The 57,671-nt window shown below is 47.5% G+C and carries 54 protein-coding genes, 2 pseudogenes and 1 riboswitch (1 of these 57 running past the window's edge); of the genes and pseudogenes, 20 read left to right on the top strand and 36 right to left on the bottom strand.

Annotated features, from left to right (window positions below; translation table 11 throughout):
* Positions 1–29, top strand: partial view of an alpha/beta hydrolase gene (locus ACM6JA_RS13160; RefSeq protein ID WP_414852644.1) — the final stretch only. Its footprint begins 775 nt before the window's first position; 29 of the gene's 804 nt are visible here — the last part of the coding sequence; its start codon lies off the left edge, out of view; its stop codon occupies positions 27–29.
* A gap of 38 nt (positions 30–67) precedes the next feature.
* Complete coding sequence (locus ACM6JA_RS13155) at positions 68–862, top strand: DUF817 domain-containing protein (protein WP_007724481.1); 795 nt, start codon at positions 68–70, stop codon at positions 860–862.
* A 53-nt stretch (positions 863–915) separates the two neighbouring features.
* Here the strand turns inward: ACM6JA_RS13155 and ACM6JA_RS13150 are convergent, their stop codons facing one another.
* Positions 916–1,899 (bottom strand): ABC transporter substrate-binding protein, encoded by a 984-nt coding sequence (locus ACM6JA_RS13150; protein WP_414852643.1) that lies wholly within the window; start codon positions 1,897–1,899, stop codon positions 916–918.
* 186 nt (positions 1,900–2,085) lie between these two features.
* On the bottom strand, positions 2,086–3,234 hold the full coding sequence (locus tag ACM6JA_RS13145) for an MFS transporter (protein ID WP_414852642.1): 1,149 nt from the start codon (positions 3,232–3,234) through the stop codon (positions 2,086–2,088).
* A gap of 170 nt (positions 3,235–3,404) precedes the next feature.
* Here ACM6JA_RS13145 and ACM6JA_RS13140 point away from each other — a divergent pair, with 170 nt between their 5' ends.
* Genes ACM6JA_RS13140 through ACM6JA_RS13130 form a run of 3 tightly spaced genes read left to right on the top strand, consistent with a single transcriptional unit; the run spans position 3,405 to position 5,634 of the window.
* Entirely contained in the window at positions 3,405–3,956 is a 552-nt protein-coding gene (locus ACM6JA_RS13140) for a helix-turn-helix domain-containing protein (RefSeq protein ID WP_414852641.1), read from the top strand.
* Between the two features lie 49 nt (positions 3,957–4,005).
* Positions 4,006–5,094: a M24 family metallopeptidase gene (locus tag ACM6JA_RS13135; protein ID WP_414852640.1), complete on the top strand. Its 1,089-nt coding sequence runs from the start codon at positions 4,006–4,008 to the stop codon at positions 5,092–5,094.
* On the top strand, positions 5,095–5,634 hold the full coding sequence (locus ACM6JA_RS13130) for a GNAT family N-acetyltransferase (RefSeq protein WP_414852639.1): 540 nt from the start codon (positions 5,095–5,097) through the stop codon (positions 5,632–5,634).
* On the opposite strand, the pseudogene ACM6JA_RS13125 reads toward ACM6JA_RS13130, so the two are convergent.
* Together ACM6JA_RS13125 and ACM6JA_RS13120 are read right to left on the bottom strand one after the other, a co-directional pair.
* Positions 5,631–5,944 (bottom strand): annotated as a pseudogene (locus ACM6JA_RS13125) (phosphoglycerate mutase family protein). The gene ACM6JA_RS13130 and the pseudogene ACM6JA_RS13125 sit on opposite strands and share 4 nt — an antisense overlap.
* A 70-nt stretch (positions 5,945–6,014) precedes the next feature.
* Positions 6,015–7,613 carry a peptide chain release factor 3 gene (locus ACM6JA_RS13120; protein WP_414852638.1) on the bottom strand — a complete coding sequence of 533 codons (1,599 nt, stop codon included), beginning with the start codon at positions 7,611–7,613 and terminating at the stop codon, positions 6,015–6,017.
* A gap of 186 nt (positions 7,614–7,799) precedes the next feature.
* On the opposite strand from ACM6JA_RS13120, the gene ACM6JA_RS13115 reads away from it, so the two are divergent.
* From ACM6JA_RS13115 to ACM6JA_RS13095, 5 genes are all read left to right on the top strand, one after another.
* On the top strand, positions 7,800–9,320 hold the full coding sequence (locus ACM6JA_RS13115; RefSeq protein WP_414852637.1) for a carboxypeptidase M32: 1,521 nt from the start codon (positions 7,800–7,802) through the stop codon (positions 9,318–9,320).
* A gap of 177 nt (positions 9,321–9,497) precedes the next feature.
* Complete coding sequence (locus ACM6JA_RS13110; RefSeq protein WP_414852636.1) at positions 9,498–10,217, top strand: 3-ketoacyl-ACP reductase; 720 nt, start codon at positions 9,498–9,500, stop codon at positions 10,215–10,217.
* Positions 10,218–10,424: 207 nt separating this feature from the next.
* Positions 10,425–10,574: a hypothetical protein gene (locus tag ACM6JA_RS13105; protein ID WP_016739809.1), complete on the top strand. Its 150-nt coding sequence runs from the start codon at positions 10,425–10,427 to the stop codon at positions 10,572–10,574.
* 114 nt (positions 10,575–10,688) lie between these two features.
* A complete protein-coding gene (locus ACM6JA_RS13100) occupies positions 10,689–11,267 on the top strand; it encodes a mismatch-specific DNA-glycosylase (RefSeq protein WP_414852635.1) in 579 nt (192 codons plus the stop codon).
* A gap of 73 nt (positions 11,268–11,340) precedes the next feature.
* Positions 11,341–12,330, top strand: coding sequence for a phosphotransferase (locus ACM6JA_RS13095; RefSeq protein ID WP_414852633.1), 990 nt, complete (start codon positions 11,341–11,343; stop codon positions 12,328–12,330).
* A gap of 59 nt (positions 12,331–12,389) precedes the next feature.
* Here ACM6JA_RS13095 and ACM6JA_RS13090 read toward each other — a convergent pair whose 3' ends face one another.
* Together ACM6JA_RS13090 and metH are read right to left on the bottom strand one after the other, a co-directional pair.
* Positions 12,390–14,255 (bottom strand): bifunctional homocysteine S-methyltransferase/methylenetetrahydrofolate reductase, encoded by a 1,866-nt coding sequence (locus ACM6JA_RS13090; RefSeq protein ID WP_414852632.1) that lies wholly within the window; start codon positions 14,253–14,255, stop codon positions 12,390–12,392.
* 32 nt (positions 14,256–14,287) lie between these two features.
* Positions 14,288–17,734 (bottom strand): methionine synthase, encoded by a 3,447-nt coding sequence (gene metH / locus ACM6JA_RS13085; RefSeq protein ID WP_414852631.1) that lies wholly within the window; start codon positions 17,732–17,734, stop codon positions 14,288–14,290.
* Positions 17,735–17,855: 121 nt separating this feature from the next.
* A riboswitch (SAM riboswitch) is annotated at positions 17,856–17,957 on the bottom strand.
* A gap of 213 nt (positions 17,958–18,170) precedes the next feature.
* Between metH and ACM6JA_RS13080 the strand changes: the two genes are divergently transcribed.
* Positions 18,171–18,278 carry a YjcZ family sporulation protein gene (locus ACM6JA_RS13080; RefSeq protein ID WP_007724452.1) on the top strand — a complete coding sequence of 36 codons (108 nt, stop codon included), beginning with the start codon at positions 18,171–18,173 and terminating at the stop codon, positions 18,276–18,278.
* Between the two features lie 67 nt (positions 18,279–18,345).
* On the opposite strand, the gene ACM6JA_RS13075 is transcribed toward ACM6JA_RS13080, so the two are convergent.
* Entirely contained in the window at positions 18,346–20,577 is a 2,232-nt protein-coding gene (locus tag ACM6JA_RS13075; RefSeq protein ID WP_414852630.1) for a YcdB/YcdC domain-containing protein, read from the bottom strand.
* Positions 20,568–21,140 carry a sigma-70 family RNA polymerase sigma factor gene (locus ACM6JA_RS13070; protein WP_414852629.1) on the bottom strand — a complete coding sequence of 191 codons (573 nt, stop codon included), beginning with the start codon at positions 21,138–21,140 and terminating at the stop codon, positions 20,568–20,570. Before ACM6JA_RS13070 ends, ACM6JA_RS13075 begins: the two co-directional genes overlap by 10 nt.
* A gap of 198 nt (positions 21,141–21,338) precedes the next feature.
* Here ACM6JA_RS13070 and ACM6JA_RS13065 point away from each other — a divergent pair, with 198 nt between their 5' ends.
* The 3 genes from ACM6JA_RS13065 (at position 21,339) to ACM6JA_RS13055 (ending at position 24,391) form a co-directional block, all read left to right on the top strand.
* Positions 21,339–21,833, top strand: a complete 495-nt coding sequence (locus ACM6JA_RS13065) for a hypothetical protein (RefSeq protein WP_414852628.1) — start codon at positions 21,339–21,341, stop codon at positions 21,831–21,833.
* 356 nt (positions 21,834–22,189) lie between these two features.
* Complete coding sequence (argS, locus tag ACM6JA_RS13060) at positions 22,190–23,905, top strand: arginine--tRNA ligase (RefSeq protein WP_414852627.1); 1,716 nt, start codon at positions 22,190–22,192, stop codon at positions 23,903–23,905.
* Between the two features lie 123 nt (positions 23,906–24,028).
* A complete protein-coding gene (locus tag ACM6JA_RS13055) occupies positions 24,029–24,391 on the top strand; it encodes a hypothetical protein (protein WP_414852626.1) in 363 nt (120 codons plus the stop codon).
* A gap of 88 nt (positions 24,392–24,479) precedes the next feature.
* Here ACM6JA_RS13055 and ACM6JA_RS13050 read toward each other — a convergent pair whose 3' ends face one another.
* Genes ACM6JA_RS13050 through ACM6JA_RS13025 form a run of 6 tightly spaced genes read right to left on the bottom strand, consistent with a single transcriptional unit; the run spans position 24,480 to position 29,351 of the window.
* Positions 24,480–25,661 (bottom strand): thiolase family protein, encoded by a 1,182-nt coding sequence (locus tag ACM6JA_RS13050; protein WP_414852625.1) that lies wholly within the window; start codon positions 25,659–25,661, stop codon positions 24,480–24,482.
* A gap of 27 nt (positions 25,662–25,688) precedes the next feature.
* The gene (locus tag ACM6JA_RS13045) at positions 25,689–26,429 is read right to left on the bottom strand and encodes an amino acid ABC transporter ATP-binding protein (RefSeq protein ID WP_414852624.1); all 741 of its coding nucleotides are present in this window, start codon (positions 26,427–26,429) and stop codon (positions 25,689–25,691) included.
* Between the two features lie 17 nt (positions 26,430–26,446).
* Positions 26,447–27,112 carry an amino acid ABC transporter permease gene (locus ACM6JA_RS13040; RefSeq protein WP_414852623.1) on the bottom strand — a complete coding sequence of 222 codons (666 nt, stop codon included), beginning with the start codon at positions 27,110–27,112 and terminating at the stop codon, positions 26,447–26,449.
* A 48-nt stretch (positions 27,113–27,160) separates the two neighbouring features.
* Positions 27,161–27,979, bottom strand: coding sequence for an ABC transporter substrate-binding protein (locus ACM6JA_RS13035; RefSeq protein WP_414852622.1), 819 nt, complete (start codon positions 27,977–27,979; stop codon positions 27,161–27,163).
* 44 nt (positions 27,980–28,023) lie between these two features.
* The gene (locus ACM6JA_RS13030) at positions 28,024–28,686 is read right to left on the bottom strand and encodes a 3-oxoacid CoA-transferase subunit B (RefSeq protein WP_414852621.1); all 663 of its coding nucleotides are present in this window, start codon (positions 28,684–28,686) and stop codon (positions 28,024–28,026) included.
* Positions 28,686–29,351: a CoA transferase subunit A gene (locus tag ACM6JA_RS13025; RefSeq protein ID WP_414852620.1), complete on the bottom strand. Its 666-nt coding sequence runs from the start codon at positions 29,349–29,351 to the stop codon at positions 28,686–28,688. The genes ACM6JA_RS13030 and ACM6JA_RS13025 overlap by 1 nt, the downstream gene beginning before the upstream one ends.
* Positions 29,352–29,632: 281 nt before the next feature.
* On the opposite strand from ACM6JA_RS13025, the gene ACM6JA_RS13020 reads away from it, so the two are divergent.
* Complete coding sequence (locus tag ACM6JA_RS13020; protein WP_414852619.1) at positions 29,633–31,054, top strand: sigma-54 interaction domain-containing protein; 1,422 nt, start codon at positions 29,633–29,635, stop codon at positions 31,052–31,054.
* 401 nt (positions 31,055–31,455) lie between these two features.
* Here ACM6JA_RS13020 and ACM6JA_RS13015 read toward each other — a convergent pair whose 3' ends face one another.
* A complete protein-coding gene (locus tag ACM6JA_RS13015; protein WP_007724406.1) occupies positions 31,456–31,857 on the bottom strand; it encodes a hypothetical protein in 402 nt (133 codons plus the stop codon).
* A 51-nt stretch (positions 31,858–31,908) separates the two neighbouring features.
* The gene (locus ACM6JA_RS13010) at positions 31,909–32,751 is read right to left on the bottom strand and encodes a deoxyribonuclease IV (protein ID WP_414853124.1); all 843 of its coding nucleotides are present in this window, start codon (positions 32,749–32,751) and stop codon (positions 31,909–31,911) included.
* 139 nt (positions 32,752–32,890) lie between these two features.
* Here ACM6JA_RS13010 and ACM6JA_RS13005 point away from each other — a divergent pair, with 139 nt between their 5' ends.
* Positions 32,891–33,484: a TetR/AcrR family transcriptional regulator gene (locus ACM6JA_RS13005; RefSeq protein WP_414852618.1), complete on the top strand. Its 594-nt coding sequence runs from the start codon at positions 32,891–32,893 to the stop codon at positions 33,482–33,484.
* A gap of 62 nt (positions 33,485–33,546) precedes the next feature.
* Positions 33,547–34,794, top strand: coding sequence for an MFS transporter (locus ACM6JA_RS13000; protein WP_414852617.1), 1,248 nt, complete (start codon positions 33,547–33,549; stop codon positions 34,792–34,794).
* Positions 34,795–34,853: 59 nt separating this feature from the next.
* On the opposite strand, the gene ACM6JA_RS12995 is transcribed toward ACM6JA_RS13000, so the two are convergent.
* From ACM6JA_RS12995 to ACM6JA_RS12955, 9 genes are all read right to left on the bottom strand, one after another.
* Positions 34,854–35,720, bottom strand: coding sequence for a universal stress protein (locus ACM6JA_RS12995; protein ID WP_414852616.1), 867 nt, complete (start codon positions 35,718–35,720; stop codon positions 34,854–34,856).
* Between the two features lie 147 nt (positions 35,721–35,867).
* Positions 35,868–36,929: an HD-GYP domain-containing protein gene (locus tag ACM6JA_RS12990; RefSeq protein WP_414852615.1), complete on the bottom strand. Its 1,062-nt coding sequence runs from the start codon at positions 36,927–36,929 to the stop codon at positions 35,868–35,870.
* Positions 36,930–37,049: 120 nt separating this feature from the next.
* A complete protein-coding gene (locus tag ACM6JA_RS12985; RefSeq protein WP_414852614.1) occupies positions 37,050–37,907 on the bottom strand; it encodes a patatin-like phospholipase family protein in 858 nt (285 codons plus the stop codon).
* Between the two features lie 110 nt (positions 37,908–38,017).
* The gene (locus ACM6JA_RS12980) at positions 38,018–38,329 is read right to left on the bottom strand and encodes a hypothetical protein (RefSeq protein WP_414852613.1); all 312 of its coding nucleotides are present in this window, start codon (positions 38,327–38,329) and stop codon (positions 38,018–38,020) included.
* A 46-nt stretch (positions 38,330–38,375) separates the two neighbouring features.
* The gene (locus ACM6JA_RS12975; protein ID WP_414852612.1) at positions 38,376–39,938 is read right to left on the bottom strand and encodes a cation acetate symporter; all 1,563 of its coding nucleotides are present in this window, start codon (positions 39,936–39,938) and stop codon (positions 38,376–38,378) included.
* A gap of 88 nt (positions 39,939–40,026) precedes the next feature.
* Positions 40,027–41,553 carry a cation acetate symporter gene (locus ACM6JA_RS12970; RefSeq protein WP_414852611.1) on the bottom strand — a complete coding sequence of 509 codons (1,527 nt, stop codon included), beginning with the start codon at positions 41,551–41,553 and terminating at the stop codon, positions 40,027–40,029.
* Complete coding sequence (locus tag ACM6JA_RS12965; RefSeq protein ID WP_414852610.1) at positions 41,553–41,900, bottom strand: DUF485 domain-containing protein; 348 nt, start codon at positions 41,898–41,900, stop codon at positions 41,553–41,555. The genes ACM6JA_RS12970 and ACM6JA_RS12965 overlap by 1 nt, the downstream gene beginning before the upstream one ends.
* A gap of 150 nt (positions 41,901–42,050) precedes the next feature.
* Positions 42,051–42,779, bottom strand: a complete 729-nt coding sequence (locus ACM6JA_RS12960; protein ID WP_414852609.1) for a LytR/AlgR family response regulator transcription factor — start codon at positions 42,777–42,779, stop codon at positions 42,051–42,053.
* The gene (locus ACM6JA_RS12955) at positions 42,779–44,530 is read right to left on the bottom strand and encodes a LytS/YhcK type 5TM receptor domain-containing protein (RefSeq protein WP_414852608.1); all 1,752 of its coding nucleotides are present in this window, start codon (positions 44,528–44,530) and stop codon (positions 42,779–42,781) included. Before ACM6JA_RS12955 ends, ACM6JA_RS12960 begins: the two co-directional genes overlap by 1 nt.
* 131 nt (positions 44,531–44,661) lie before the next feature.
* Between ACM6JA_RS12955 and asnB the strand changes: the two genes are divergently transcribed.
* Positions 44,662–46,512 (top strand): asparagine synthase (glutamine-hydrolyzing), encoded by a 1,851-nt coding sequence (gene asnB, locus ACM6JA_RS12950; protein WP_414852607.1) that lies wholly within the window; start codon positions 44,662–44,664, stop codon positions 46,510–46,512.
* Between the two features lie 56 nt (positions 46,513–46,568).
* Here asnB and ACM6JA_RS12945 read toward each other — a convergent pair whose 3' ends face one another.
* A complete protein-coding gene (locus tag ACM6JA_RS12945) occupies positions 46,569–47,105 on the bottom strand; it encodes a DL-endopeptidase inhibitor IseA family protein (protein ID WP_414853123.1) in 537 nt (178 codons plus the stop codon).
* 207 nt (positions 47,106–47,312) lie between these two features.
* Here ACM6JA_RS12945 and ACM6JA_RS12940 point away from each other — a divergent pair, with 207 nt between their 5' ends.
* Positions 47,313–48,494, top strand: a complete 1,182-nt coding sequence (locus ACM6JA_RS12940) for a NupC/NupG family nucleoside CNT transporter (protein WP_414852606.1) — start codon at positions 47,313–47,315, stop codon at positions 48,492–48,494.
* Positions 48,495–48,586: 92 nt separating this feature from the next.
* On the opposite strand, the gene ACM6JA_RS12935 is transcribed toward ACM6JA_RS12940, so the two are convergent.
* The 10 genes and pseudogenes from ACM6JA_RS12935 to ACM6JA_RS12890 all read right to left on the bottom strand — a co-directional run bounded on the left by ACM6JA_RS12935 (position 48,587) and on the right by ACM6JA_RS12890 (position 56,872).
* Positions 48,587–50,629, bottom strand: coding sequence for a molybdopterin-containing oxidoreductase family protein (locus ACM6JA_RS12935; RefSeq protein WP_414852605.1), 2,043 nt, complete (start codon positions 50,627–50,629; stop codon positions 48,587–48,589).
* 93 nt (positions 50,630–50,722) lie between these two features.
* Positions 50,723–50,932 (bottom strand): annotated as a pseudogene (locus tag ACM6JA_RS12930) (DUF418 domain-containing protein); the annotation flags it as partial.
* Between the two features lie 164 nt (positions 50,933–51,096).
* Positions 51,097–51,318, bottom strand: coding sequence for a hypothetical protein (locus ACM6JA_RS12925; RefSeq protein WP_414852604.1), 222 nt, complete (start codon positions 51,316–51,318; stop codon positions 51,097–51,099).
* A 44-nt stretch (positions 51,319–51,362) separates the two neighbouring features.
* Positions 51,363–51,500 (bottom strand): hypothetical protein, encoded by a 138-nt coding sequence (locus ACM6JA_RS12920; RefSeq protein WP_414852603.1) that lies wholly within the window; start codon positions 51,498–51,500, stop codon positions 51,363–51,365.
* A 137-nt stretch (positions 51,501–51,637) separates the two neighbouring features.
* A complete protein-coding gene (locus ACM6JA_RS12915) occupies positions 51,638–51,805 on the bottom strand; it encodes a hypothetical protein (RefSeq protein WP_414852602.1) in 168 nt (55 codons plus the stop codon).
* Positions 51,806–52,028: 223 nt separating this feature from the next.
* Complete coding sequence (locus ACM6JA_RS12910; RefSeq protein ID WP_414852601.1) at positions 52,029–52,262, bottom strand: hypothetical protein; 234 nt, start codon at positions 52,260–52,262, stop codon at positions 52,029–52,031.
* 38 nt (positions 52,263–52,300) lie between these two features.
* On the bottom strand, positions 52,301–52,978 hold the full coding sequence (locus tag ACM6JA_RS12905) for a hypothetical protein (protein ID WP_414852600.1): 678 nt from the start codon (positions 52,976–52,978) through the stop codon (positions 52,301–52,303).
* Between the two features lie 145 nt (positions 52,979–53,123).
* Positions 53,124–54,122 (bottom strand): ankyrin repeat domain-containing protein, encoded by a 999-nt coding sequence (locus tag ACM6JA_RS12900; RefSeq protein ID WP_414852599.1) that lies wholly within the window; start codon positions 54,120–54,122, stop codon positions 53,124–53,126.
* Positions 54,123–54,704: 582 nt separating this feature from the next.
* Positions 54,705–55,322, bottom strand: a complete 618-nt coding sequence (locus tag ACM6JA_RS12895; RefSeq protein ID WP_414852598.1) for a hypothetical protein — start codon at positions 55,320–55,322, stop codon at positions 54,705–54,707.
* 569 nt (positions 55,323–55,891) lie between these two features.
* Positions 55,892–56,872 carry an NADP-dependent oxidoreductase gene (locus tag ACM6JA_RS12890; RefSeq protein ID WP_414852597.1) on the bottom strand — a complete coding sequence of 327 codons (981 nt, stop codon included), beginning with the start codon at positions 56,870–56,872 and terminating at the stop codon, positions 55,892–55,894.
* Positions 56,873–57,044: 172 nt separating this feature from the next.
* Between ACM6JA_RS12890 and ACM6JA_RS12885 the strand changes: the two genes are divergently transcribed.
* Positions 57,045–57,602 (top strand): TetR/AcrR family transcriptional regulator, encoded by a 558-nt coding sequence (locus ACM6JA_RS12885; RefSeq protein WP_414852596.1) that lies wholly within the window; start codon positions 57,045–57,047, stop codon positions 57,600–57,602.
* Positions 57,603–57,671 lie beyond the last annotated feature (69 nt).

The following is a 57,671-nucleotide window of genomic DNA, read 5'->3' as shown; positions in this document are numbered from 1 at the left end:
GACTTGTGCGGTTTGTGCTTACGGATTAGCCCTCTGAAACTACTTTCAGAACGTAAAGGACAGACAAATGATACGATATATTCGTTTATTGCTTCATTTCGGCTATCAAGAAGCCATGTCTTGCTTGTTTCCAGTCTTTATTTTTGCTTCGCTCGCCTTATCCAAGTTCGTCACCATTCCTGGTTTGCCGAGGTATGACCTCCTGCTTTTGCTCTGCCTACTCTTCCAGATCTTCATGGTGAAAAGTGGCTTGGAGTCTCGGGACGAATTGAAGGTCATCACGGTCTTTCACGTGATCGGGCTGTGCTTGGAAATATTCAAGGTGCATATGGGATCTTGGAGTTATCCTGAGGATGCGTACAGTAAAGTGTTTGGCGTTCCTCTTTACAGTGGGTTCATGTACGCCAGTGTCGCGAGCTACTTATGTCAAGCGTGGCGCCGACTTGAGGTCTCTCTCTCTGGCTGGCCGAATCAGATTATCGCCACAATTTTGGGCGCAATGATCTATCTGAACTTTTTCACCCACCATTATATTTGGGATTTGCGTTGGGTGCTGATGGCAGCTATTTTCATTGTCTTCTGGAAAACCCGTGTTTATTTTAGCGTCGCGAACGAGCGATTTTTCATGCCCATCCCTCTTGGTTACTTTTTGATCGGTTTTTTCATTTGGATTGCGGAAAATATAGCGACGTTCCTCGGCGCTTGGAATTATCCCAATCAAAAAGCAGGCTGGGAACTCGTGCATCTCAGTAAAATCAGCTCGTGGTTTTTACTTGTTATCGTGAGCTTTATTATCGTGGCGGAATTGAAGCACGTAAAATCCAGAAGATCCCAGTCCCATGATAGCAAGAAACACATATAAAAAGCCTATCCACTCTTCCTACGAAACGTCAAAGGGTGGATAGGCTTTCTCTCTTATTTAATTACGTTGCCGAGTACATTCTCAATCATTTGGCGGTTGGCAATGACGCCTGTGTACAGCCAGCTGGAATCTTTCGCAAACGTATAGGCATTTCCATTCTTCACAGCAGGGATATTCGCCCATACTGGATCCTTTTGCAGCAGTTCCACAGCAGTTGGATTACTGTTTACGATAAACAAGTATTCGGCATCGAGTTCAGCCAATTTCTCCATGGAAATCGCGTTCCAGTTTGCTTCTCCTGACTTGGAGATTTCCTGAACGATGGTAGGAGCCTTAAACCCGAGGTCCTTATAGAGCACATCCCCGCTAGACAAGTCCTGACGTGCTACGTACACATTTTTCCCCGTCATCCATAGTGCTGCCGCTGATTTTTCCCCGATCACTTGCTGCAACTTTTGTTTGGACTCGGCTGCAAATGTCTCATAATCTGCCAGCACTTTCTTCGCTTCTTCTCCCTTGTTGAGAACTTCCCCTACTGTCAGGAGCTCTTTACGCCAATCGCTGTTCTTTTCTTTTCCAATGGTGTAAGTAGGAGCGATTTTCGAGTACTGGCTATACTTGTCCCCTTGGATCAGGGATGCGCTATCCAATATAATCAGGTCAGGGCTGTGGCTCATCAGGACCTCTGGCGGCAGATCATAAGGAATCGCTGGAATACCCGCCAGCTCTTTTTGCAGGTAGCCTTGTACCTGGCTGTTCCCTACTGACCATTGAGCAACTGGCTTCACTCCCAACGCTACTAAATGATCCTCCAAATAAGAAGCGATCACGCGCTGCGGTTGGGCTGGGACTGTTACTTCATTTCCCATCGCATCCTTCAATACCCGTGGAGCTTCAGCCGATGGTGTCGCAGTCTGACTGTCGCCCGCTTGTGTCCCTGGATTCGCAGTATTCGGCTGGCCAGAGCAAGCGCTCACGATTGTAACTAGGCTTGCTAATACGACACTGGCTATCGAAAGTCTTGCTGTTTTCTTCATTGGTGTGTTCCTCCATCTGCGTCATGCCATCAAGCAGCGACAATTGCCTACTCGACTGCATTTACATTGAGAATAATTATCATAATCACAATGGGTATTATAGCGGATTATGGCACGTTGCTCAACATTTTGTTTATAGAAACAAAAAAAGACCCTCTGCTTACTAAGCAGAAAGTCCTTATCCTCTTAGCGTGTAACCCCACTTAACAAGAATCGATGCAGTCCCCCGATCAGGCAGACACCCGCGGTTACAAAAAACGCAATGAAGTAGGAATGGTGCCAATTCCCCAGCAAGCCTGCCAATACTGGGCTCAATACCGCTCCGATCGACAATACCGCTGAGTAAATACTAAACACGCTACCATATTGCTCTCGAGGTGAATGTACCGTCAAAATGGTCGCAAAAGCCGGAAATAGCATCCCAAAGCACGCACCAAAGAAAAACATCATCACATGAATCGGAATTGCCAGCCCGATTGCCAGGGCATACAGAAGAAGACTGAGTACGCCCAAACCAGCAAACGTTCTCGTCTCGACGGGGACGCGATACAGCCAAAACTGGCACAAAATCGCAAGTGCCCCCAACCCTTTCAAGCTGAACAATATGCCAGTAACGGCCGGGGACAGCCCTTGTCTTTGGATGAGCAAGGGCACTTCGTAGATGATCGTTCCTTGGGCGTAAATGATCGCAAATCCCCCAAGAAAAGCAGGGTACAGCATTCGATTTTCCAGGATGGCGCTAAGGCTCTGCTTGCCTCCACCTTTAATCCGTGGTGTAGACGGCGTGCTTCCCTCTACTCTAGCCGGTAGCATCATCCAAGCGAAAACGCCAGCAATGATCATCATGTAGCCAAGAATCACGAATGATTGACCATAGCCGAACTGCACCGCCAAAAAGCTACCGACTGCCGGGGATACGATACCTGCCGAGGTAAGGACCAATCCCTTTTTACCCATGATTTCGCCCTGCTCAAGTGCCGTCTTCCCTGTTTCTCCGAGCAAGGCAGAACAAGCAGGAGATACAAACGCCATCAAAAACCCGAGCATCAGCCGAAAGGTAAAGAAACCCGCGGTATTTTGCACGATGCCTTGACCAATCAGCATCACCCCAGCCAAAATCAATCCACCTGCGATAAACCATTTTTTCGGATAGCGATCGAGAAAAGGGCCAGCGAGCAGGTTGCCTGTCAAATTACTGATCGCATAACCGCCGAGCACGAAGCCGATCATCGCAGCGGATACACCCAATACGTTTAAATACGGCGCAAGAAGAGGCGTCTGCGCGTGCATGTCAAAGGCAACAAGAAACAAAACCACTAACAGGAGAGCCCTCAAAGCATTCCCTTCCTCTCTAACGGCCTGTCTTTGTCCCAGTATATGAAGGGAATGGTACAAGTAGGATAAAAAAAGAAGAGGGAAGATTCAGAATAAATGTAGCAATTATTTTTGTATTACCGTAATATTTACTGTATTACCAAAATTGTTTTTGTGCAGGAGGTGACTTTTTGGAGCACGTTTACAAAAAAATACGAGCACTTCGTATACAACAAGAACTTACTTTAAAGGACTTAAGTGAGAAATCTGGATTCTCCGTCAGTTTCTTATCACAAGTAGAGCGTGGTAACAGTTCGCTCGCGATTACTTCTCTGCAAAAAATTGCGGAATGCCTTGGTGCCCCCATTACGTATTTCTTTGAAGTAGAAAATGATGTCATATACCACACACCCATTGAAAAGCGTAAAATGTTGCAGATTGAAGGGTCACCTGTGAAGTACGTTCGAATCGGTGGGAATTTCCCCGACAGGGCGCTTGAGCCCCTCCTCAACGTGTTGCCACCCGGACAGACGAAGCATGTCGCCTTTCAGCATCCCGGCGAAGAATTTTACTACGTCGTAAAAGGATGTGTCACCATCGTCGTCGACGAAACGGAATACCATCTCGAGCAAGGAGATACGATCCACTTCCCTTCCTCTCTCCTTCATACGTGGTACAATCCTTCCACTGTTGAAGAGGCCGAGATCCTGTCTGTTTTGACACCTGTCATTTTTAGAACCTAACGCAATGTGTCCTTTCCGCATTGTCTACCAATAAAAAAGGGTGATCTGGATGCAAGAAAGATTGGAAAAGCTGCACGCGTATATGGAAAGCAGGAAACTGGACGCATTGATTATTACGCATCCCAAAAACGTGTACTATTTTACCGGATTTTTGACAGAGCCACATGAACGTTTTATGGGTCTCGTTTTGGTGAGAGGCGAGTCCCCCTTCCTCTTCGTTCCACTGCTGGACGGTGAAAAAGCACGGGAGGCTTGTCCTGCCATTATGATTTACACGCATGACGATTCACAGGATGCGCTGACTGTGCTTCAGCATTTGCTGCCGACTCCCCTCTCTCACATTGGTGTGGAGAAGAACCATTTGACAGCGAAAACATATGAGGCGCTCGTATCGGTGGTGCACGCTACAGAAGCAGTGGATGTCGGAGAATTGCTGTGCAATATACGCGTAGCTAAGGATGAATCTGAAATCGCTACTATCAAGCGAGCTATTTGGGTGATGGAGGAATCCCTACGCCGTACGCTCCCTCTGATATCCGTAGGGATGACGGAACTGGACGTCGTCGCAGAGCTGGAATACCAGATGAAGAAGCTAAAAGCCCAAGGCCCTTCCTTTTCAACGATTGTACTGGCTGGAGAAAAAGCAGCACTGCCCCATGGTGACCCAGGTGATCGGGTGATTCAGGCTGGAGAAGTTTTGTTGATTGACGCAGGCGTGTATGTCGATGGGTATGTATCGGACCTGACTCGTACTTTTGCTGTCGGTCAACTTGGTGCAGAATTGCTAGACATGTACGATACAGTCTTGCAAGCGAATCTGGCTGGGATACAAGCCGTTCGACCAGGGGCTCTGATCGCAGAAGTTGACCTAGCTGCACGAGCTGTTATTGCGGACCGGGGCTATGGAGAATTTTTCATCAATCGTGTAGGGCACGGAATCGGATTGGAGCTTCATGAGGCCCCGTACGTTCACAGCCAGGCAGTAGGAGAACTCATCCCAGGCATGGTTTTCACGATTGAACCGGGCATTTATAACACGCAGATCGGTGGCATCCGCATTGAAGACAATGTGCTCGTCACGAAGGATGGCGTAGAAGTATTAACGTCTTTTCCCAAAGAGTTGCAAATCATCGGATAAATGATAAAAGAAAAGGCTGGTGTCGTTCCATTGAAAGTGCTGGAAACAGATCGTCTCATCCTCCGCTGGCAAACTGCCGAAGACGCTGATTTTGTCTTGAAACTGATGAATGAGCCTTCTTGGATTCGATTTATTGGCGATCGTGGTCTTCGTTCGACGGAAGACGCCCGCAACTATATTGTGAATGGCGCTGTCGCGATGTACGAGAGTCTTGGCTTTGGTCTGTATTTGACAGAACGAAAGGAAGGAAATGTTCCGATCGGTTTATGTGGACTGATCAAGAGAGATTCGTTAGAGGATATCGATATCGGCTTTGCCTTTCTGCCCGCATACTGGGGCAAAGGCTACGCGTATGAGGCAGCCTCTGCCGTTCTTGCCCACGGAAAAGAAGTTATCGGCTTAAAGCGCATCGTAGCAATCACCAACCCCGATAATTCATCTTCTGCCAAGCTTCTGCAGAAAATCGGGCTGCAAGAAAAAGGGATGGTTATCCTTCCAAATGATACGGAGGAGGTCAAGTTTTTTGCCATCGAGTTCTAGTCCATGCTGTCCAAATGAGTCGTGGAATTGGTGAAATGGATCAGACGTCCGTATTCGTTGTACTCCAACAAGTGGATACCTGTGACGCCTGTGCCAAAGTAAATGTCGTGCAAGACAGGCAGCTGCAAGAAGCTTTCGATGATTCTGGAGATCATGCCGCCGTGGGAAACAATCTCTGCTCCAAAACGCGCGCTGCCATGCGCCGTGCCTGTTCACACCCTTCTTCTGTCAAAGGAAAATCTGCCTTGCCTTCATGCACATTCAAAATATCTGCTTCGGATTGTCCATGGCGAATCAACAAAATTTGCATTGGATTGCCTCCTCATTAGGGATAAAGAGGGCCTCACCGTGATCGGGAGGCCCTGTAATTCCCTTTTCAATTAAGAATGAACGGATTTCAAACCAAGAGAACTGTCATGGAACTTGATATTCGAGTACTTATCCATCGCGACACGCAGCTGGTACTCGCTCTCAAACAGCATAACCGGACGGCCATAACGGTCAGAGACGGTTCTGTTCTTCACAGCATCGAGGTCTGCTTTCTCCCCTTCGAGCCAGCGAGCGATTTGATACGGCATACGAGTCAACATGATGTCTACCCCGTACTCGGCTTTCAAACGGTATTCCAGTACCTCGAACTGCAGTACACCTACCACGCCAAGAATCAGCTCTTCCATCGGATGAGTACGGAATAACTGCACCGTTCCTTCCTCGGTCAACTGCATGATCCCTTTTTGGAATTGCTTGTGCTTCATCGCGTCCTTCACCATCACCTTGGAGAAAAACTCTGGCGAGAAGTGCGGCATTTCTTCGTACTCAAACGATTTTCCGACACAGAGTGTATCTCCGATCTGGAAAATACCCGGGTCAAAAAGACCGATGACATCTCCCGCGAACGATTCATCGACTATTTCGCGGTCCTGTGCCATAAACTGTACCGGCTGCGCCAATTTGATGTCTTTGCCAAGACGGACGTGCTTGACTGACATTCCCCGCTCAAACTTGCCGGAGCAAATACGCAAGAAAGCGATGCGATCTCGGTGAGCTGGATTCATATTGGCTTGGATTTTGAAGATGAAGCCGGAGAAATCGTTCGTATACGGATCGATCAAGCCTTCCGTACTCTTCTTCGCAGAAGGTGCTGGCGCCATTTGCAGGAAGTTGTCCAGGAATGTTTGTACACCGAAGTTATTGATGGCACTACCGAAGAAAACAGGCGTCAGTTGCCCTTTGTTGATCAGTTCAGGATCGTATTCATCTCCCGCAACATCCAGCAGGGAGATTTCGTCCTGCAATTGCTGCCACAATTCTTGACCGACACGTTCGCCGATCAGCGGGTCTTCTGCTCCCTCTACAGGGAAAAAGGAAATGTCCTCGTGCTGTGTGTTGTTTTGATACAGCTCGACACGAGACTTCATGCGGTCAAATACACCGCTAAAGTAGCTACCCATGCCAATCGGCCAGTTCATCGGATAAGAACGAATACCCAATACGCGCTCAATTTCTTCCAAGAGCTCGAATGGATCTTTACCGTGACGGTCCAGTTTGTTCACGAACGTAAAGATCGGAATACCACGCATGCGACAGACCTTAAACAGTTTGATCGTCTGTGCCTCTACCCCTTTTGCTACGTCGATAATCATCACAGCAGCATCAGCAGCAGTCAGCGTGCGGTACGTATCTTCACTGAAGTCCTGGTGACCAGGTGTGTCCAAAATGTTGATGTGGTGACCATTGTATTCGAAATCCATCGCACTGGACGTAACGGAGATTCCACGCTTTTTCTCGATCTCCATCCAGTCGGAGGTGGCATGCTTGGAATTTTTGCGCCCCTTGACCACCCCTGCTTCACGGATGGCTCCGCCGTAGTAGAGCAGCTTTTCCGTCATTGTCGTTTTACCCGCATCCGGGTGGGAGATGATGGCGAAGGTACGGCGTTTTGCTATCTCATTTTCCCATTGGGGATTGGATTGACTCATCTTCATTCTCCTGTCATCGCAAATAAGTAACACTTTCGTTTCCTCTACGATTATACCGACAAATGCTTGCCGCATCCACCTAGTAATTTTTCATTAAACCGTTATAATATTCAGTAGTAAAAATTTTTTGACTGCATGACTTACATATCATTTACCAAAATATGACAAATATATAGGAGGAACCCTATGTCAACGACTGTGGAAACACGTGCGGCCGAATTCCGTGACTATGTGAAGAAAATAACTAGCTACACGCAAGCGCTGAACGTTCTTTATTGGGACAAGGCTACACAAGCGCCTCGCAATGGAATGGATGCCCGTTCTGAAATTATCGGGACTTTGGCTGGTGAGCAATTCAAGCTGGCGACGTCTAAAGAAATGGAAGCGCTTTTGTCGGAGCTGAGTGAGCCATCTGTCCTCCAAACATTGGATGAAATTACCCGTCATAGTGTGCTGGAATGCAAAAAGGAATATGACCGCAACAAGAAAATTCCTGCTGACAGGCATCAGGAGTACGTCGTGCTGACCGCCAAGGCAGAAACGGTGTGGGAAGAAGCTCGTGCCAACAACGACTTTTCCATGTTCCAGCCGTATCTGGAGAAAATCGTGAACTTCCAGCTCGAGTTCATCGAGTATTGGGGCCATGACGGCAAAAACAAGTACAACACCCTCTTGGACATGTATGAGCCTGGCATGACTGTCGACCAGCTCGATCCGATTTTCGCCACTTTGCGCGAGAAAACCGTCAAGCTGGTAAAAGCAATCGCCGACTCCCCGAACAAGCCAGACACATCATTCTTGACGAAAAGCTTCCCAGTGGCAGACCAAGAAGCATTCAGCCGTTATATCCTCGAGAAAATCGGGTACGACTTCAAGTCTGGCCGCATGGATCGCAGTGCGCATCCGTTCTGCACCACCTTCAACCCTGGGGATGTCCGGATTACGACGCGCTACGCTGAAAATGATTTCAATTCTGCGCTCTTCAGTTGTATTCACGAGGCTGGCCACGCGATGTACGAGCAGAACATCAATCCAGACCTGCTGTTCACTCCACTGTGCGATGGTACCTCCATGGGGATTCACGAATCCCAATCCCGCTACTGGGAAAACATGGTCGGACGCAGTCTGCCGTTCTGGAATCACTTTTTCGCTGACTTGCAAAAAGCGTTCCCTACCCAGTTCGAAGGCGTGTCTGTAGAAGATCTGCATCGTGCGGTTAACGCTGTTACTCCTTCCTTTATCCGGACTGAAGCAGATGAGTTGACGTACAACCTGCATGTCATGATCCGCTACGAAATCGAGAAAGGCTTGATCAATCAAACCATTCAAGTGGCTGATCTGCCAAAAATCTGGAATGAAAAAATGAAAGAATACCTCGGTGTTGAGCCACCGACAGATGCACTGGGTGTGCTTCAGGATGTACACTGGTCAGGCGGAATGATCGGTTACTTCCCTACTTACTCGCTGGGTAATGTGTATGCCGCACAATTCGTCCACGTTATGGAAAATGAGATCAACGGCTACGAAGATCTGATCGCAAAAGGCGATTTCGCTCCGATCCGTGAATGGCTCAAGGAAAAAATCCATCAGTACGGCAAAATGAAGAGCCCTCGCGAACTCGTTCAAGCAATTACTGGCGAAGGCACAAATGCGACTTACTTGATGAATTACCTTGAGAAAAAATACACAGACGTATACAAGCTGTAAGCACTTGGCAGCAAGCTATCCAATGTTCTCCCTGTTCAGGGAGGACATTTTTAGTTCGTATAGTTACTTTTCGTAACCTACGTACATAAAAGTGCATCCTTCCCCCCGCGGATAAATGCTAGTACACTACATAATATACATGAGATTCCTATTGTCTTGAAAAAGGAGTGTTATCGATTGGCTATCGATCTAAAAGGAAAAAACGCAATCATTACAGGAGCAGGTAAAGGCATTGGTCGCGCTACTGCAATTGCTTTGGCAAAAGAAGGCGTGAATCTCGGCCTCTTGGCTCGCTCTGAGGAAAATTTGAAGCAAGTAGCCCAGGAAGTAGAAGCATACGGCGTGAAGGTCGCGATTGCGACAGCAGACGTTTCCAACTATGATGACGTCACAACAGCAGTTACCTCTATCAAAAATGAACTGGGTCAAATTGATATCCTGCTCAACAATGCAGGCGTAGCTAAATTCGGTAAATTTCTGGAGCTGGAAACGAGCGAATGGGAGCAAATCATCCAAGTCAATCTGATGGGTGTGTACTACGTGACTCGCGCTGTACTCCCTGGCATGATTGACCAAAACTCCGGTGACATTATCAACATCTCCTCCACTGCTGGACAAAAAGGAGCTCCTGTCACCAGCGCGTATAGTGCGTCCAAGTTTGGTGTTCTTGGTCTGACTGAATCGTTGGCTCTCGAAGTGCGCAAACACAACATTCGCGTAACGGCGCTTACGCCTAGCACAGTAGCAACCGATATGGCAATTGACTTGGGTCTGACCGACGGAAATCCTGAAAAGACCATGCAGCCTGAGGATATTGCTGAGTTCGTGGTTAGCCAGCTGAAGCTGAACAAACGCATCTTTGTGAAATCCGCTGGACTATGGTCCACCAATCCATAAATATGTCATGGCAAAAAAGCGAAAAGAGTACGTTCGTACAGGCGGATTTCTTTTCGCTTTTTTCGAAGCCCTGTGAAATCGCTTCATTTTTGTTCACTTTCTATCCACGATTTCTTCACGCCTTATTCACACCTGCCCAACCAAAAATGCCCTCAACTGGAGTATGATGAACATGTAAAACATTTCCACAAAGTGGAGGGTATTCTTATGATACAAATGCTGTCGAATTGGTTGTGGGGTAATGAAGAACAAGAAGTCGTTCCATTCGAGACGAAAAGATACGTCCGGAATGAAATGGAGCAATTCACGTTCAATGAGCCACAGCAAGTGCTGCCGTATCCGCTTCCTCAGTTATAAGATCCAATACTTGGTCCAATATAACCTGAAGCTGCCGAATATGGCAGCTTTTTTTGCTCCTTTCTGAAAGCGCTCACTGATGTGCTACAATGTGGTAAACAGGAGGGGTTCGCTTTGGTCGAGTTCACAGAAAAATGGTTGCCCACATACATTCGCCGCGATTTGACGGTTTTATTTTGCGGTATCAATCCAGGACGTATATCGGCTACGACGGGGTTCCACTACGCCAATCCAGCCAACCTGTTTTGGCGCGGATTGTACGAAGGCGGCCTGACACCTCACAAACTCTTGCCCGAGGAAACCGCTACCCTCTTAGACTACAACTATGGTATTACCGATCTAGTCTCACGTCCTACCCGCTCCGCAACAGACCTGCGTAACGAGGATTATGCCGCAGGTGCAGAGCAGTTCGTCCAAATGATTCAGACTTACCGGCCTCGTGTCATTTGTTTTAACGGCATTACTGCTTTTCGTCACGCGACTGGACAAAAAAAAGAAGCAATTTCACTTGGGCTGCAGCCAATCAGGTACTTTGAGACAGAAGATTGGTCTGGCAGCTATGTGTTTGTCATCCCATCTACCAGTGGGGCTAATGCATCTTTTACACGTGAGGAACGAATCGCCAAGTTTACTGATCTGAGTCATTTTTTACGCGAGATGAATTGGCACCCGCTTCCCTTGCCTGCTGAGTAGATCCTTCAGTGTCAACCACTCCTCTTCTTCCGTACAATACTTGTAGCTCTGTACGCAAGGAGGGGCATCAGCAGTGGACGACCTCATCAAAAAAATCCAGAACAGATACGACATGACTGTTCTGCATCACAGAACCATTCGGGATACATCCAAATCACTCGTCATTTACTTGGAAACAACCAATGGCAAATTCATGGGAAAGGCTTTCCCTCTGCAAAAGGAACGTTTACAATTCATTCTGAATGCAGAAGCGCATTTGCGCAAAAACGGCGTACTCATCCCCGACATTCAACGAACCAAAAATAATAAGCGTTACATAACTCATAAAGAAAATCTTTTCGTTCTGCACCAAAGGCTATCCTGGCCAAATATTGCGTATAATTCCCCTTTTCGAATGGAACGGATCGGCACGGTATTAGGCAAATTTCATGTGAGGTCACTCGGTTTTTCCTCCAAGCATGGCAACCTTTACAATGGCGCAGAAAAATGGTCCGTGGAGTACAAGACTGATTTAGCTGCCCTCGAGAAGTGGGAGCTTCGACACGCCGGGAAGACTGATCCAAAATACGCTGCAATCGCGGAATACCTTCCTTTTTTTAAACAGGCCGGGATCACAGCCAAGGAACATCTGATATCCGCTCCATACTTCTCGAAATGGAAAAAAGAACCCCTGACCACTCACTTTCTCTGTCACGGAGATTTTAACAATGGGAATTTGCTCGTCAGTAATCAAAAAATTGCGATCATTGACTGGGAGGATGTTCGTTACGATTTTCCGTCCAAAGACATTGCCCGTGTTTTATCCCTTGCTATGCGAAAAAATGAACAGTGGAACGAGGAATTGTTCTCTCATATATTGCGTGGCTATCTCCAAGAAAATCCCCTATCGATTGAACAACTGCATTTGCTCTTTGTCGATCTCACTTTCCCGCATATCATTGAACGTTTTTTACGCAAAAAGCTGTACGCCCAAATGAGCCTTGCTGAGATTCAACAGTTTTGCAATCGGGAAGCTCTCAAGACCGCCTTTATGTTGGACGAAATGAAGGCCCATGTATATTAGACACAAGGCTATAGCCTGTCTATACACATAGGCCTTCCCTATTTAACTAGCGTATACCGTTAAGTCTGAGCCAGTCTCACCAATGAGCTTTGCTGACGCGTATATTGAATGAGCTCTGCCGCCATCTCGTAATAATTGAAAGGTGTAATCAGATAGATGCCATTGAAGTAACGAACGGCCGTGTCGACCAATTCCTTCGCGATTGCGATTCCTTCCTGTCGGGCGGCTTCTCCCTGTACCTTTTTCATCCGTTCCAGAGCTTCTGTCGACAGCTTGATTCCCGGCACTTCATTATGCAGGAATTCCGCATTGCGCGAGCTGGTCAGCGGCATGATCCCGATAAAGACAGGAATGCCGATATGCTTCGTCGCCTCGTATACATTCCGAATGGACTCTGCATCGTACACAGGCTGTGTCATAATGTAGTCCGCACCTGCCTCGACTTTCTTTTCCAAGCGGGCAACTGCAGCATCCATATTTCGGACATTCGGATTAAAGGCTGCGCCCACAATAAACTGGGCTTTTTGCTTTAACGGACGTCCTGAGAACGAAACACCTTCGTTCAACTGCTTCACCATGCGAATCAGATCAAACGAGGTCACATCAAATACCGAGCTGGCACCTGGCAAGTCGCCAAAGCGCGATGGATCGCCAGTAATGACCAATATTTGGTCGATCCCTAAAGCGTGCAGCCCCATTAAGTGCGATTGCTGTCCAATGAGGTTGCGGTCCCGGCAAGCAATGTGCAAGAGCGGATCGATTCCATGTCTGCTCTTCATGAGTGCCCCGAGAGCCATGTTGCTCATGCGCACTGTCGCCAACGAGTTATCCGCCAACGTAATGGCGTCTGCTCCTGCTTTGTGCAGCTCGCAGCATCCGTGGAGAAACTGATCTGCATCCAGATCACGCGGAGGATCAAACTCAACAATGATCGTCGTAGCTGTTTTTACGCGCTCGACAATGCTTGGTTTCTCCCTCTCCCTCGTGTTCTGCACAGAAATCGAAGGACGATCTCCAGCTACAATGGTTGGATTCACACGCGCTTGCGGCTCAAGTGACTCAAGTGCATCTGCAATCGCCTTCACATGTGCAGGTGTAGTTCCGCAGCATCCGCCAATCAACCGTACCCCCTGCTCACGCAAGCGAAGCGCACTCTGTCCAAAATATTCAGGTGATGATTTAAAAGCGTATTCTCCGTCAGTCATCCCCAAACGACCCGCATTTGGGAATACGGATAAGAGTGCATCTTCTGGAATTACTGTATTTTCAAACGAACGAAGTAATTCAGCGGGACCAAGGCGACAGTTTAGTCCGATCACGTCAGCACCTGCGGCTTTCAGCTCAGAAAAAGCATCTGTCAAGGCGTAGCCATCACGTGTGCGCCCTACTTCCAAAGTGGCTAACTGCGCGATTACAGGTACATCTGTGAGCGGACGGATTACCTCGATCGCCAGAAGCAGCTCCTCCAAGTCCACGAACGTCTCCAGAATCAGTCCGTCTACGCCCGCATGCAACAGTGCAATCGCTTGTTCCTCATACTGGTCACGGTATTCATCCAAAACCTTTTTCTTCACCCGTCCAGCCAAAATCGATCCGATGCTTCCTGCTACATAAGCATCATCCTGAGCAGCTTCCCGTGCAATGGCGACTGCAAGCCGGTTAATCCGCGCTACCTTATGCTCCAGACCGTAACGGCTCAATGCATCTCGGTTGGCAGAATACGTATTTGTCTCCAGGAAACGTGCACCGGCCTGATAGTAGGACGTATGAACTTCATGCACCAAACGAGGGTTGGATAAACACAGCTCCTCAAAGCTGACGCCAACCGGGACGCCCAGCCCGTGCAGCTGGGTCGCCATCGCTCCATCTCCGACTAGGAGGTGGTCTTTCAAATAGGCTCGTAAATCTTTCCTTCTCGTCGTCAACTCAATCCCTTCTCTCCCATTTTCATTTATCTCTAAACTTCAAAAATAGATGGACCTGCGTTGAAATAACGTGCTTCAGGGTGAGCAAATACCATCGCCGATACCGAAGCTTCTGGCTCCATCATGAAGCCCTCTGTCAGCTGAACGCCGATATCCTCTGGGCGCAACAGACGGAACAACTGCGCTTGATCTTCCAGGTTCGGGCAAGCAGGGTAACCGAAGGATACACGTATGCCCTGATATCTAGCACCGAAGCGCTCGAGCATCGTCATCTCAACCGGATCCGGTATACCCCACACGTCGCGCATGACGTGGTGAATTCGCTCAGCAAATGCCTCTGCTAGCTCCAATGCCATGGCTTGGAGGACATGGGAGCGCAAGTAGTCGCCACGCTCTTTTAGCTCTGTAGATTTTTCGCGAATCCCTCCCCCAGCCGTTACCGTCAGGAATCCGACATAATCCATTTCCTTGCTCTCCACTGGTCGCAGGAAGTCGGACAGGCAAAGATGAGGTTCTTCCAGCTGACGCGGGAACGAAAAGCGCTCTAGCAGCTTGCTGTGGTCTTTTGGGTCATAGACCAAAATATCGTTGCCATCTGACTGAGCCGGGAAGAACTGATACACACCGTGTGTCGTAATGGTTCCTTTTTGCTTCGCTTCATTTAATAGCTCTTCCACAATGCCGTACAGTTCCAGTACCTTGTCGTCGCCTGCCTCTATCAATCTATCTACATTTCCGCGAACACCGAGGTGTTTTCCGAGGAGCATTCGCAGGTTCAAATACGGCTGCAAATGGCTAAGCGGATATTGTCGCAAAACATGTCGTTCACAATCGGGCGGAAGATGGATCGGAACGGTTCTGCTGATGGCTGAGCGAGTTGGCAATGGTGCTTTTTTCTCCTCAACAACAGGCTGAGCCGTTGCAACTGCTTCCAGCAGATGCTGCTGTTCTTCTACCAAGCGATCACGTTCTTCCGGATTTTGTAGACGATTCACGAGGTCCAGACCATCCATGGCATCTTTTGCGTATAAAACAATTCCACGGTATTCTGGTGCGATCCGGTTCGATGTGAACTTGCGCGTCAACGCCGCACCGCCAACCATCATCGGGATATCAATGCCTGCATCACGCAGGTCTTGTGCAGTAATGACCATTTGCTGCGCGGATTTTACCAAGAGTCCAGACAGACCGATGGCATCCGGCTTTTCTTCTCTGCATGCAGCAATCAGTTGCTCTGGCGGTACCTTGATCCCTAGGTTTACGACATTGTAGCCGTTGTTTGACAAAATAATTTCCACGAGGTTTTTTCCGATGTCATGCACATCGCCTTTGACGGTCGCCAGCAAGATTTTCCCCTTGGCAGCAGCATCGCTTTTTTCCATGAATGGCTCTAAAAACGATACGGATGCCTTCATGACTTCCGCGCTCTGCAATACTTCTGCCACGATCAGCTGGTTGCCGTTGAACAGGCGACCGACCTCTTCCATCCCCGTCATCAACGGACCGTTGATGATCTCGAGCGGTGCGTATTTATCCAAAGCCAGCTTCAGGTCTTCCACCAGACCATCCTTGGAGCCTTCGACTACATAACGGGCCAAGCGTTCTTCGAGCGTTAACGAGGAGACTTCCACACGGACTTCCTTTTTCTTTTGGCGATAAAATTCGGTGAAGGCCGCCAATGTCTCATCATTTGTCTCGAATAGAAGGGCTTCTGCCAGCTTTCTCTCGCCTTCTGGAATCGAAGCGTAGCGCTCCAGCTTTTCCGTGTTGACGATGGCGTAATCAAGCCCTGCAAGAGTGGTGTGATACAAGAAGACCGCATTCAGCACTTCCCGACCCGCAGGCGGCAAGCCGAAGGAAACGTTACTGACACCCAGAATCGTCTTGCAAGCAGGCATTGCTTGTTTGATCAAACGAATTCCTTCTACGGTTTCCTTTGCAGAGCCGATATATTGTTCATCCCCTGTCCCTACTGGAAAGACGAGTGGATCGAAAATAATATCCTGTGGCTTTATTCCATACTGGTTGACAAGAATGTCGTACGAGCGTTGCGCGACCTCCAGCTTCTTTTCGCGAGTGATAGCCATACCCGCTTCCTCTATCGTTCCAACGACAACAGAGGCACCGAACTTGTGAATAAGCGGAACGACTTCCTCAAATCGCTCCAACCCGTCTTCCAGGTTGATCGAGTTGAGAATGGCCTTCCCTTGCGAATAGCGAAGTCCCAGCTCCATAACCTTGGCATCTGTCGAGTCGATCATGAGGGGCGCTTTTACTTTTTTCACGATGAACTGTAAGAATTTTTCCATATCTTCGTATTCATCACGGTCGGGATCAGCCAAGCATATATCGATGACATGTGCGCCGCGTTTTACTTGGGCCCGGGCAATATCGGATGCTTCTTCATAGTGACCAGCTGCAATCATTTCGCGGAATTTTTTGGAACCGATGACATTGGTCCTCTCCCCTACTAGCAGGGGACGATTGTCATCTTCGACGTACACGACCTCGATCCCGGAGACCGCGCTCAGCGGTTCTACAGCTGCACTGCGCGGCTTGCAGTCTTTCAATGCTTCTGCCATCGCTTGAATATGGTCAGGCGTTGTTCCGCAGCAACCGCCAGCGACGTTTATCCAGCCCTGTTCAGCGAACGCCAGCATTTTCGAGGCAAGTCCCTGTGGCGTTTCATGGTAATGGCCGTTCTCGTCTGGCAAGCCTGCGTTCGGATAACAGCTGACCGCACATTGGGCAATTCCTGACAATGTCCGCAGATGATCACGCATGAACTCCGGACCAGTCGCACAGTTCAGACCAATAGAAACTGGCTTTATATGCTCCAAGGAGATGTAAAACGCCTCGATGTTTTGGCCCGCAAGCGTCGTGCCCATCGGCTCAATCGTACCTGACAGCATCACCGGGATCTCCTGTCCAAGCTCTTCAAAAGCTTTGCGAATCCCGATTCCGCCAGCCTTGACGTTCAACGTATCTTGCGAAGTTTCCAAAAGAAGAACATCGGAGCCACCGAGAATCAGACCTTTTGCCTGACGATAATACGCCTCGACCAGTTCTTCGAAAGTGACACCACCTGTCAACGAAAGGGTTTTGGTCGTAGGTCCCATTGCACCAGCTACAAAACGCGGCCACTCCTCCGTGGAATAGGCATCCACCGCTTCTCTGGCCAAGCGTGCTGCCGCTATATTGATCTCAAGGTCTTTCTCTGGCACATCGTACTCGGCCAAAACGATGGAAGCAGCACCAAACGTATTTGTCTCGACGATGTCTGCGCCCGCCTCTAAATATTTCTCATGAATGGAACGAATCACATCTGGTCTGGTCAGGTTCAGGAGTTCATTACAGCCATCATAGGCTTCACCGCCGAAATCATCAGCAGTCAGGTTCGCCTGTTGAAGCATGGTGCCCATTGCACCGTCCAGAATCAGAATTTTCCGGGAAAGCTGTTCGCGAAAAGTTGGTTTCATTGACGTGCCCCTTTTCTCCCTTGCATCGGCTTATTCTCTGTAATTGGGTAAATAAAATAAAAAAATCCTCTTCTTTGAAAGAAGAGGATTTGTCAGCAGATACGAAAACGCCTGAGACATCCTCTTATCTTTCAAAGCACGTAGCTTTGCTGGAATTGGCACCGGATTTTTACCGGTTGCCGAGGCTTCATCAGGCCAGTCCCTCTGCCTCTCTGGATAAGAGTCGTACACTTGTCATTTAGTTGTTTTGCGAAATGTCTTGAATGTTTGCAAGTATCTTAACACCCCCTTTGTCTCCTCGTCAATTGTGAATTGTCTATTTTTTACTAAGCCTCCCCTCTTACGCGCCCATTTTTGCCTAAGCTGGGCATCCGCCCAGTCCAATATCGGCATTCGTGTATAGACTGGAGTATAACGGAAAGGAGGGGAAACAAAGATGAGTACATCTTTCTGCGGGAACGGATTCTTCGGTGACTGCTTCGCAATCGTGCTCGTGCTGTTTATCCTGTTGGTTATTATCGGGTGCTCGTGTGACGACTGTTAGATAAGTGTTTAAAAAAGGCTATCCCAAAAGCCATCAGGAATGGCTGCGGGATAGCCTTTTTTTCTTGTTAGTCGGCGATGATCTTGCCTGTCACGGCATCGATGGTAACCGTTTTATTTGCCAGCTCTTCGCCGCTCCATGGCACATACGCCAGCTTAGGTTGAGGTAATGGCTTCCTATCTACATCTTTCATCAAATAAACCAGCTTCAAAGGCATGACGCGTAAAAATTCTTGGACAGCCTCGTCTTTGGAGACGATTTTGTAAGATGCTGGCAGTTCAACCAATTCGTGCGTCTCTCGGAAGTTATGAAACTTCGTCACTTTCCCGGTTGACGGGTCAACCGTAACTGAATAAGCCGGATCCGGATTATCATCGTCCAATACAGGAATACCGTCTTTGCTCATAAAATATCGGAATTCCCATTCGCCGGATGACACCGGATTGGCTCCACCTGGCTGTATGACTTGCGCCAATTGGACTTCTGTTACGCCGGGATCTACGTACTTATGCAGGAAAGCGAGTGAAGCCTCTTCCGCTTGCTCACGTTTTACTGTCACTGCCGTATTAGAACGCGGTGTTCCCAGCCCGACGACACTGCCTGTTTCTGCAATGACTTCTACGCCGATATACTTGTCATTTTTATCATTCCATACATATTCCTTGCGGCCATTGCGGTCAATCTGATTCTCTCTGTAGGTCGAGTCATCTACCTGTATGCCAAATTCAGCTTGCAACAGTGCTTTTGCCTCCTCCTTGCTGCGAACCTTGACGTATTCTTTCGGAGATTGAATCGCATGTGCTTTCTTCGTATTCAACTGATCGTAAGCAAGTCCGTTGTTACCCGTTCCGTAGGCAATCTTGCCGCTGGTCGCGTCAATATGCCACTCCGTCCCGTCCTCTCGTCCCATTTGCATGAAGGACACAGCTGACGTGTATTCCAGGACAGGCTTGCCTTTTTCTACTTTTTCTTTTGAGCTGGCATCAAGCATCTGTACGTATCGAAGCTTCATGTGCTCACTTAGCTCTTTGATGGCGACCTCTTCTGAAACCGCAGTTGACACATCCGGGTACTGCGAAGAGTTGAATGTGACGGGCTCCTTCCTGAAATATCGGAGGAGACCAGATTCATCTGTTGTCATGCGTATCTCATCTGATAGCACGGGCACACCGTTATGATAACGCTGGTACACGCCTGGCTTGCTCTCATCCTCTAATCGATAGTTCTCACTGTCATCCCCGAGAAGCTTGTTCAGGAACTGTCTCTCTTGCTCCAAAGCTTTTGCTCCTTTTGCTTGCTTCCAGCTCGACTCTTCCTTTTTGTCCTTCTCCTCAATTGAATAGGATTCCAAGGCTTGACCATTACCGACAATCTGAATGGAGGCCTGATGTTCTTCCTTATTTACTTTCCCTACCTCCAGTGATATGCCATCGCGGTTCCTCCCTTTTTCAAAAAGAAGGAGCGAAGGATTCAAATCGAGCATGGCATCTGTCAGCTTGGTCAGAAAGGCTTGTTCGTTCTTATTCAATCGCCCGAAAAACGCAATTTGCTCTTTCGTATTGATTCGTACAGAAAGGATGTCGAACGGAACAGGCTTGCCATTTTCCATTCGTTGATAGCTCACACTCTGCCAAATGCTTTCTTCCCAAAATTCATTAACATAGGTCTCAGTAGCTAGATGCTGATAAGACTTGCTTTCTTCCCCCAAAAAACCTTGAAGAAATGCGTTCGCTGCACTCTCAGCAGTCTTGGCTGATGGCAATTTTACTGACTTTTCATCCCAATTCTCTGGATATGGGTCCGGTCTTTCTCCATTGATCATGAAGCTCTCTATTTGTCCTGTCTGGATATCATAAGCAACACTGGCACGTGCATTATTTCCTTCCATCAACGTTACGTCACTGATCCCATGGCTCGTGCTATCCACTCTGATTGTCGTCTTGCTCAAGGCTGGGATCGCCTTTTTCAAGGGCAAAATTGCCTCTTCTGCCGATACCTTTACGCTGTTCTGCTTTGCCTCTGTATTCTTTTTATCCGTTGCCGTCGTTGCGACCGCACTCGCTAAATTTTTTCCACTCGGCATCTGTGGGAACCAACCTTGCTGGTGCATGCCCACGGCTGTTACCGCCAAGCAAGCTGCCAGAGATCCTGCCATAAATAATCTGTTACGATTCTTGTGTTTGCTCTGTGCAATCGCACCTCGGATCCGCAACTCCATCTCTTTTGTAAACCTCACTTCCTCCACTGATTCCTCACTTGTGCTCCTTACCGCTTCGCGAATTTGCTTATCTACGTCCATTCCAATCCCTCCTTTTCACACAATGCCTTAAAATGTTTTCGGGCCCGGGACAATTGGGTTCGTACGGTATCTTCTGAAATATCCAACACTTGCGCAATCTCATTTATCGACAAATCTTCATAGTAATGAAGTACCATGACTTTTCGGTACAGCGGCGAGAGCTTCATCACCTGCTCTGCTACTTGTACCTTGCTCATTCGTCCGATGACAGCCGATTCAACATTTGCGGTGTCCACCTTTTCTGGCGGTGCTTCCTCTTTGGAGAGGTATGTAGAAAAAATCTGGCGAAAGGACCACGAACGCAAATATTTGCGGGACTCGTTGATCGCGATTCGGTAAAGCCACGTTTTCACGCTACTCTGATGGCGGAACTGATCCAGACCCCGATACGCCTTCAGGAACACTTCCTGAGTAATGTCTTCCGCGATTCCCCGATCCTTGACGATCAAGTAGGCGAGCTGCACGATGTTGTCTCCGTACTCGCTCATGAGTCTCGTCAGCTTCTCTTCGTTGGTCAGTTGCAGCGTCCAGTCCGCTTCGCTACTTTTGGCACTTGCATTCACGCGCTGTTCACCTCCTTCTTACGTGTTGATATGTATTTGATCCAGCTGGCTTATTTTTGTGACAAGATTATCCAATTATTTTTTCCACAATTCTTTTCCCTTCTTCCACCGCTGCACTCCGTTGTGTTGCTTTCATTGTCAGCGCACATTGCTTTTGCTATCATGAGGCTTATTGTAGAGCGAAAGGAACGAGATGACATGGATGACTTGCAAGCACAAGAAAAAGACAAATTTCTGTCCTGTTTGGAGACCATAAAAGAACTATCCAAATCCGAATTTGAAACCTATTCCATCGTTAAGAATACCGAAACCGGGGAACATTATCTCCACTATTTTTTGTCCCACATTAACTTGTCCGAGGGAGGCAGAAGAGACGATTACGATCACTTCCTGCCGATTGAATCCGACGATATTTTAGGGATTATGTTTGGCGAGCAAGCGTACCAGTTTCCAGAAAACTGGCGCTCCGCTTATTTGCGCAGTGGTAACGACAATCGCTTAATTCCGTTCGATCCATCTGAAAATTACGATCTGGACGAGGCCGCTGCTGCCGAGCTGGCCATGCTCGAAAAGCTGGAACAGTACAAAGAGCAAATGATGAACGCGGATAACCTCAGCGCGGAAGAAAAGGAAGAGCTGACCAAGCAGTATTTCGCGGAATTAGATAAGATTTTGAAAAAACCGGAACAGTGAGTTGCATCCTGACAGTTAATACAGCTATAATTCTAGAGAAACAAACGAATCGTTGATGAGGAAAGTACTCCTTGTGTGAGGACGAAAGCGAGTCGGGGACGGTGTGAGCCCGATGCCAAACCATGTGAGGAAGCGCCCCTCGGAGATGCGACCTGAACATCCTACGCCAGCCATTATGGGCAACGGATCGTGTAGGGCTATGCCGGGACTGCCCGTTACAGCAGATCAAGCGGTTTTTGCCTTCCTGTTCGATGGAAGGGAAAAACAACAAGAGTGGCACCGCGGGAGTATAACCTCTCGTCTCTTTTTCACAGGAGACGTAGAGGTTTTTTTATTTGAAAGGAGTAGAAATTTAGATGAGCTACAAACACCAAGTCGCTGAAAAGATTGCCGCTACGCTCTCCTCTATGGGCGTAGACACACTGACCAAAGAAGCCGTATACGGCATGCTGGAAACACCACCAAACCCTGCAATGGGCGATGTGGCCTTCCCTTGCTTCCAATTGGCAAAAGCATTGCGCAAAGCTCCACCGATGATCGCAACAGAGCTGGCTGGACAGCTCTCCGGTGCACCCTTGCGCGAATCGCAAGCAGTTGGTCCATACGTGAACCTGTTCCTGGATCAAGAAAATGTGGCAGAGCAAGTAATCGGAACAATCCTTACGCAAGGCAGCACATACGGAAGCAGCAATGTCGGTCAAGGACGCAAAGTACCAATCGACCTCTCCTCCCCAAATATCGCGAAGCCGTTTTCCATGGGTCACCTGCGCTCTACTGTAATCGGGAACGCGATTGCCAACACCATGGAAAAGCAAGGCTACGAGCCAGTCCGCATCAATCACTTGGGTGACTGGGGAACGCAGTTCGGTAAACTGATCGTTGCATATCGCCTCTGGGGTGACGAAGCAAAGGTAAAAGCAGAACCGATCAAGGAGCTGCTCAGCCTCTACGTTCGCTTCCACGAAGAAGTCGAGAACGATTCTACCTTGGAAGACCAAGGCCGTGAATGGTTCAAAAAGCTCGAGGATGGCGACGAAGAAGCACAACATCTGTGGAAATGGTTCCGTGATGAGTCCCTCAAAGAATTCATGAAGATCTACGACTTGATGAACGTAGCCTTCGACTCCACGCACGGTGAAGCATTCTACAACGACAAAATGGATCGCGTTGTTACGTTGCTCGAGGAAAAAGGTCTCTTGACTGAATCCGACGGTGCAATGGTCGTGAACCTCGATGAATACAACATGCCGCCATGCCTGATCAAAAAATCAGACGGCGCTACCCTGTACGCAACACGTGATTTGGCTGCTGCCCTCTTCCGCCACGAATCGTACGATTTTGCAAAAGCACTCTATGTCGTAGGAAACGAGCAACGCCTCCACTTCCAGCAGCTCTATAAAGTGTTGGAAAAAATGGGCTATGCGTGGTCCGCAAATATGCACCACATCCCATTCGGCATGATGCTCAAGGACGGCAAGAAAATGTCCACGCGTAAAGGGAAAGTTGTTCTCTTGGAAGAAGTGTTGGCACAAGCCATTTCTGATGTCCAAAAAGTCATCGAAGAGAAAAATCCTACGCTGTCCAATAAAGAAGAAGTGGCTCGTCAAGTCGGGGTAGGCGCAGTAATTTTCCATGACTTGAAAAACTTCCGCCTGAATGATGTCAACTTCTCTTGGGAAGAGATGCTGACCTTCGAAGGGGAAACAGGACCATACGTACAATACGCACACGCTCGTGCATGCTCGCTGCTGCGCAGAGGTGGCTACCAGCCAGCAACGACAGTGAACCTGGCTTCTGGCGCACTCGACAGCAAAGAGGCTTGGGCAGTGCTTACCCTCTTGAACGCGTTCCCTGAGGTAATCGAACGTGCTGCCGATAACTTCGATCCGTCCCAAATCGGCAAGTATGTGATCGACCTGGCGCAAACGTTCAACAAGTTCTATGCAAATGTACGCATCCTGGCTGAGGAAGAAGATGTGAAAGCATCCCGTCTCCAGCTCGTAGCAGCAGTCGTTGCTGTGCTGAAGGAAGGTCTGCGTCTGCTCGGTCTGGCTGCTCCAGAAGAAATGTAAGAAAGAATACGAAAAGCCGGTTGCCTTCCTTGTGGGGAAGCGCCGGCTTTTTTGATTGTCCCGTGTCATCATCATTCATCTGTGAGATAATGGAACGATGGCAGATGAAAGAGGTGAGCAACGATGGGAAGAAGTGTACATTTCGGCAAGACGGATTTTACTTTGCGTCTCACTGGCTTGCATACGCTCTTAGCCTTGAAGAGCACGATCACGCTACCTTATCAATCGATCAAGCATGTCGAGGTCGGTTCTTTTATTCCGCCAAAATGGATGTTGCGCTTGCCGGGGACGTCTTTTGGACCTTTGAACATTTATGAAGGAAGCTTTCAGCATAGAAATGAATGGTACTTCCTTTCTTTTACCCAGACTGATTCGTTGTTGATCCTAGAAGTAGAGGGACATGTCAAATATCAGCATGTCATTGTACAGCTGGAAAACCCAACAGAAGTAGCGGCCACATTGCGAAAATACTTACACGCACAATAGGTCCCCTAATAAATAAGCGATCACGCTTTCATGGCAAAAAGCCCCGACATATCCACGTTCGGGGCTTTTTCATTTGCACATGAGAAGTTTACATCGTCAAGTTTTCATAGATCACAGACATCCCCATGCCACCTGCCATGCACAACGTCACCATGCCATACTTCTCGCGTCTGCGCATCATTTCGTTCATCAACGTCACAGTCAGTTTGGCTCCAGTTGCTCCCACAGGATGACCCAAGGCAATCGCGCCTCCATTGACATTCACCTTGCTCGTGTCCAACTCCAAGCATTTGATTACAGACAAAGCCTGGGCGGCAAATGCCTCGTTTAATTCGATGAGCCCAATGTCACCCTGCGTCAATCCCGCTTTCTCCAGTACCTTTTGCGTGGCGGGAACTGGCCCGATTCCCATCACGTCAGGTTCGACTCCTGCGCTGGCAAAAGCCTTTATTTTCACGAGCGGAGTCAAACCCGCTTCCTCTGCCTTTTCACGAGACATCATCAATACAGCGGCTGCACCGTCATTCATCGGACACGCATTTCCGGCAGTGATAGTTCCTTCTTTTTGAAAAACACTTTTCAGCTTAGCCAGCTCTTCCAGCTTGATATCATGGCGCACAGATTCATCCTGAGCAAAAACACGGGTGCCTTTGCGATCCTTGATTTCAATCGGTACGATCTCACTCTCGAACGTGCCCGCATCGATTGCTGCCGCTGCTCTTACGTGACTCTCATAGGCAAAACGATCCTGCTCCTCTCGGGAAATACCGTACTGTACAGCCAGCCGTTCTGCCGTCATACCCATATGTTCACCGGTCAGCGAGCAGATCAAACCATCGGACAAGAGAGCGTCCTCCATGGACAAATTGCCGAATTTGCTGCCCCAGCGGTTCTTCACGAGGTAGGGAACACTGCTCATGGACTCCACTCCCCCCGCAATCACCACTTCCTCTTGACCTGCTGCTATGGCTAGCGCACCGTTGCCAATCGCCTTCAATCCTGAACCACACGCTTTGATGACGATGTGACCATAGACATTGCGTGGAAATCCCGCCAGCTGCGAGCTGATACGTGCAGCATTGAGTCCTCCCCCATGTACGTACCCATTGCCAAAAATGACTTCATTGACTTGTTCCTTCGGCAAATCAACCTTATTCATTAAGCCTTCCAACACTTGCCGCCCCAGCTCTGTTGCCGGTACGTCACGCAGGCTTTTCCCGAATGCACCCACTGCACTGCGCACACCCGCGACTATGACCACGTCTCTCATGCCACAGCTCCCTTTCGTTTTCTGCCATTACAGTACACGGTTCAAAAATTCTCTCGTGCGCTCTTCTTTCGGATTGTTGAAAATTTCTTGGGGTCTAGCCATCTCGATGATCTTGCCTTGATTCATAAACGCAACCCAATCGGCCACTTCCTTGGCGAACCCCATTTCGTGCGTCACAATAATCATCGTCATTCCTTCTTGCGCGAGCTGCTTCATTGTCTCCAGCACTTCCCCTACCAGCTCCGGATCAAGCGCTGAGGTTGGCTCGTCAAAGAGCATGATCTCTGGCTTCATCGCCAGCGAACGAGCAATTGCCACGCGTTGCTTTTGTCCACCGGAGAGGCTGGACGGGTAGGCGTTCGCTTTTTCAGAAAGACCTACCTTTTGCAGCAGCCGGAGTGCTTCCTGCTTCGTTTCTTCCTTGTCCGCTTTCTTAGCAATCAGCGGTGCCTCCATGATGTTTTCCAGAACCGTTTTATGCGGAAACAGATTGAAGTGCTGGAACACCATGCCTACCTTTTGGCGTACTTTGGTCAAGTCATCCTTTTTCGAGTCGATGCTTTTTCCTTCGATATAGATCTCTCCGCCATCCTTGATCTCCAGAAAATTAATGCAGCGAATCAATGTGCTTTTCCCCGATCCACTGGCACCGATCAAGACGACGACCTCGCCCTTTCCGACTTGCAGGGTAACATCCTTGAGAACTTCCACTTTTCCGAAGCTTTTCTTCAAATTTTGCACACGTATCATTTCTCTTTGCTTTTCCATCGTCTTTCCCCTCCGCTTTACGCCTCTCCTTTGGCCAGACGCTTCTCCATGATGTGGACCACATACGTAAACACCATGACAATGACTAAGTAATAAAGCGCCACAATCAAAAAGTATGTCATTTCATCAAATGTTTCCGCAGACAAGCGGCGGGCCAGTGAGAACAACTCATCCATGGCAATGAAAGCGGCCAGAGACGATTCCTTCAAAGACAAAATAAACTGGTTGCCAAGCGGCGGGATCGATCGTTTCATCGCTTGCGGCAAAATGATCCGACGCATGGTCTGACGAGCGGACATGCCCAAAGACAGCCCTGCCTCCATTTGTCCTTTATCAATCGACTGAATAGAGCCCCGGAAAATCTCTGCGATATAGGCTCCGCTGTGAATCGCCAGAGCGAGCGCTGCCGACCAAAATTGACCGAGGTCAATGATTTTGTAAAAGCCGAAATATAAGACGAAAATTTGCACGACCAATGGTGTACCGCGAATGATCATGATGTACGCATTGGCTATGAAACGTGCTATTGGAAGCTTGGATACCTTTAACAAGGCGACAAACAATCCGATAATCGAGCCTACGATAACAGAAGCGATCGTCAACTGAAATGTCAGCAGCAACGGCTTCCAAAAAAACGGCAATGTCCGGAAAAACTCTTCTGTCAGATGGGCAAAACTGGGCACTAGATGCCACCCCTCACTGTAATGGAATTTACTTTTTATATCAGATCACTATTCGGCTTTGCTGATGTCGCGATTAAAATACTTTTCGCTCAATTTGACGTAGGTACCATCTTCCATCATTTGCTTGAGCACTTCGTTGATCTTGTTCAGCAATTCCGTATTTCCTTTGCGCACTGCGATTCCATGCTTGACTTCCGATAATGGCGCCCCGCTTTTCTTGAGCTTCAAGCCTTGCCCAATGGCAATCTCCCCTACGACGCTATCTGTAATCACGACATCGTGTTTACCCTGTTCCAAGGCACGCAGAGCCGTTACATCGCTGTCATACGTTTTGATGTTATCCGTATACTCCCGTGCCATCTTTTCGTGTGTAGTGCCGAGCGCGACTGCCACTTCTTTGCCTTTTAAACCTTCCAGCGTGCTAATCGTCCCATCCGGGCGAACGAACAGTTGACCACCAGACAAGTAGTACGGGTCTGCGAAATCAACCTGCTGCTTCCGTTCTTCTGTAATCGCATGGCTGGCAATCGCCACATCGTAGCGTCCTTCCTTTACCCCCGCGATAATACCGGAAAAAGGCGACGTGACTGGCTTTGGCTCAAGACCCAAGCGCTTGGCGATCTCATTGCCGATCTCGACATCAAATCCAGTCAGTTGACCATCCTTGAAGTAGCTAAATGGCTGATATTCACCGGAAGCTGCGTATACAAATACGCCTGCCTCTTTTGTCATAGACGAGGCATTTCCAGCAGTAGCCCCACCCGCTTGACCTCCCGCACTGTTAGTGGAAGCGCCTTGGCTACATCCGCTTACTAGTAGTGACAACGAGAATACGACTCCTGCGATTGTTTTCATTGTTTTTTTCATCTGTTCCATCCCCCAATTCTTTATGTTCACGCTTACATTTTTCATTACTCTACCATTTGTAAATTTTCTGAAATCATTAGAGGTGCTCCGGTATTCGTGATGACATTTTCCAAGGTGTACGGGTACATTACCTCTGTCAAAAGCAAGCCTCTTTGCGTGACCTCGATAACCGCCCTCTCAGTGATAATGAGATTGACGCAGCCCTTCGCCGTCAGCGGTAATGTGCACTCCCTGCGAATTTTGGGCTCACCTGCCTGATTGACATGGCTCATGAGCACGATTACTTTTTTGGCGTAGTAGGCTAGCTCTGCTCCTCCACCAATTCCATGAACGCGTGAGCCAGGAACAATCCAGTTTGCCAGATCTCCTCGGCGATTCACCTGCAAAGCCCCGATAAACGCTGCATCCAGCTTTCTTCTTCGGATCATGCCATACGCTATGGTGCTGTCGAAATACGAAGCCCCCGGTACAACGGTAACAGGTGCTCCACCTGCGTTGGAAATATGCTGGTCCTCTTCTCCCTTTAACGGCGTAGGTCCGACTCCCAAGATTCCATTCACCGAGTGAAACATGACTTGCCATTCATGCGGGATAAAATCAGCGACGAGCTCAGGGATCCCAATCCCCAAGTTCACTGCCATTCCGGGAGCGACCTCTTTGGCTGCACGCCACGCAACCATATTTCGCTGATCCATTTCCAACCCCATTAGCTGTTCCCTCGGCCACTTACCACGATATAATCCACAAAAATGCCAGGCGTCACGATTTTATCCGGGTCCAGCTCTCCTGCAGGAACGATCTCCTCCACCTCAGCGATCGTGATATCTGCGGCCATCGCTACTAGCGGATTCAAATTTCTTGCCGCCTTGTCATAAATGAGATTTCCGTAGGTGTCCGCCTGTTTCGCATAGACGATCCCTACTTCCGCTGTAAGAGCAGCTTCAATCTGACAAGTTCTTCCGGCAAAGGCAAACGGCTCTGCTCCTTCCATTCGCTCTCCTCTCACATGCGCATCTACAACGATTCCCGGAATGCCAACACCTCCTGCCCGAATCTTTTCTGCGAAAATTCCTTGTGGACAAAATGTCACTTCCAGCATCCCGTCCATCATTTGTTGACCTGCTTCGGGATTGGAGCCAATATGTGTGGTTATCAGCCGCCTCACCCGTCCATGACTGATCAGCTTTCCGATTCCGATTTCCGGATACCCCGCATCAATTCCGATGAGTGTCAAGCTTTGCACGCCTTTGTGCAAGATCGCATCAATCAAGTGTGCTGGGGAGCCAATCGTGCCGAATCCGCCATACATCAGCCGGGTGCCATCCAGAACATGCTCCACTGCTTGTTCGTGCGTCACCAGTTTTGATAACATCGCATGCATTTCCTTATCTCTTATTCTTGGGTAAATCGCTTACGTCCAACTATGTAATAGCAACTCTTGTGCCAAGCCTCAAAACGGCAAGAAAACGCAATCAAGCTAAAAGCAATTCTCTCTTGGTGAGTCGAAGTAGACTCACTTTTGAATCGAAAAGTAGGAAAAGTCTAACTTTTCGCTTGAATCTATTTCGACTCAACTATTTTTAATTTCGATTCACTATACAACGATCGATTTGATCTTGTACAATCAGTTGAAAAACCGGGGAGCTACTCAACATGGAAAAAGCTGCGGAGATACTAGCATTGTCTTCTGTTGATCGTTTTATTGACATCCTGAACACACTGGCAGATGGCATATTCATTGCTGATGCGCAGGGAACTACTCTATGGTTAAACAATGCCAGTGAAAACCTGTGTGGTCTACCAAAAGCCGAACTCATCGGGCAAAACGTATCCGACCTCGAAGAAATGGGGATTTTCAGTCCTTCAGTCACCCGCTTGGTTTTGGAAACGGGAAAACCGACCACAACCATTCAACTCGTCAATAGTAAAGGGAAGTTCCTGGTGACCGGGCATATCATCCCGGATGAGGATGGGAGACCGGAGTTGATCGTTTCCCACTCACGTGATATCACAGAGGCAGCCCGTGCCAGTTCGCAGCTGGAAGAGACGGTCGCTTTGCTTAAGCGGTACAGCGAAGAGATTCAGCTCATGAAATGGGAAGCGAGCCAGAGCTCTTCTCAAACCATGATTGGCAACAGTCGTTCCTATCTCGCCCTGTTGGAATTAATGAAAAAAGCAGCCCCTGTCGACACAACTGTGTTTATTACGGGTGAAACAGGCGTAGGAAAAAGCTATCTTGCGGAGCAAATCCACCAGTTGAGCGAACGAAGAAGCGGACCGTTCGTCCACGTCAACTGTAGCGCCATTCCCGAAACCTTGATCGAGTCAGAGCTGTTCGGCTACCACAAAGGAGCATTTACGGGGGCGAGTCCCTCGGGGAAAATCGGATTAGTGAAAATGGCGGACAAAGGGACGCTTTTCTTGGACGAAATCAGCGAGCTTCCCTACCACTTGCAATCGAAATTATTGCTGCTCCTGCAAAACAAAACGTTTATGCCGATCGGTGGCACCAAAACATACACAGCGGACATCCGCATCATAACGGCAACCAATGCCAACCTTCAGGAGCTCGTGCGGTTGGGCAAATTCAGACACGATCTGTACTATCGCCTTAATATTTTGCCAATCAATGTTCCGCCATTACGGGAGAGAAAGGACGATATTTTCCCGTTACTCCACCATAATTTACAGCGATTCAATAGCAAGCATAACCAGAAACGGCGTTTTTCCCCGGAAGCGCTGGATGTTTTGCATCAATACGAATGGCCTGGGAATGTGCGGGAGTTGGAAAATTTGGTAGAGCGGATCGTTATTACATCCAAGCTGGATGAAATCCAAGTTAGTGATTTGCCAGAAGAACTGCGGAGTATTCGGGAGCTGGAGGAAGGAATTCTTTCACTCGGTTCTCTTTCTCTTACAGAGCGGATGGAGAAAATTGAGATGGAATTTATTCTGCAAGCATTGCGCACACACAAAACGACTCGCAAAACAGCAGCGGCCCTCGGCATAACCCAGTCCCTACTTATGCGGCGGATTAAAAAGTATGGGATTCAGATGGATTCTGAGGAAGAATGATTGGGAAGCTGAGTCAACATTGTGGAGGAGAAGAAAAAGCACAAGTCTCTTCGACTCTGACACGCCCGCAAGGGTGATTGACTGCCCGTCTCCACTTCAAAAAGGGGACCGTCGAGCCAAAGCCACCCTACGGGCGGACGTTTCTCAGGGAAGAAGTGTTCGACAACCAGGTCCCTTTTTGAAGTTCCGACTGGGTAGGCGTTGTCAAGGTCTGCGAGCCCTGTGCTTTTTCTTCTCACCAGCTTTGTTGGTTCATCGTTACCATCTAACCTTAAGATCCTTTTCAGTATAAGCTGAGGGATAATCTTCACAACGCTCAATACTACAGCTGATCGTTCATATACAATCTTATTGGCATAAAAAAGGAGCGCTATCTCGCAGCGCTCCTTTTCTTTCTTGGATTACTCCTCAATCTTCTTTGCTTTTTTGCCAAACCACGTGTTTGCAACTAGCTCGACTACTTGCTTCGGCAATGATTGTGGTGCTTGTATTTCCGTCCCAGCCTTGTCCACTGTGCGATACAGCAAAGCCTTGTCATCCGCTGGGTCTGACATGGTTTGCAGTGTCCACTCGCCGATTTGTCCGGCGTTTGTCCACTCCTCGATCATCAGCTGATACTCCCCTGGAGCCAGCTCGATGTAATCCTCGTCTGTCACATCCACAATAGCATATCCATCATGCTCGATTTCAGCATCGTATGTATTTCCGTTCGCCGCTTTGTACAGAGCGAGCTCCTCCGGGTTATTCAAGTTTTCTGTAAGATGAGTAAAATCCGCAATCGTCACCTTAATACGCTTTTTCATAGGTACCCCTCCCGTGTTGAACACATCATTTCACACTCTACCACAACATGGTCAACCCTGCCAATTGTCTCTGAGCAGACGAACATGTTTGATTTCTTCGATATGTCCCCCTTCTGAGCCTCTCGCCGTTTCCAGAACGATGGGAAGTCCTTGCAATTCGGGTGTTTGCAAAAAGGTGGCAATGGCTGCATCACCGATCATCCCTTTTCCGATGGAGGCATGCCGGTCTCGAAAGGAACCACTCGGATAGACGGAATCGTTTAGATGAACGGCGCGCAAGCTCGTAAAATAATCGAGCTCTCGCATCCGGTCCGCTACTTCCCCCCAATCTTTCCCTTTCCACAATCCGCTGGCAAATGCATGACACGTATCCAGGCAAAAGCCTACCTTCTGTGGCTCAGCAAACAATTGTCGAACCTGCGTAAGCTCTTCGAGTGTCGTGCCCATCCGGTTGCCTTGTCCGGCATTGTTTTCGATTAACAGCTGGGCCTTTCCATTCCAGCCATCCAGTATTTGATTGACCATCTGGATCATGATTTTGTAACCGGTAAGGACATCAACGCCTTTATACTGGCCAAAATGAACGACCACGCCCAACGCTCCACAAGCTTCGGCAATTTCAAGGTCATTTCGTATGGAGCCCACTGTGACGTCGAATAGCTCCTGCTCCTCGACGCAAAGATTCACCGGGTATGGCGTATGAGCAATCGACAGCATGCCGTTTTGCTGACAAAAAGCGCGACACCGCCCTGCATCCCGGGCATCAAATTGCTTGATACCTAAGCTTCGCGGGTTTTTCGGAAAAAATTGAAATGATAACGCTCCTTCTTTGTAGGCAGTTCTCGCCGCCTCCTCGTACCCATGACGAATACTGACATGACAACCGATTTGCAAGGCAATCGCTCCCCTCACTCGCTTCTTATCATTTTTCCCTCTGTCCCTTTTTCTCAATCGAGCACTTGCGCTTCCCTGTCAGATCGAATAAACTAAAACTAAACCGAACGTTCAGTCTAGAATAAGGAGCTTTTAAAAAATGTCAAAGCGTCGTCTCGATGGGGAGAAAACCAAACAACATATCGTAGAGAAAGCCACCGAGTTATTTTCTCAGAAAGGCTATTCAGCCACTTCCATTGAGGACATTTGCCAAGCAACTGGAGCGAGTAAGGGTAGCCTCTATTACCACTTCAAAAACAAGGAGCAGTTGTTCCTGCATTTGCTTGAAAAGCAGTACAACGAATGGGTAGATCTGTGGCAGGAAAAAGAAAAAGAATTCGAGACATCCATCGATAAACTGTACGGCTTAGCTGCTTTTTTCTTGGAGGATTTTTTGTCCCACCCTCTAAAAAAAGCAGGCGAAGAGTTCTCCGGTAGCCAGCTCGCCGATCCAATCATTTTGGAACAAGTGCTGGAAATGCTTGGCTCCACCTATACCCTCTATACTTCACTCTTCCAAGAAGGAATCGACCGAGGCGAGTTTGCTCCAGGCGATCCCGAAGAAATGGCGATGATACTAGAAGGGCTCATGAACGGAATCATCAATGTAGGTTATCAAATGGAAGACGAGCGTCTTCATGCTCTGCTGAAGAGGAGCATTGACGTTTTGCTGCATGGCATTGCTGCCAAGTAGCATTTTTTTCACCTTTAATTAGACCGGACGTTCGGTATAATTTTTCAGGAGTGATATGACCCATGAAAGGTCTTTGGGGAAACAAAGTTTTTCTCACCGTCTTTATCTCGGACACATTAGAAAATATCGGTATATGGATTCGCAACATGGCCTTGCTCTACTATGTCATGGAGACGAGCGGCAACAATCCCACCGCTGTATCGCTCTTGACCGCCATCGAGCTTGCACCGATCTTCGTTTTTTCGATTATTGGCGGGGCATTGGCTGATCGCTGGAATCCGAAGCGAACAATGATAGCTGGGAACCTGTTAAGCACCCTCTCTGTTTTAGTCATCGTGTATTTGCTCTGGCAAGGGATGTGGATTGCTGTATTCTTTGCGACCTTTATCTCGGCTATCGCGTCTCAGTTCTCCCAACCTTCTTCTGCCAAGATGATGAAGCGCCATATTCCTGATGAACACGTTGCAGCAGCGGTGTCTATTTCTCAAAGTACGGGTTCGATTTTTCTGCTGATTGGCCCGATTGTTGGTACCTTTTTCTTTGAGCAGTGGGGCATCTACCCTTCCCTGTTAACGATGGCCGGCCTGTTCTTCGTCTCGGCACTGATCTTGCTGATACTTCCTACCTCAACTGCCAGTGCAACAGAGGAAGGCGGAACTCTCCTTTCTGAGATTAAAGCAGGCTTTACCTATGTAAAAAAGCGACCAGCCTTGCGCGGACTCGCCGTTACCTTTGCGTGTCTGGGGTTAGCCTCGGGTATTATCAATTCGTTGGAGGTATTTGTCGTCACAGATCGTCTTTTACTCTCCAAGGAAGCCATTCAGTGGTTTAATGCGTTAGACGGATTAGGTATGCTGTTAGGCGGCATTTTGGCTTCCGTTTATCTGGAGCGCCTGAATGGTCGCTGGGTCATTATAGGTGGATTGATATTCTTCGCTCTCACTGTCGCCGTAGAAGTTCTCTCTGTTTGGGTATACGTAACCGCAGCGATGCGCTTTTTCACCGGAATTGGGATGGCATTTTTACAAATCGTGATCGGTATGTTCATGATCAAGCTCGTGGATGAAGCGTATATCGGACGGGTGAATGGAACGATTTCACCGCTCATGGTCGGACTCATGATGGTCGGTTCCTTTGCGGCAGGTCCGCTCATGCAGATGACCTCTTTAATTACGATATTTCTAATCGCATCTGTCATCCTTCTGCTCACTGCATGGGGATGTAGACGAATTAAGTGGGATTCTGCCGAGGTTTCACAAGATGGCGCTAACCATCTTCACGAACACAAACAAGCGCAAACTCTATCGTAAGAGAATGCGCCCAAACAAAAAAGCTGTCCACCAAGCGGACAGCTTTTTCTAGCAAAATGCTATGTTTTCACAATGAGGAGTGGTGTTTTCGTACGATGAATCGTTTTAAATGTAACACTACCAAGCAGCGTACCTGCCACTGCACCTTGGCCATGATGACCGAGCACAACCAGTCCAGCATCGATTTCTTCAGCCGTCTGGCGGATCACAGTAGCTGGATCTCCAACCACGACCTTGCTTTCAAAAGGAAGCGATGCAGCTTCGAGCAGCTCCTCGCAAGGTTTTAACGTTTCACGTCCCCAGCCTTCGAGTGTATTCATGTTATCCCAGCCTACGCCATACACACCTGCGTATGTAACGGGTGGGATGACAACGGACAGGAGCGTATACGATACATCCGGGAGGTGCTGTCCCATCTCAATGGCTTTCTTCGCAGCTTCCATCGAATGATCGGAGCCATCTACTGCAATGAGTACTTTATTCCAAGGGAAGCGGCTCTCATCTGTCTCCTCCGCAATGAGGAAGACCGGAACTTTGACATCGTGGAGTGTCGGATAGCTGACGCTTTGCAACAGGAAGCCTGTAATGCGACCGTAGCCATGTGTTCCCATTACGATGGCAGCATAGTCATTCGCAGCGTGCTTCGCAATGACTTCATGCGGCTCTCCGAACTCAATCTCCAATTCATACGTGATACCGGCTTCTTCTACGATCGCAAGGAATTTTTTCAGATCATCTCTTGCTTCATCTAATTGATAATCTTCCACAACATCTCGTCCCAACCTTCTGACAACATTGCGTGAAGGGAACGGAGAGATAGCATGAAGCAATGTGATTTCATGCTTATTTTTGGCGTAGGCCAGCGCGAAGCGGACCGCCTGAATGGACTGCGCTGAGAAATCGACAGGGACTAGAATACGGGACATAATGACACGTCCTTCCTCTTTTTCATCTGGCAAATGTGATGTAGCTCTATGTACCCATCTGCCTTGAGTCCATTGTAGCCCTGTGAGCCCTACGTGTATGTAGGGGTTTTCCCTGATCTTGGTAGGGATATTCCCTGATAGGGAGTCCTAGTCCATGACAGCTGTGATAAATATAGTAGGCTTTTCACTCAAATCAATATCCGTGATCTCATGATCATCCACCATTCGCCGATTCGCCTGCTGGTCTCTTCGAATGACCCGAACGACTGGGCGCGAAGGCAAGCCTCTATTTTGGTCAATGATCACACCGATCTCTCCTGTCGACAGCTTCAGCGAGGTTCCTGTCGGGTACATGGCAATCGAGCGCAAAAAGTGAATGACCATTTTGTGATCAAAGCGTTTCTCCGCGAGCCCCATGACTTTTTCGCAAGCCTCATACGCAGGTAACGTATCTTCTTCCTCTGAAAAAGGAGAGATGAGATTATCATAGTAGTTACAAATCGCAACAATCTTGGCGAAATCATGAATCTCATCGCCAGTCAATCCCCGTGGCTGCCCACTACCATCCACCCATTCATGATGCTGCAAAGGAACGTGTGCAGAGACAATGCTCATCTCATGTTTTTTTCGCAACAGATCAAAGCCCAGCCACGTATGATGATTGGTCTTGCTGTTCTTTTTGTAAGCTGGGGCTTCCTTGTCGACTGACAGCTTTCCAATGTCATGTAAGAGGGCTCCAATGGCGAGCTCTTTTAATTGGGCCGTATTATAGCCTAATCCTACGCCCATTACTGTCGCCATCATGCACACATTCAAGGAATGAATGTACATTGCGTTGTCGGTCGTGCGAATTTCTCCCAGATTCAAGAGTACGCGACGATTTCTCAAGGTTTCGTCGATAATACTTCCCACTGATTTTTGAATACCGCGGACATCGAAATTTTTTCCAGTCTGCACACACGAAATCGCTTGTGACAGATTACGGATTGCGTCCTTCCGAGTGGTCTCTGTAACGACCTCCTGCTCTTTCACTTCATCGAGCAGCGGGTCTTTGATGCTTAACATCGTGACGCCAAACCGACGCAATTTATTAATCATTCCGACAGTCAGCTGGACACCTGTATGCAAGAGCGTCAAGCCCTCGCTTGTATAAATGCTTCGAGCCAAAACGTCTCCTGGCTCTACTAGGTCTACATTCACATATTTCATGGGGTCTTTCCTCCTGATTCCATCCTCCCCTGATGCTTCTTCCCTATCTTCGCTTTGAAAAAACCTGTTTCGCTTGTTTTTGATGAAAAAACATCTACGGGACAGCTGTCTCCTCATTTTTCACCTGTTCCTTCCAAGACCAAGCCAAGTACAAAGCTCAGAAAATTGGGTACGTGCATCTTGGTAGCCTTGTCTGTAATAATGCTCCAGCTTTTCCTCTTGACGTTCAAAACCTCGTAAAAAGGTACCCATTGGTGGTGCGATAACAAACGCTCTGCCTTCCTTCTGCATCTCTTTGACCTGCTCAATTGCCTCGCAATAGATGCGAAAATGACGAATGAATGCTTGGCACAAGCTCGTACTTCTGGAAAATAGACCCTCGACACGCGAAAACCGGCGCATCCACTCACGTGGCGGACAAGAAGAAGTCAGCACAATAATATGTTTTTGATTGCCATCAAGCATGGACTTCATGAAAGGTACCGGATGCACGATGCCCCCATCCCATAGCTTACGTCCGTTGATCGTAACCTTGGGTGATAGAAACGGAAGACTGCACGAAGCCCGAATCACATGGAAAATATCCTCACAGTCGTCTTTCGTAAAGTAAACGGCTTCCCCTGTCGCGCAATCCGTTGTGACGACAACAAACTGTTCCTTCGCTTCGTGAAACCGATCAAAGGCGAACGGCTCCAGCTTGTATGGCATCTCATTGAAAATAAAATCCATACCAAACAACGAGCGCTTCGTGATCAAATTTTTATAGTGAAAGTACCGGGGATCGTGAATGTATTTCGTATGATAAATCTTGCCCAATCCGCGTTGCCTTGCCAAGTATGCCGCTCCATTACACGCACCTGCTGACACGGCAATCACATACGGGATGTAAAGCTCCTGTTCCATAAAGTAATCCAGAACGCCAGCGGTATAAATCCCACGGCTTCCCCCTCCCTGCAAAACGAGCCCGACCCTTTCCATATCAATCACCCATTTTGATGTCGTTTACCTGTAGTATGAATGGTTGCCCAATGAAACATGCAGGGCGGGATCGTGCCAATCAAAAAACGACCCTCAAACGGGGTCGCCACTCAATCGTCTTTTTTCATCATGCTGTACTGATCACGGACCATTGCTACGTTTTCTCCTTGCTGCGTTAACTCTAGCTTATAGAGGATATCAGCAAGCACCGCTGCATAAATCAAAGTTAATTCCCCGGTATTGACAGGCTCTCGAAAGTAACTCCCGATCATCTCATAGCCTTTTCGCTTATAGGATTCGGTATCTTCCTCTTCCAGTGCTTCACATAGCTCTTCAATCAGATCATCCAGTGCCAGCCTTGCTCGTTCATAGACATCTGGCTGGTCATGTGATAAAGCGTCTGACTCTTTGGTCGTACCCACTTACCCCTCCTCCTTCTACTCCTAGAGTGGGGCACGTCGAGAGGCTTTATGCAGATTCTTGTTCCGTTTTCTTCGCAGGTGGAACTCGGATTCCTGTCAACGCCTGAAACAGTACGCGTTGGTATTTCATCTCGGCATCCGGATCAGGCCGATCCAGTAGTGTCCCGAGCACAGCACCTAAAAAGCCGAGTGGTATGGAGACCAATCCAGGATTCGTCAGTGGAAAAAGTGGCTCCGCACGGATAAGTCCGATGAGGGGATGCATAACAGTCGGTCCTAAAATGACAAGGACTACTGATGCCGTTAACCCTGTCAGGACGCCACAAATCGCTCCTCCCACGGTAAACCGCTTCCAATACAACGTAAACAACAGCAGTGGCAAATTCGATGATGCTGCTACCGCAAACGTCAGCGCAACGAGAATCGCCACGTTCATTTTTTCTGCACCGATAGCCAACCAAATGGAGATCACGCCCACCGCAACTGACGAAAGCTTTGCCATGGTGACCTGTTCTTTTTCCGAAGCCACCCCTCGTCTGATCAGATGACTGTAGACATCATGCGCGAACGCAGATGAGGCGGAGAGCACGAGTCCTGTCACGACTGCCAATATCGTCGCGAAGGCGACGGCAGCAATATACGCCATCAAAAACTCTCCACCGAGAGCATCCGCCAAGAGCGTGACGGTCAGATTCCCCCCGAAGCCCACATTTTTCAATGCCTCGTAGCCTACAAACGTGCTCGCCCCGAACCCGAGAAAAATCGTCATCAAATAAAAGGCGCCAATGACCCAAGTAGCGGTGTAAATGGAATTACGAGTCGTCTTTGCATCCTTGACTGTGAATAACCGGGAGATAATATGGGGGAGTCCGGCGGTACCGAGAATCAAGGCCAGATGCAGGGAAATCGTTTCCAGCGGATCGTGAAGTTGATTACCCGGCTGTAAGAACTGTTCCTGAAGAGGTGTAATCGTACTCACATGTGAAAACATTTCGGAGAAGCTCCAATCAAAACGGGCAAACACGATCAGACTTAGGATCAATGTTCCTGTCAGGAGCAAAATCGCTTTAATAATCTGAACCCAGGAGGTCGCCACCATCCCGCCGAACACGACGTAAAATGTCATCAGGCTCCCGACAATCAGGACAGACGTATCATAACGAACTCCCAATAAATAATGAATGAGGGCACCTGCCCCAACTAATTGCGCCAGCATGTAAAAAATCGTGATTAATAGAGTCGTACAGGCAACAATGCCACGCAGCCAAGGACTGTCAAACCTGACGGCAATCGCGTCTGCCAACGTATAACGTCCCAAATTATGCAACGGCTCCGCAACTAAAAACAAAATAATCAGATAAGAGACAAAAAAGCCAATCGCATACACGAACCCGTCAAAGCCGTACATCGCAATCGTTCCCGCAATCCCCAAAAACGAGGCAGCACTCATGTAATCGCCTGCGATGGCAATGCCATTTTGCAACCCGTTCAAGCGATTTCCTGCTGCATAGAAGTCTTTCGTCGTCCCCGTCTGTTTGGCAGCCGAATAAGTGATGGCCATCGTTCCGATAATGACGGCAAGGAAAAAGATGATCGTCGTCACGGACAATACCTCTCCCTTCTTGCAAAAATAAAAAAAGACCAGGGGTTAACCCCAGCCTTCTCTTCGTGGCATGAGCTTCCTACTTTTACTGTTTCTACGCTGAATCTTTCATTCCTGTATTCGCTTTCACCAAAATTTCATCGTACTTCTTATCATCACGGGCGCTGGACAACAAGGTTCCGATCCATGCTGCCAAAAACCCTAACGGGATCGAGACAATGCCCGGATTCGGCAACGGGAACAGCGCCTCGCCGACCAAAATGGCTTTTCCAGCTACAGGATTCCAAACGTTCGGACTCAACGCAACCAGAATGAGAGAGCTGAACAAACCGACGAGCATCCCGCTGATTGCTCCTGCCGTATTGAACCTTTTCCAGAAGATCGTGAACAAAATCACTGGTAGATTTGCACTCGCCGCTACTGCGAAAGCAAGCGCAACAAGGAAAGCCACGTTCAGATTTTGCGCAAATAAGGCGAGCAAGATGGAGACAATCGAGACACCCACAGACGCCCACTTGGCCATCTTCATTTGCTCCTTTTCTGTTGCTTTTCCTTGGCGTAATACGTGTCCGTAAAAGTCGTGCGCAAAGGCAGATGCCGCTGTCAGCACCAGCCCAGCCACTACCGCGAGAATGGTAGCAAAGGCAACCGCAGATACAAAGGCGAACAAGAAATTGCCGCCTAGTGCTTGCGCAAGCAGTGGAGCTCCCATATTACCTGCGGGGTCCATATTCCCTGCTCCGACAAAGGCTGCCGCCCCGAAGCCGAGGAAGATCGTCATGACATAGAAGGCGCCAATGATCCACGTCGCGTACACAACTGATTTGCGAGCTGTTGTGGCATCTTTTACGGTGAAGAAACGAATCAAAATATGCGGCAATCCAGCTGTTCCAAGCACAAGCGCGAGATTCAGTGAAATAGTATCGAGCCCCACTTTAAACTTGTTACCAGGATTGAGGAATTGATCTCCCAATGGTGTCGCTGTCTTCATTTGCTCGAACATTTTTAAGAGATTAAAATCGAATTTGGCGAAAACCATCATAGAGATGATGAATGTACCGATCATCAACAAAACTGCTTTGACGATCTGCACCCACGAGGTTGCCGTCATCCCGCCGAAGACGACGTAGATCGTCATCAATGCCCCTACGATCAATACGGAGGTCGTGTAATCCAGCCCCAAAAGCAGCTTGATCAAGGCCCCTGCTCCGACCAATTGCGCGATCATATAAAAAATCGAGATCGCAATCGAATTGAGAGCAGCGACTCCACGAACCTTTTTATTGTCAAAACGCGCGGCTATCATATCAGCCATCGTGTATTTTCCTAAATTACGCAAAGGTTCTGCTACCAGGTAGAGCACAACGAGATACGCGACAAGAAAACCGATACTGTAGAAGAAGCCATCAAATCCGCTCAACGCAATCATCCCGGCAATTCCCAGGAAGGAAGCAGCGGACATGTAATCTCCCGCAATCGCAAGGCCGTTTTGCCAACCCGTCAAGCCTCCTCCAGCGGTATAAAACTCACTAGTCGTGTTCGTCTTTTTCGAAGCGTAAAAGGTGATGACAAGTGTCAAAAGAACAATGACGAGAAAGAGTAAAAATGCAGTAACGTTCATTATCCCCTTCCACCTGCCTCTTGTTTGATTTTCTCAACGAGTTGATCAAACTGCACTGCCCGCCTGGTGTACAGGATACAGAGACCCCATGTCATGATGAACTGAGCAAAGGCAAATACCCACGCCCACGAAATAGCTCCAAACGCTGGTTGATTCAATACGGTGAAGTAAGAGGTTAAAATCGGAAGGGTGAAGTAAAACACGAAGAAAAAAATAGAAGATGGCAAAATAAACGCTTTTTTTCTTCTCAAGAGCTCTTTGAAAGTGGCTGACTGAATCACTGCTGCATAATCAACAGCTTGCTTCTTCTGATCCTCGGCTTTTTTTGCCGAAGCGGATTTGCCCATGGGAACCTCCCCCTCATCTACAGAAATGTAAGCGCTTCCTACATTGTAGAGAATCCTTTTCTAACCGTGTATTTTTCTGCGTAAGATGTCGGGGAGAGTGTGTCAGTGGCAGATTTTTAGCCACGATCTGCAAACGATGGATCACCAGGCTTATTCCTCGAGACGTTTGAGCAAATCCTTGGCGGAGGTCCGAGATACGGGAATACGCGGTCTTCCTTCTTCCTTCAAAATCAGGTTGTAGGCACCGTTGAACCATGGTTCGAGCTCGCTCACGAATTGAAGATTGACCAAATAGCTTTTGTGGGTACGGAAAAAGTCGTATGCGAAAAGCTTTTCCGCCAGTTGTGTCAAGGTCATCCGCGTCGAGTAGGTTGCTGTTTGGGTGACGATTTGCACATATCGCTCCTCCCGCACCGCATAGACAATCGTCGCTGGATCAATGACCACTAATCTGCTATTGTCTTCTACTAACAGCTTGGTTCGTTTTGTCTGGACAGGCTCTACTTTCGCCTTGACCAGACGCTCTCGTATCCGTTGCATCGTTTCTACCAACCGTTTGGGTTCCGTAGGCTTTAACAAATAATCGACGGCGTACAGCTTAAACGCATCGATGGCAAATTCCTCATACGCGGTACAAAAAACGATGAGGGGGTGCTGCTTGCGTGATGCGAGCATTCTTGCTGCCTGTGCCCCTTCCAGCTCAGGCATTTTCATGTCGAGGAAGACGACATCCGGTTCGTGCACATCGACCATTTCCAACAGCTCTCGGCCGTTAGTGGCATAGGGCAGCAATTCTACGTCCCCTTCTTGTAGCAGTAAATAGCTCAGTTCTTCGCGTGCTAGTCGCTCGTCTTCTGCAATCATGACGCGTATTGGCATCAGGCACTCACCTCTTTTGTAATCGGAATGGTAAAGGTAATCGTACTGCCGCCTTCTTGTTTATTGGCAAAATGAAGTTGGGCATCTTGTCCGCACAAGCTGATCAGGCGTTGGTTAACATTATGGATGCCAATTCCGTTGCCCTCCTTACTCTCCATAGGCACCTTTCCCAGAACTGGCAGCAAGTTGTCGGGAAAGCCTTCGCCATTATCTTCGATTTGAAAAACAACGTGCACATCCTGCCGTTTCACATGGAGGATGATCTCACCACCGTTCGTGATGTCGCGAACACCATGCTGAATGCAATTCTCAAATAACGGCTGCAACGTGCCAGGAGGAATAAGGGCTTCCTCTACCCTCGCATCAATGATGGTGCGAACGGCGAATTGCTCGGAAAATCTGATTTTGATAATTTCCAAATAAGCATACAGGTGATCCAACTCCTGTCTCACGGTGACAAGCGGACTCGCTGTGAGCTTCAGATTGAATCGCATGAACACGCCAAGCTGAATGGTCATATGCCGGGCTAGCTGCGGATCAATTCGTATCAAGGTCACAATCGAATTCAACGTGTTGAACAAAAAGTGAGGATGAATCTGTGCCTGTAGCATCCGCAACTCTGCATCCTTCATTAACCCTTTCATTTGCTCCGTGAGAGATAGGGTCAATTGATTGGAGATCAGGTTGCCAAGTCCTTTTGCTAGTGCTTCCTGGACTTTTCCTATTTGTTGCGGCCTCCGATAATAGAGTTTGATCAGACCAACGACGCTGTCCCCCTCTTTAATCGGCACGAGAATCGCTGCATGCAGGTTACAATTTTTGCGCTTGCACCCTATGCTCTCTCGCGTCAATCCCTTGTCGATTCCACCGCTATACAGAGCCCGCTTATCGAGCTCACTGTTGAGCGCTTCTCCCGGATGATGATGATCTGCCCCCACTCCCACGTGCGCAAGGAGCCGTTCTCGATCGGTTACAGCAACGGCTGCTGCTTTCGTTTCTTTTTGTAAGACGAGGGCTGCTGACTGAGCTGTCTGCGGTGTAAGCCCCCTTTTCAGGTGTGGCAAAATTCTTTCCGCTATCGTAAAGGAACGCTCCGCCTCAATGGCAGCCGAACGTTCTGCCTCTTGCAAGGCAACCCGTATCATCGTCGTAAAAATCGCAATCGAAACGCTATTCGTCAGCACCATCGGAATCCCAATCACGTTGACCATGGTTCGCGCCAATTCTGGAGGAGCTGCCATGATCAATAAAAGCGACATCTGAATAATGGGCGCGAACATGCCGATGAACATGGCTTTGGACGGAGAAATAACCCGCTCCTGCGAGAAAAAACGCGCTACGTATCCTGCCAGCAACCCCGTGATCGGGATCGACAAGCCCATCGGTGCTGCGGCGAATCCTCCCAATTGGAAGACATGAAGCCCAGCAATGACACCTGCCCCCAGACCAACGAGAGGTCCTCCTAGCAAACCTCCAATAACGACTCCTACCAAAGTAGAATTGGCGATAATTTCGTCATAAGACAAGCGAAATATCCAAAACGCAGGAAGATAGCTATCCCCTTGCACGACCACTCCTGCATATGTACCCGCAATCCCAAAAAACCCGAACATCACGGAAAATGCGATTGACGTCCCTACGTGCAATTCGCGGTCTAAAAGCTGGCGAAACAATGGTGTCCTTGTCAAAATAAATGCCAGCGTCAAAAGAATGCCCATTCTTTCAATGAGCAATAACGTGAGATTGTCCACCGCAGCCTCCCTTATTTTAAATCTTCTATAAATTCCGCATATTACCCTCAATTCCCTGCTGGACAGACAACCTCGCTAGGCTGATTGCATACGCTGTGTGTGCAATGCTTCAGGAGAAGGGTGATCATGCCATGTGTGGAATTGTAGGATGGATTGATTGGGAAAAGGACTTATCTGGTGAACGTGATGTGCTGCAAAAAATGACCCAATGCCTCAAGGATCGAGGCCCTGATGCAGAAGGCTTTTGGCTGACTCCTCGCGCGGCCCTCGGTCATCGCCGCCTTGTGGTCGTAGACCCTGCTGGCGGACAGCAGCCTATGTCGTCGGCTCTCAAAAACAAACATGCCTGCACCATGATTTACAATGGTGAATTGTATAATACCGAGGATTTGCGAGCAGAACTGCTTGCTTGCGGACATACCTTTCAATCTCACTCGGATACGGAGGTACTTTTGCACACGTATTTGGAGTGGGGGCCAGATTGTCTGTCAAAGCTAAACGGCATCTTTGCTTTTGCGATCTGGGACGAACGCGAACAAAGATTGTTTGTCGGCCGTGACCGTATGGGGGTTAAGCCGCTGTTTTATGCGCAAAGAGGCAGTTCATTTCTGCTGGCCTCCGAGCTAAAAGCCTTGCTCGCTCACCCCGAAGTCAAACCAGAGCTCTCTCGTGAAGGCTTGGCAGAGGTTTTCGGAATCAGTCCCGCCCGTACGCCTGGCCATGGTGTTTTTCACAACGTACACGAGGTTCGGCCCGGTGCTTATCTGTTGGTCACTCGTGATGGCGTCAAGCAAAAACGCTATTGGCAGCTCAAAAGCCACCCACATACGGATGACTTGGAGACAACTGCTGGACGTGTCAGGGAGTTAGTCACGGATTCGATTGAACGCCAATTGGTTGCGGATGTGCCCGTTTCGACCCTCTTGTCGGGCGGGTTAGACTCGAGTATTATCACAGCTGTTGCGGCAGATCATTTTCAAAAAACAGGCCGTGGAACCCTTCACAGCTACTCCATCGATTACGTAGACAACCGAAAACATTTCAAGGCAAGTACTTTTCAACCGAATGAGGATGAACCTTATGTGCAGCTGGTTACAAAGTTTCTCGGAACCCAGCACCACACAATTGAATTTGACACAGACGATTTGATTGAATCCCTGAAAACAGCAACACTCGCCCGCGACTTGCCGGGGATGGCTGATGTGGATGCGTCGCTTTACCTGTTTTGCCGAGAAATAAAAAAAGAGACGACCGTCGTCCTCTCAGGAGAATGCGCAGATGAAGTATTTGGCGGGTATCCGTGGTTTCATCGCGAGGAACTGCTGAATGCCGGAACGTTCCCATGGTCGAGAGCGACGAAGGAACGTTCCTCCTGGCTATCCCCTGATCTTCGTGATTGGGTCAAACCCGAGGAATACGTTGCCATGCGGTATGAGGAATCCCTCGATGAAGTCCCTCATCTTCCAGGCGAAAATCCCATTGAAGCTCGCCGACGGGAAATGTTTTATTTGAATATAACGTGGTTCATGAACACGCTGTTGGATCGCAAAGACCGAATGAGTATGGCGGCCAGTCTGGAGGCGCGCGTGCCGTTCTGTGACCATCGCATCGTGGAATACGTCTGGAACATCCCATGGGATATGAAGACGCACGGGAATCGGGAAAAAGGAATTTTGCGAAAAGCCATGGAAGGAATCTTGCCGGACGAAGTGCTGTATCGCAAGAAAAGCCCGTACCCGAAAACACACAATCCCGCCTATACGGAAGCCGTTCGGTCTTGGCTGCTGGATATAGTAAACGACTCTTCCTCTCCACTGCTTCAACTGGTAGATGTACCAACGATTCGAAAAATTGCCGAGTCAGATGCACAGGCTTCGAGCATTCCGTTTTTCGGTCAGCTCATGAGTACACCCCAATTGTTCGCCTATCTCGGCCAACTGGATTATTGGCTGCGGGAATACCGTGTTTCCATTCGTGCCTAACTATATTACAAAAGCTCCTCGCCCCTTATGATTCGGGGGAATTGAGGAGCTTTTCGTTACTTTTTGGTTCTTCCCCGTTGCTTGGTTCTACGTACGGGTTGTGCCTTCGGGTTGAGGGGTATGGTAGCAAGAGATTGATATCTCAGATCAAACTGCTCGCCTGAGCGTTTCATGATCGTGAACGTTTTGGTTGCGCCGACTCGGATCAACCGGTAGTCCACTCGTGTTTTTTTCCCTCCCCCGCTCAGTATCGCAGCCACGGTCCGATGATCCGGCAGATTCACTTTTATCTGCAACGACAACACGGTTGCAGGAAAAGGTGGGATGTCACGATAAGGAACACAGAGCTTACCTTTTAGCATCCGCAAATGGAGATTCCGAATCATCACTTCCGTCAATTGCTTCCCCCAATACCGGCGGAAAATACGGGAGATTTTTCGTTTGGTGTTGTATTTTTCGGGCAATGGCGTGTAATCCACACCGTTTACGGTATACACAGGCTTTCCTCTCGGCGAATTCGCGATCTGAGTCCAGACATGCTCTGCTGAAGTGATAAACTGCTTGAGCCTCTGCAACTCATCCAAGGATTTCACCTCCTCCATAAACCGTATGGTGGTGGGCTTATGCTAGTACGCCCGATTTCAGCTTTCCAAACGTAACGGACAACAATTCAGAACATACATATAAATTGCAATCATATTATCAAGATGATAGAATATAAACCGCTTTCACTTCTCTTGTCGGGAAGTGCGTTTTTTTGCCTTTTAAGTTTAGCAATATTTAATTTCTTGGAGGTTGTAATGAATTTCATCATTCCCATCGCTGGCTTACTCATCGTGATCGGGTTAGCATTGTTGGGGAGCAATGGACGTAAACAGGTCAAATACAGACCCATCATCGTCATGATTGCTCTGCAATTTTTGCTCGCCTTTCTTCTTCTGCATACCAAGTTTGGGTTTATATTCGTTTCAGCCATTTCCAAATCGTTTGAAAAGCTTCTTGCTTTTGCTGCGGAAGGGATCAATTTCGTATTTGGCAATCTGGCAAACGACGGACAAATGTCCTTTTTCCTTGGTGTATTGCTCCCAATCGTCTTCATTTCCGTCCTCATCGGTATTTTGCGGCATTTCAAGATTTTGCCGATTATCATGAAGGCAATTGGCTTTGTTCTGAGCAAAATTAACGGCATGGGAAGGCTGGAGTCTTACAACGCTGTCGCTTCCGCTATTGTCGGCCAAAATGAAGTATTCATCACTGTGAAAAAACAGCTCGGTTCCTTGCCAGAGCACCGTCTGTATACACTATGCGCGTCAGCCATGTCTACTGTTTCGATGTCGATTGTCGGTGCGTATATGACGATGATTGAGCCGAAATACGTTGTCACAGCCCTGTTCTTGAATCTGTTTGGCGGCTTTATTATCGCTTCGATCATCAACCCTTATACAGTGAACGAAGAAGAAGATTTACTGGAGATTCAAAGCAATGAAAAGCAGTCCTTTTTTGAAATGCTCGTTGAGTACATCATGGACGGCTTCAAGGTAGCAGTAGTCGTGGGCGCTATGCTGCTCGGTTTTGTTGCCTTGATCGCGGCTGTGAATAGCTTGTTCGGCATGATTTTCGGCTGGACGTTCCAAGAAATGCTCGGCTTTGTCTTCGCTCCTTTTGCCATCCTGATGGGCATTCCTTTTGCGGAAGCGATGACGGCTGGTAGTATCATGGCGACGAAGCTCGTAACGAATGAGTTTGTGGCGATGATCGAGCTGGGTAAAGTCGTATCTGAACTGAGCCCACGTACAGTAGGAATTCTCTCTGTCTTCCTCGTTTCGTTCGCGAACTTCTCCTCCATCGGCATTATCGCTGGTGCGGTGAAAGGGCTGAATGAGAAACAATCCAATGTGGTCGCTCGCTTTGGGTTGAAGCTGTTGTTCGGTGCCACGCTGGTTAGTCTTTTGTCCGGTATCGTCGTCAGCTTTGTTTTGTAATCGAAAAGAAGAAGTGTCCCTCTGCCATGTGCAGTAGGGACACTTTTTCATGAACCGCGAGTGCCCTGCTACAGTCGGGTACTCGCTGCTTATTATCGAATGATCTTTTCCACATCAACACGTCCAGAGAAAAACGTCGCTCCTCCGCCCATATCCGCGATTCGGTCTGGTGTGAGGGCATTTACATAATGCTTCGGACCTTCATTGTCTGCCCATAAGCCTTGGCTCACGACTACACCCGAGAGAACATTTTCACCGACAGATGCCACGAGTTCGCACTCTCCCCGCTCATTCCATATGCGGACCGTATCTCCATCACAAATGTCTAGAGCACTAGCATCCGTCACATTCATGTGTACACGAGGTATTTTTTCCATCTTCTTATGTTTTTCATTATTTGAGAACGTGGAGTTCAAATAATTGTGATTCGGCCCCGGGACAAATAAATACGGGAAATCCCCATCATTCACCAATGGCGTATAGGTCGGTAATGGGGGCAGCCCTCGCTTTGCCATTGCTTCCGAGTAAAGCTCAATTTTTCCACTTGGGGTGGGAAGATGTTCCAAAAAGAAAGGTTCCATATTGGCTTTGGCATATTGTTTTTCGACCAAAGTTTCATACGTGATTCCTTCCAGATGAGGATTGTCGTGTCCCTCCAGCGCCTGTCTGACCATCTCTGCATCACTGTCTTGAAAAACAGGTTCGTCATATCCCATGGCAGCAGCCAGCAAGCGGAAAACATCCGTGTTGGACTTGCTCTCTCCAAATGGGGCGATCACTGGTTGCTGAAGTTGAATGTAATGATGCCAATACGACGTGTAAAAATCCGTATTTTCATAAGAAGACGTCGCTGGCAAAACGATATCGGCATAAAGAGCCGTCTCCGTCAAAAATAAGTCGTGTACGACCGTGAACAAGTCCTCTCTCGCCAAGCCTTCCCGTACTTTGTTTCCTTCCGGTGCGACAATGGCTGGATTGCTCGTATAGACGAAGAGCGATTTCACCGGTGGATCTGTATCGAGCAACGCTTTCCCAAGTTCATTCATGTTGATGACTCTCGTCTGTTTATTGGCCAGCAAATCTGGTCGCTGCACGGCAAGCTTGTTGTGCTCCAAGAAACCTTTATTCCCTTTATTGGCCCCACCGCCTTTGACAAGCCACTGCCCTGTCAGGGCCGGAAGACAAGCAATCGTCCTTACACACATTCCACCATTGTCGTGATGCTGAATGCCATTTCCAATGCGAATAAAGGACGGGGAGGTGGTGCCATACATTCTCGCCAATTTGTAAATATCGTCGACAGGGACACCGGTTACGGCTGATACGGTAGCAGGATCGTAGGTACGTACATGCTCCCTTAGCTCTTCATGTCCGACCGTATACTTTTCCATAAAGGCTGAATCTACCAAGTTTTCTGCAAAAAGCACATGCATGATACCCAAAGCCAAAGCCGTGTCTGTTCCGGGTAAAATCGGGATAAACCAATCAGCCCATCGCCCTGTCTGATTTTTATGAACATCAATCACGACGATTTTCGCCCCGTTTTTTCGAGCCTGTTCCGCAAACACCACTTGATGCATGTTGGTGCTAACCGTATTGATCCCCCACATGATGAACAGCTGGGTATGAACGGTGTCTTCCGGATCTGTTCCAAAGGCTCCACCCATCGTGTAGCTGTACCCTACCGCCCCTGCACTGTTACATATCGTACGGTCAAGCTGACTGGCCCCCATACGATGGAAAAAGCGGCGATCCATCCCTTCCACACTAATCCGCCCCATGTTTCCGTAAAAGCTGTAAGGCAAAATGCTCTCGGGACCGTCTGAGTCGATCAAGGCACGCCAGCGTTCAGCTATGGTAGTGATGGCTTCCTCCCAACTGATTCGAACAAACTCCCCGCTCCCTTTTGTGCCAATACGCTTCAACGGATGCGTGAGTCGCTTGGGATCGTAAATGCGCTCTGTCATGTTGCGGACTTTGTTGCAAATATTCCCCTTCGTCACCGGATGGTTCGGGTCCCCTTCTATTTTGACGATTTCCCCCTCTTTTTTATGAAGGAGCAATCCACATTGGTCCGGGCAATCAAGTGAACAGACTGCTGGAAAAACACCGTTTTCCTGGGTCGTATAAGTCATGGAGGTTCCTTCTTTCTCGTAACAGTAACTAGCTTTTATAGGCTATTATAATCGATTGAAAAAAGAAGGTACTACCCCTGCGCGAATGATAAGTTACTGATTTTTTTTATATACCAATCGTCTCATTACGATTTCTAATGGTCCGTTCAGATTGTGCTTTTCTAAAAGCGTGGCCAATAGCAGAGAAAGGCTCCAAATAGCCACGGCAATCAAAGCAGCCATCCCGTTACTAACATGTCCCCCTAATTCAAGTGCTACTGGTGACAAGAAAAGAACAAGCATCGCTTCATTCCATACAAAAAAAGGTTAATTTACAAAACACTTTTGTATGTAAGGAATGTGTAGACTTATTACACCATGATCTTCCTGTTGTCTAAAACAACTAATCCGAAAAGTTACGTTTTCGGATTAGTTGAAATGAAGAAAAGAAGCAATGTGACCCCCTACTAGCCAGCCCAAGGATTATCTTAATCTTCAGAAACAAAGACCATGTGAACACCATACCAATCAATGATTAATTTATCTTCACTTGACCAAGCGTCTGGATAATTTCCAATATGATGATATTCTTTACATCTACTATCAAGTAGATGTTCATTTAGATCAATATGATATGCTTCGATCTTCCTTTCATCATTCATAAAAAGGCTATTAGAAAGTACATCAAGAATCGTTTCTCTTATAATCATGTAAGTCCTTCCTTTTCGTAAAGATAGAACTAGCTCCTTTTTATTTATAATTCATTATACCAAGAGTCAAATAGGATATCCTGCTCGACTATTGGGATCAAGTCCCGGTTCATTCCGCACTCTTTTCTGATGTTCGCCATCGTGCTGGCATTGATGATCTTCTCCTTACAGATCTGTTCCATACTATTCCAGCCCCTTCAGCTTGCTCAATGAATGTGCGGTTTTTGCTTGCGCGATGGTAGGTAGATCCATGTTGACATTACGAATGGCTGATCCCAGTGCTAATGAGTCAGTATGAGCAGATTTGGAAGACGAACGACTAACCTATGCAACCCTCACGAAACAACGCAGCTTGCACCGGTGAATTTCCAGCATCAATCAAGAGGGTTTTCCTTGCCACCGTAATGGCTGCTAGGATGGGGCGATCCCAGTCATGAGTTGCATGCATAATCAAGATATGCTCGGTAATCTGTTCAATCGTAGACATTTCCTTCTCCCCTTTCTAAATAGGCCAATGAAATTTTCTCTCCACAGAATGACACAGCACTTTCCCCTCGCACAAACAAAAAACGCCCTTGTTACCAGGCGCTTTTTGTAGTGACCCCGTGAATTACTCGTACGTTAGTTGTCTCACGTTCAGGCAAATTTCCTTCTATAAGACATGAAATGACGGGCGATGAGTGCTTTTCTTATTGATGTATAATTATTAATTATGAATAATCTTCTGGAGATAAGTACCCCACTTTATCCTTTCCTTCTTTGTTATCCGTTGTGACTACCGGATAATAGACTCCTTCAAAAACTCCTCTATAAATATGGTCAACATCGCTAGGGCACATATCACGTGAAGGATCTTCAACAGAAAGATAGCAATCCCCGCTTATATCTTCGATAAAAAAACAATTAGTTCTTTGACGTGGATATATTCTCATATAAATCGCCATCCGATCATAGGCTACTCATTTGATCCCACATTATCCTATCATCTTGGATAAGACTGCGGTGCGAGTCGTTGTTGATCCTTTTTTACAGGAGGTACATACGGTTCAACAGTCACTGGAATACCAAGTCTCTGTTTGTGTTCGTCCAACGTCGGAGTATCAGGATATATGTTGTCTAGAGTAATTTTGAATGGTTCTTCGACTTTTCCCGTATACGGATTATATTGGAGCGGCATATTGAACGACCCACCGCCGTAGCTGCTCGTCGTTGTATAGGTCGTCTCTTCATAATGTATCCTAGTTGGCTCAACTGTAAAGGACATCTGAACGTCTGGACCATCCGATTGTCTCGATGGTTTGGAAGGCTTTTTGACCGTTTTCTTTGGTTGTTTGTTTGAAGCCGTCTGTACGGCCTTTGTAGATGACTGCTCTTTCGCTTTTGTGCCAGGCTTGCTTCCTACCAACTCTGATGGGGTTGACTGAACTACTGGTTGTTCAACCGGATACGCTGATACATTGGTTGGCCTCGTCCCTTGATTGGCTAAATCCATAACCGGAGTCGAAACTGACAAAAGCGAAGCCGAAGTCGTTTGCGTTGCTTTTGGGACGCTTTTCGTGTTTTTCTGATCGGCTTTTACTTCCTTAATCAATGTTGGCCACAGGTATGCATTGAAACCTAGCAACGCTACCATAAGCGTGATTCCTGCTACTTTTTTCATAATCACATTCTCCGTTGCCTGTTAGATTTGAAGTGTAAAAAGTACGAGTACTAAAGAACTATAATAAGGAAATTATACCTTATCAGGCTAATGATTTCCAGAATAATAGCCTGAACCCTATTTCTACGCTCTAACAAACGCTGTTCTAATCCTGGATGTATGCTTCTAGTAATGCAATCATTTCACGATTCCCCAACATTCTTGCCTCTGCGATTGGGGTCCCCAACTTGGTCGGGTGTTCAGTAGCATACTGTGTTGCAAGGATCGGATCGGCTCCGTAATCCAATAATAGCTGTACAATATCTAAACGGTTGTCCTGAACTGCACGCATTAGTGGTGATTTAAAGTGCTGATAATTCAAGTCAGGGTCAGCTCCATGCGCAAGTAATTCGTTAACCATGTCATAATTTTTTTGTGCTACTGCGAACATCATCATGGAATGTTGACCAGACAAAAAGTTCGGATTAGCCCCATTTTCTAAAAGGAACCTTGATGCATCCAGATGACCGTCTGCAACGGAGAAGGCAAGTGCTGTTCTCTTGTAACCTTTGTCCATTTCCATATACGCATTAGGGTCCATCCCAGCTTTCAAAAATAAACGTAGCCTTTCTACTTCATTGTCACTAGCGGCAGCAGCGAAATGCAGAACATTAAATTGAAGATCAGACGCCTCTAACTCTCTCCTTGCTTGCCGTGCTTCTTCTGAAGGCATATGTTCTTCTGAGATCGCTACAACATTTGCTCCCGGGTCAGTTCTAAGCCAATTCATTTGGTCATAATCGAGATTCATTGATACTTCGGGTTGAAAACGAGTAGGAGTATGAAATGTTGTCTTGTCCACTCGACTTGGCACTTTATGATTAGAATTGGTTACAACATTCATCTCCTGATCTTTAACCGTGCCATAATTAGAATTACTAACTGAAAGGTCCTCTTGAATTGGTGTTACTTGAATAGATTGATTTATTTCTGCCTCTGTTTTTACGCTATATTTATTAACGACATTCTGATTATTATTATTTTTTTGGGATGACTTTGATACCACTTTAGATTCTGTCATACTTTGTAGCACTATAGTCCAAGTTGCCAAGCAAATAATTATAACCACGCTAAACAGTAAACTCCGTTTCAACTTAATTGACATGTCTTTATGACCTCCTGATTAGGTAGATTATACCACATCAGTATTTCAATTAGGCTTAAAGTGGTCTGAATCTTTAAAATGAGAATCATTTAGACCTCTTGCTAATTGTGGAGGCTAGTAGACACTACTATCCCTTTTCTGGGTTTACACCCCACTTTGAGGCATCTTTAGGATCGATTCATAAAAAAAGAGCACCAAAAGTAGGCGCACTCTTTACTTAATCATTCTTCAATTCAATATAAAGGCTATGGAAGTAATTTACGCCCTTTTGATGTATTATGCCTTAAGGAGTTGCTTCAAAGCTCTCGAATGTCAAAGCAATTTTTTTCCACTTAAAGAACGCTATACAACTTCCAACTTTATCGTTTTGGTAACATCCGCAGTCTCCCTCAATTTAACATTCTTAATGCACAGTTGATATTAGAAGATCTATCTAAACGAGATAGACGCTTGATTATCACAAGAGCCTATCCCGCTGTATGTACTAAATGGCTGTTCCCTAAGTACGATCGAGACTCTTGGTCAAAATTAATCGAGATTGTGGTGTCGTTCTTTTCACTACTCATTTAGTCCTTTTATGCATCATGTTAATTGTCTGTGTCTAGACTTGTCTGTTTCTAGCTGGCCACTGTAATGTTCAGCTACCTCGTTCACAGCATTAAGGCAATCTTCGATGGAAAAAAGCTTATCAACTTCTTGTTCTTGAATTCCTGCCATTTTTTTTGCGTTTGACCATCTACATTCTAGAATAAATTGAATTTTTAACACATCAGGTATTGATTCAATCCCACTTCTATACTCTTCATAAGCTTGTTCGGTCAGTACTTCTAAAGTACACATTGATTTTGCCTCCCTAAGGGATCGCAAGCATTCCTCCTTATTAAATCCTCTATATGCGAAGAGTCCAGCTGCTCTTTTAGCACTGGTCCAACTTCCTAATCTGTTCTCGATAACAGCCTTCGTTGGATATTTCTTACCGTGCTTCTCATTCCAATTCATGTACTTATCAATTGTAAAGATGGGACCAATTTCAGATGCAGCTAATTTGAGCGCATGGATGCAATCTTCTGCTGTGAATGGGTATATTAAATTTGTTTTCTTCTTAGGAGAACTTGATTTTGAATTGGTAATATTGGCTTTTAATAAAGCAATGCTCCATGAACCAAACCTTCCAATAATAGTTGAAACAGTCGGTAACACGCTCCGATGGTTACTTACATTCCTATACTTGTTATACAAAAGAATCGTAAATTTCCGGGGTCTTCCTAGATCAGAATATACCTCTGTTAAGATGTTAATCAGAATTTCCTCCGTATATAAGATCTGGCGCATCATTTCCTCCTACAAATAAAAATGAGATAGACCCTTGTTCATCACAAGAGCCTATCCCGCGGTATTTCCGTAGGTAATATTTAGCTTTTCATAAACTTCGTTCGCATTTACTTTATCAGCGTTTTAAAAGAACTTTCCATTTGATAAAGCAGAATTGTTCCGTAAAAATAAAGTTGTAGACTGTAAAATAAAGTATTAGACCGAAAAATAAAGTGTTAGACTAGCGCCTGTTATTCAACTAACGGGCAGATTAACGCAACATTTCAATAACTGTAATCGTAATATTATCTGCTCAAGAAGACGGAAACAAGCAATGGCAGTGAGGGGGAACCCAGCACCGCCATTGCTTTATTTTTGCAAAATGATTTGATCAGGCAAGCTATCCGTCAAGTGCGTAAACTTACTTTTGAGACATCCCATTTCACTAAGCAAGATGTTTACCCCATGCTTTTCGATATGACGATTTTCCCCCGTTTCGGCAGCTCTTCGCTTTTGCGGTACGCCTGAAGCAGGCCCTGAGCAGTAAAGGGATAGGTCTCATTAATGTGGATACTCAACTTGTTCTTTTGCATATGGCGAACAATAGAATCAAAATCGGCACGGTTGGGTCTTGCATGGAAGAAATGCGCGTCAATGCCTCGGACCTTTGGATATTGATTGATCGTAAATGCCGCCACTGAAATATAGGAGCCGCCATCCTTGATGACCGAGTAGTTTTTCTCTCCCCGATCTCCTGGTAGCCCGGTACCGATTGTGGATGGGTCCATAGCGGAATCAACCACGATATCGATAGGATCGGTTATTTGGGCGGCAAAGTCGACTTTCGTGTAGTCGAACACCTCGTCCGCACCGAGTCCTTTGACGAAATCATGATTATAGTCCCTCGCGGTTGCGATAACATATGCTCCATGTTGCTTGGCCAACTGGACCGCCGCATGTCCCACACCTCCGGCACCAGCATGAACAAGGATGCGTTGTCTCGGTTGGAGACGGCCATGCTCAAACAGCGCTTGCCAAGCTGTCAGGGCAACCGCAGGCGCGGCGCCTGCCTCTTCGAAGGAAAGACTCTCCGGGATAACAGCAAGATGATCTTCCTCCACCGCAACGTAGTCCATGTAGGAACCCATCGGAACCAAGCCCATTACACGATCCCCCGACTTGAAATGACGCACTTTTTCGCCAACCTCTTTTACGATGCCGGCTACATCAAAACCAAGAACGATCGGCAGTTGAGCCGGAAATTTATCAGCCATCGGACTCTGAAGAATCGCGCCGCTGCGCATTAGAATATCCGCAGGATTAATGGAAGAGGCGCGCATTTCGACTAGAACTTGTGTATCGGTGAGTGTGGGAACTGGCACTTCCAGTTCCTCTAGTACTTCGGGGATTCCAAAGCCTGTCAAAGCAATAGCTTTCATGATTATGCCTCCTCTTAAATTGAACATAAGTTGAATTTTCAACATGTGTTTTATATATTAAAACGTATCAGAGCGATAGATGCTGTTCAATGGTTAAAACAAGCCCGGTTGTTGATTTTTCAACAGAGGGCTTCAATATGTTCATTTTATATAGGATAAAGGGGAGAACGATATGGACAGACGTATTCAAAAATCGAGGCAAGCGATTATGAATGCTTTTATGAGGCTGATGTCAGAAAAGGACTTCGAGAGCATGACGGTCAATCAAATTGCGGAGGAAGCGAATGTCAATCGAGGAACGGTGTATTTGCATTTCGCTGATAAGTACGATCTACTCGATCAATGTATGGAAGATCAAATTAACCAGTTACTGCGCAATTGTATACCTGAAGAGGGCTTAGTTCATCTCACTTCCAAAACCGCGCTACAGCGCACGTTTGAATATTTGGAGCAGCATGCTTCTTTCTTTTCCATAATGCTGAAGAGCAAGGGTAACGCGGTTTTCCGAAACCAAATGGAGACAATGTTCCGGCAAAGTCTGAGCGAGCATCTGGATTCGATCAATCTCGATCAGAAATTGAACAAGGATATTACGGTGCAATTTTTCATTTCAGCGGGAGTGGGTGTATTGGAATGGTGGATTACCCATTCGATGCCGTATCCGGCATCGGTCATGGTTGAACAATATTGGAATTTGCTGAATCGAATTCAATTGCAAATGTTCGAATAAATAGCGTATTAAAATTTGAAAAATAAATTAATAGACAGTGAAAATAAAGGCTTTAAACTGGCAAAGCCA

The sequence above is a fragment of the Brevibacillus sp. IT-7CA2 genome, assembly GCF_949767855.1.
In the GTDB taxonomy this organism is placed as follows: domain Bacteria; phylum Bacillota; class Bacilli; order Brevibacillales; family Brevibacillaceae; genus Brevibacillus.
Note: the sequence above shows the minus strand (reverse complement) of the source record. Positions and strands in the feature narration are given on the sequence as shown.

Excerpts from the sequence above, each read along its gene's own strand:
- ACM6JA_RS13155 (WP_007724481.1), top strand. The coding sequence starts at position 68 with ATGATACGATATATTCGTTTATTGCTTCATTTCGGCTATCAAGAAGCC.
- ACM6JA_RS13150 (WP_414852643.1), bottom strand. The coding sequence starts at position 1,899 with ATGAAGAAAACAGCAAGACTTTCGATAGCCAGTGTCGTATTAGCAAGC.
- ACM6JA_RS13135 (WP_414852640.1), top strand. The coding sequence starts at position 4,006 with ATGCAAGAAAGATTGGAAAAGCTGCACGCGTATATGGAAAGCAGGAAA.
- ACM6JA_RS13130 (WP_414852639.1), top strand. The coding sequence starts at position 5,095 with ATGATAAAAGAAAAGGCTGGTGTCGTTCCATTGAAAGTGCTGGAAACA.
- ACM6JA_RS13120 (WP_414852638.1), bottom strand. The coding sequence starts at position 7,613 with ATGAGTCAATCCAATCCCCAATGGGAAAATGAGATAGCAAAACGCCGT.
- ACM6JA_RS13115 (WP_414852637.1), top strand. The coding sequence starts at position 7,800 with ATGTCAACGACTGTGGAAACACGTGCGGCCGAATTCCGTGACTATGTG.
- ACM6JA_RS13105 (WP_016739809.1), top strand. The coding sequence starts at position 10,425 with ATGATACAAATGCTGTCGAATTGGTTGTGGGGTAATGAAGAACAAGAA.
- metH (WP_414852631.1), bottom strand. The coding sequence starts at position 17,734 with ATGAAACCAACTTTTCGCGAACAGCTTTCCCGGAAAATTCTGATTCTG.
- ACM6JA_RS13080 (WP_007724452.1), top strand. The coding sequence starts at position 18,171 with ATGAGTACATCTTTCTGCGGGAACGGATTCTTCGGTGACTGCTTCGCA.
- ACM6JA_RS13075 (WP_414852630.1), bottom strand. The coding sequence starts at position 20,577 with ATGGACGTAGATAAGCAAATTCGCGAAGCGGTAAGGAGCACAAGTGAG.
- ACM6JA_RS13065 (WP_414852628.1), top strand. The coding sequence starts at position 21,339 with ATGGATGACTTGCAAGCACAAGAAAAAGACAAATTTCTGTCCTGTTTG.
- argS (WP_414852627.1), top strand. The coding sequence starts at position 22,190 with ATGAGCTACAAACACCAAGTCGCTGAAAAGATTGCCGCTACGCTCTCC.
- ACM6JA_RS13055 (WP_414852626.1), top strand. The coding sequence starts at position 24,029 with ATGGGAAGAAGTGTACATTTCGGCAAGACGGATTTTACTTTGCGTCTC.
- ACM6JA_RS13050 (WP_414852625.1), bottom strand. The coding sequence starts at position 25,661 with ATGAGAGACGTGGTCATAGTCGCGGGTGTGCGCAGTGCAGTGGGTGCA.
- ACM6JA_RS13045 (WP_414852624.1), bottom strand. The coding sequence starts at position 26,429 with ATGGAAAAGCAAAGAGAAATGATACGTGTGCAAAATTTGAAGAAAAGC.
- ACM6JA_RS13035 (WP_414852622.1), bottom strand. The coding sequence starts at position 27,979 with ATGAAAAAAACAATGAAAACAATCGCAGGAGTCGTATTCTCGTTGTCA.
- ACM6JA_RS13030 (WP_414852621.1), bottom strand. The coding sequence starts at position 28,686 with ATGGGGTTGGAAATGGATCAGCGAAATATGGTTGCGTGGCGTGCAGCC.
- ACM6JA_RS13025 (WP_414852620.1), bottom strand. The coding sequence starts at position 29,351 with ATGTTATCAAAACTGGTGACGCACGAACAAGCAGTGGAGCATGTTCTG.
- ACM6JA_RS13020 (WP_414852619.1), top strand. The coding sequence starts at position 29,633 with ATGGAAAAAGCTGCGGAGATACTAGCATTGTCTTCTGTTGATCGTTTT.
- ACM6JA_RS13015 (WP_007724406.1), bottom strand. The coding sequence starts at position 31,857 with ATGAAAAAGCGTATTAAGGTGACGATTGCGGATTTTACTCATCTTACA.
- ACM6JA_RS13005 (WP_414852618.1), top strand. The coding sequence starts at position 32,891 with ATGTCAAAGCGTCGTCTCGATGGGGAGAAAACCAAACAACATATCGTA.
- ACM6JA_RS13000 (WP_414852617.1), top strand. The coding sequence starts at position 33,547 with ATGAAAGGTCTTTGGGGAAACAAAGTTTTTCTCACCGTCTTTATCTCG.
- ACM6JA_RS12995 (WP_414852616.1), bottom strand. The coding sequence starts at position 35,720 with ATGTCCCGTATTCTAGTCCCTGTCGATTTCTCAGCGCAGTCCATTCAG.
- ACM6JA_RS12990 (WP_414852615.1), bottom strand. The coding sequence starts at position 36,929 with ATGAAATATGTGAATGTAGACCTAGTAGAGCCAGGAGACGTTTTGGCT.
- ACM6JA_RS12985 (WP_414852614.1), bottom strand. The coding sequence starts at position 37,907 with ATGGAAAGGGTCGGGCTCGTTTTGCAGGGAGGGGGAAGCCGTGGGATT.
- ACM6JA_RS12970 (WP_414852611.1), bottom strand. The coding sequence starts at position 41,553 with ATGAACGTTACTGCATTTTTACTCTTTCTCGTCATTGTTCTTTTGACA.
- ACM6JA_RS12965 (WP_414852610.1), bottom strand. The coding sequence starts at position 41,900 with ATGGGCAAATCCGCTTCGGCAAAAAAAGCCGAGGATCAGAAGAAGCAA.
- ACM6JA_RS12960 (WP_414852609.1), bottom strand. The coding sequence starts at position 42,779 with ATGCCAATACGCGTCATGATTGCAGAAGACGAGCGACTAGCACGCGAA.
- asnB (WP_414852607.1), top strand. The coding sequence starts at position 44,662 with ATGTGTGGAATTGTAGGATGGATTGATTGGGAAAAGGACTTATCTGGT.
- ACM6JA_RS12940 (WP_414852606.1), top strand. The coding sequence starts at position 47,313 with ATGAATTTCATCATTCCCATCGCTGGCTTACTCATCGTGATCGGGTTA.
- ACM6JA_RS12935 (WP_414852605.1), bottom strand. The coding sequence starts at position 50,629 with ATGACTTATACGACCCAGGAAAACGGTGTTTTTCCAGCAGTCTGTTCA.
- ACM6JA_RS12925 (WP_414852604.1), bottom strand. The coding sequence starts at position 51,318 with ATGATTATAAGAGAAACGATTCTTGATGTACTTTCTAATAGCCTTTTT.
- ACM6JA_RS12920 (WP_414852603.1), bottom strand. The coding sequence starts at position 51,500 with ATGGAACAGATCTGTAAGGAGAAGATCATCAATGCCAGCACGATGGCG.
- ACM6JA_RS12915 (WP_414852602.1), bottom strand. The coding sequence starts at position 51,805 with ATGTCTACGATTGAACAGATTACCGAGCATATCTTGATTATGCATGCA.
- ACM6JA_RS12910 (WP_414852601.1), bottom strand. The coding sequence starts at position 52,262 with ATGGCGATTTATATGAGAATATATCCACGTCAAAGAACTAATTGTTTT.
- ACM6JA_RS12905 (WP_414852600.1), bottom strand. The coding sequence starts at position 52,978 with ATGAAAAAAGTAGCAGGAATCACGCTTATGGTAGCGTTGCTAGGTTTC.
- ACM6JA_RS12900 (WP_414852599.1), bottom strand. The coding sequence starts at position 54,122 with ATGTCAATTAAGTTGAAACGGAGTTTACTGTTTAGCGTGGTTATAATT.
- ACM6JA_RS12890 (WP_414852597.1), bottom strand. The coding sequence starts at position 56,872 with ATGAAAGCTATTGCTTTGACAGGCTTTGGAATCCCCGAAGTACTAGAG.
- ACM6JA_RS12885 (WP_414852596.1), top strand. The coding sequence starts at position 57,045 with ATGGACAGACGTATTCAAAAATCGAGGCAAGCGATTATGAATGCTTTT.